Source organism: Pedococcus sp. 2YAF34, assembly GCF_052114585.1.
Classification (GTDB): Bacteria; Actinomycetota; Actinomycetes; order Actinomycetales; family Dermatophilaceae; genus Pedococcus.
In genome coordinates, this window is sequence record NZ_JBFRFA010000001.1 from 114,404 (window position 1) to 169,926 (window position 55,523).

The 55,523-nt window shown below is 72.0% G+C and carries 56 protein-coding genes and 1 pseudogene (2 of these 57 running past the window's edge); 23 read left to right on the forward strand and 34 right to left on the reverse strand.

Annotation, left to right across the window (positions count from 1 at the left end; genetic code table 11):
* Both AB4Z02_RS00555 and dnaG read right to left on the reverse strand, forming a co-directional pair.
* A protein-coding gene (locus AB4Z02_RS00555) for a hypothetical protein (protein WP_441968447.1) crosses the window boundary here: on the reverse strand, positions 1-418 show its 5' portion. Its footprint begins 113 nt before the window's first position; the window shows 418 of its 531 coding nt (coding positions 1-418); it begins with the start codon at positions 416-418; the stop codon falls past the left edge of the window.
* Positions 418-2,409 (reverse strand): DNA primase, encoded by a 1,992-nt coding sequence (gene dnaG / locus AB4Z02_RS00560; protein ID WP_441968449.1) that lies wholly within the window; start codon positions 2,407-2,409, stop codon positions 418-420. Before dnaG ends, AB4Z02_RS00555 begins: the two co-directional genes overlap by 1 nt.
* A 128-nt stretch (positions 2,410-2,537) precedes the next feature.
* On the opposite strand from dnaG, the gene AB4Z02_RS00565 reads away from it, so the two are divergent.
* The 4 genes from AB4Z02_RS00565 to AB4Z02_RS00580 all read left to right on the forward strand — a co-directional run bounded on the left by AB4Z02_RS00565 (position 2,538) and on the right by AB4Z02_RS00580 (position 7,368).
* A complete protein-coding gene (locus AB4Z02_RS00565; RefSeq protein WP_441968451.1) occupies positions 2,538-3,665 on the forward strand; it encodes a lysylphosphatidylglycerol synthase domain-containing protein in 1,128 nt (375 codons plus the stop codon).
* 104 nt (positions 3,666-3,769) lie between these two features.
* The gene (locus tag AB4Z02_RS00570; protein ID WP_441968453.1) at positions 3,770-4,798 is read left to right on the forward strand and encodes an iron ABC transporter substrate-binding protein; all 1,029 of its coding nucleotides are present in this window, start codon (positions 3,770-3,772) and stop codon (positions 4,796-4,798) included.
* Positions 4,799-6,334 carry an ABC transporter permease gene (locus tag AB4Z02_RS00575; RefSeq protein ID WP_441968455.1) on the forward strand — a complete coding sequence of 512 codons (1,536 nt, stop codon included), beginning with the start codon at positions 4,799-4,801 and terminating at the stop codon, positions 6,332-6,334. It abuts the gene before it with no gap.
* Positions 6,331-7,368: an ABC transporter ATP-binding protein gene (locus AB4Z02_RS00580; protein ID WP_056884593.1), complete on the forward strand. Its 1,038-nt coding sequence runs from the start codon at positions 6,331-6,333 to the stop codon at positions 7,366-7,368. The genes AB4Z02_RS00575 and AB4Z02_RS00580 overlap by 4 nt, the downstream gene beginning before the upstream one ends.
* Positions 7,369-7,429: 61 nt before the next feature.
* Here AB4Z02_RS00580 and AB4Z02_RS00585 read toward each other — a convergent pair whose 3' ends face one another.
* Positions 7,430-8,668: a deoxyguanosinetriphosphate triphosphohydrolase gene (locus AB4Z02_RS00585; RefSeq protein WP_441968457.1), complete on the reverse strand. Its 1,239-nt coding sequence runs from the start codon at positions 8,666-8,668 to the stop codon at positions 7,430-7,432.
* Positions 8,669-8,678: 10 nt separating this feature from the next.
* Entirely contained in the window at positions 8,679-9,353 is a 675-nt protein-coding gene (locus AB4Z02_RS00590) for a YdeI/OmpD-associated family protein (RefSeq protein WP_056884595.1), read from the reverse strand.
* Positions 9,354-9,440: 87 nt separating this feature from the next.
* On the opposite strand from AB4Z02_RS00590, the gene AB4Z02_RS00595 reads away from it, so the two are divergent.
* A complete protein-coding gene (locus AB4Z02_RS00595; protein ID WP_056884596.1) occupies positions 9,441-10,001 on the forward strand; it encodes a type 1 glutamine amidotransferase domain-containing protein in 561 nt (186 codons plus the stop codon).
* A gap of 72 nt (positions 10,002-10,073) precedes the next feature.
* Here the strand turns inward: AB4Z02_RS00595 and AB4Z02_RS00600 are convergent, their stop codons facing one another.
* Both AB4Z02_RS00600 and dusB read right to left on the reverse strand, forming a co-directional pair.
* Complete coding sequence (locus AB4Z02_RS00600) at positions 10,074-11,831, reverse strand: S8 family serine peptidase (protein ID WP_441968460.1); 1,758 nt, start codon at positions 11,829-11,831, stop codon at positions 10,074-10,076.
* 171 nt (positions 11,832-12,002) lie between these two features.
* The gene (dusB, locus tag AB4Z02_RS00605; RefSeq protein WP_441968462.1) at positions 12,003-13,247 is read right to left on the reverse strand and encodes a tRNA dihydrouridine synthase DusB; all 1,245 of its coding nucleotides are present in this window, start codon (positions 13,245-13,247) and stop codon (positions 12,003-12,005) included.
* A gap of 38 nt (positions 13,248-13,285) precedes the next feature.
* On the opposite strand from dusB, the gene AB4Z02_RS00610 reads away from it, so the two are divergent.
* From AB4Z02_RS00610 to AB4Z02_RS00620, 3 genes are all read left to right on the forward strand, one after another.
* Entirely contained in the window at positions 13,286-14,122 is an 837-nt protein-coding gene (locus AB4Z02_RS00610) for a sulfurtransferase (protein WP_441968464.1), read from the forward strand.
* A gap of 93 nt (positions 14,123-14,215) precedes the next feature.
* Positions 14,216-15,817, forward strand: a complete 1,602-nt coding sequence (locus AB4Z02_RS00615) for an FAD-dependent monooxygenase (RefSeq protein ID WP_441968648.1) — start codon at positions 14,216-14,218, stop codon at positions 15,815-15,817.
* A gap of 10 nt (positions 15,818-15,827) precedes the next feature.
* Positions 15,828-16,475, forward strand: a complete 648-nt coding sequence (locus AB4Z02_RS00620; RefSeq protein WP_441968466.1) for an ATP-binding protein — start codon at positions 15,828-15,830, stop codon at positions 16,473-16,475.
* On the opposite strand, the gene AB4Z02_RS00625 is transcribed toward AB4Z02_RS00620, so the two are convergent.
* From AB4Z02_RS00625 to AB4Z02_RS00645, 5 genes are all read right to left on the reverse strand, one after another.
* The gene (locus AB4Z02_RS00625; protein WP_056884602.1) at positions 16,472-17,080 is read right to left on the reverse strand and encodes a response regulator transcription factor; all 609 of its coding nucleotides are present in this window, start codon (positions 17,078-17,080) and stop codon (positions 16,472-16,474) included. The genes AB4Z02_RS00620 and AB4Z02_RS00625 overlap by 4 nt on opposite strands.
* Positions 17,077-18,303 (reverse strand): sensor histidine kinase, encoded by a 1,227-nt coding sequence (locus tag AB4Z02_RS00630; protein ID WP_441968468.1) that lies wholly within the window; start codon positions 18,301-18,303, stop codon positions 17,077-17,079. The genes AB4Z02_RS00625 and AB4Z02_RS00630 overlap by 4 nt, the downstream gene beginning before the upstream one ends.
* Positions 18,304-18,475: 172 nt before the next feature.
* Positions 18,476-19,309, reverse strand: coding sequence for an arylamine N-acetyltransferase family protein (locus AB4Z02_RS00635; protein ID WP_441968470.1), 834 nt, complete (start codon positions 19,307-19,309; stop codon positions 18,476-18,478).
* A gap of 28 nt (positions 19,310-19,337) precedes the next feature.
* Complete coding sequence (locus AB4Z02_RS00640; RefSeq protein ID WP_056884604.1) at positions 19,338-19,772, reverse strand: VOC family protein; 435 nt, start codon at positions 19,770-19,772, stop codon at positions 19,338-19,340.
* A 59-nt stretch (positions 19,773-19,831) separates the two neighbouring features.
* Entirely contained in the window at positions 19,832-20,179 is a 348-nt protein-coding gene (locus AB4Z02_RS00645; RefSeq protein ID WP_441968473.1) for an iron chaperone, read from the reverse strand.
* A gap of 137 nt (positions 20,180-20,316) precedes the next feature.
* On the opposite strand from AB4Z02_RS00645, the gene AB4Z02_RS00650 reads away from it, so the two are divergent.
* The 3 genes from AB4Z02_RS00650 (at position 20,317) to AB4Z02_RS00660 (ending at position 22,458) form a co-directional block, all read left to right on the forward strand.
* The gene (locus AB4Z02_RS00650) at positions 20,317-20,952 is read left to right on the forward strand and encodes a dihydrofolate reductase family protein (protein ID WP_441968475.1); all 636 of its coding nucleotides are present in this window, start codon (positions 20,317-20,319) and stop codon (positions 20,950-20,952) included.
* A 139-nt stretch (positions 20,953-21,091) separates the two neighbouring features.
* Positions 21,092-21,490 (forward strand): hypothetical protein, encoded by a 399-nt coding sequence (locus AB4Z02_RS00655; protein ID WP_441968477.1) that lies wholly within the window; start codon positions 21,092-21,094, stop codon positions 21,488-21,490.
* A 113-nt stretch (positions 21,491-21,603) separates the two neighbouring features.
* Positions 21,604-22,458 (forward strand): DMT family transporter, encoded by an 855-nt coding sequence (locus AB4Z02_RS00660; RefSeq protein WP_441968479.1) that lies wholly within the window; start codon positions 21,604-21,606, stop codon positions 22,456-22,458.
* Between the two features lie 396 nt (positions 22,459-22,854).
* Here the strand turns inward: AB4Z02_RS00660 and AB4Z02_RS00665 are convergent, their stop codons facing one another.
* Entirely contained in the window at positions 22,855-23,469 is a 615-nt protein-coding gene (locus tag AB4Z02_RS00665) for a M23 family metallopeptidase (protein WP_441968481.1), read from the reverse strand.
* Positions 23,470-23,579: 110 nt separating this feature from the next.
* Here AB4Z02_RS00665 and AB4Z02_RS00670 point away from each other — a divergent pair, with 110 nt between their 5' ends.
* Positions 23,580-23,828 (forward strand): hypothetical protein, encoded by a 249-nt coding sequence (locus AB4Z02_RS00670; protein WP_441968483.1) that lies wholly within the window; start codon positions 23,580-23,582, stop codon positions 23,826-23,828.
* Here AB4Z02_RS00670 and AB4Z02_RS00675 read toward each other — a convergent pair.
* The 3 genes from AB4Z02_RS00675 to AB4Z02_RS00685 all read right to left on the reverse strand — a co-directional run bounded on the left by AB4Z02_RS00675 (position 23,794) and on the right by AB4Z02_RS00685 (position 26,549).
* Positions 23,794-24,705 (reverse strand): NAD-dependent epimerase/dehydratase family protein, encoded by a 912-nt coding sequence (locus AB4Z02_RS00675; RefSeq protein WP_056884611.1) that lies wholly within the window; start codon positions 24,703-24,705, stop codon positions 23,794-23,796. The two genes, AB4Z02_RS00670 and AB4Z02_RS00675, sit on opposite strands and share 35 nt — an antisense overlap.
* Positions 24,706-24,822: 117 nt before the next feature.
* The gene (locus AB4Z02_RS00680) at positions 24,823-25,611 is read right to left on the reverse strand and encodes an ABC transporter permease (protein WP_056884612.1); all 789 of its coding nucleotides are present in this window, start codon (positions 25,609-25,611) and stop codon (positions 24,823-24,825) included.
* Positions 25,608-26,549: an ABC transporter ATP-binding protein gene (locus tag AB4Z02_RS00685; RefSeq protein ID WP_056884613.1), complete on the reverse strand. Its 942-nt coding sequence runs from the start codon at positions 26,547-26,549 to the stop codon at positions 25,608-25,610. Before AB4Z02_RS00685 ends, AB4Z02_RS00680 begins: the two co-directional genes overlap by 4 nt.
* Before the next feature lie 284 nt (positions 26,550-26,833).
* Here AB4Z02_RS00685 and AB4Z02_RS00690 point away from each other — a divergent pair.
* A pseudogene (locus tag AB4Z02_RS00690) lies at positions 26,834-26,953 on the forward strand (NAD(P)-dependent alcohol dehydrogenase); the annotation flags it as partial.
* 7 nt (positions 26,954-26,960) lie between these two features.
* On the opposite strand, the gene AB4Z02_RS00695 reads toward AB4Z02_RS00690, so the two are convergent.
* The gene (locus tag AB4Z02_RS00695) at positions 26,961-28,538 is read right to left on the reverse strand and encodes a hypothetical protein (protein WP_441968486.1); all 1,578 of its coding nucleotides are present in this window, start codon (positions 28,536-28,538) and stop codon (positions 26,961-26,963) included.
* A 190-nt stretch (positions 28,539-28,728) separates the two neighbouring features.
* Positions 28,729-30,120, reverse strand: coding sequence for a glycine--tRNA ligase (locus AB4Z02_RS00700; protein WP_441968488.1), 1,392 nt, complete (start codon positions 30,118-30,120; stop codon positions 28,729-28,731).
* An 86-nt stretch (positions 30,121-30,206) separates the two neighbouring features.
* Between AB4Z02_RS00700 and AB4Z02_RS00705 the strand changes: the two genes are divergently transcribed.
* Genes AB4Z02_RS00705 through AB4Z02_RS00725 form a run of 5 tightly spaced genes read left to right on the forward strand, consistent with a single transcriptional unit; the run spans position 30,207 to position 33,774 of the window.
* Positions 30,207-30,491 (forward strand): DUF6703 family protein, encoded by a 285-nt coding sequence (locus AB4Z02_RS00705; protein ID WP_056884617.1) that lies wholly within the window; start codon positions 30,207-30,209, stop codon positions 30,489-30,491.
* A 49-nt stretch (positions 30,492-30,540) separates the two neighbouring features.
* Positions 30,541-31,473, forward strand: coding sequence for a metal ABC transporter substrate-binding protein (locus AB4Z02_RS00710; protein ID WP_441968491.1), 933 nt, complete (start codon positions 30,541-30,543; stop codon positions 31,471-31,473).
* Entirely contained in the window at positions 31,470-32,309 is an 840-nt protein-coding gene (locus AB4Z02_RS00715; protein WP_056884823.1) for a metal ABC transporter ATP-binding protein, read from the forward strand. Before AB4Z02_RS00710 ends, AB4Z02_RS00715 begins: the two co-directional genes overlap by 4 nt.
* Positions 32,306-33,331 carry a metal ABC transporter permease gene (locus AB4Z02_RS00720; RefSeq protein ID WP_056884618.1) on the forward strand — a complete coding sequence of 342 codons (1,026 nt, stop codon included), beginning with the start codon at positions 32,306-32,308 and terminating at the stop codon, positions 33,329-33,331. The genes AB4Z02_RS00715 and AB4Z02_RS00720 overlap by 4 nt, the downstream gene beginning before the upstream one ends.
* Entirely contained in the window at positions 33,328-33,774 is a 447-nt protein-coding gene (locus AB4Z02_RS00725; protein ID WP_082590836.1) for a Fur family transcriptional regulator, read from the forward strand. The genes AB4Z02_RS00720 and AB4Z02_RS00725 overlap by 4 nt, the downstream gene beginning before the upstream one ends.
* A gap of 1 nt (position 33,775) precedes the next feature.
* On the opposite strand, the gene AB4Z02_RS00730 is transcribed toward AB4Z02_RS00725, so the two are convergent.
* On the reverse strand, positions 33,776-34,558 hold the full coding sequence (locus AB4Z02_RS00730; RefSeq protein ID WP_056884619.1) for an isoprenyl transferase: 783 nt from the start codon (positions 34,556-34,558) through the stop codon (positions 33,776-33,778).
* Complete coding sequence (gene recO / locus AB4Z02_RS00735) at positions 34,555-35,397, reverse strand: DNA repair protein RecO (protein ID WP_082590840.1); 843 nt, start codon at positions 35,395-35,397, stop codon at positions 34,555-34,557. The genes AB4Z02_RS00730 and recO overlap by 4 nt, the downstream gene beginning before the upstream one ends.
* A 61-nt stretch (positions 35,398-35,458) precedes the next feature.
* Between recO and AB4Z02_RS00740 the strand changes: the two genes are divergently transcribed.
* The gene (locus tag AB4Z02_RS00740) at positions 35,459-35,947 is read left to right on the forward strand and encodes a diadenosine tetraphosphate hydrolase (protein WP_441968495.1); all 489 of its coding nucleotides are present in this window, start codon (positions 35,459-35,461) and stop codon (positions 35,945-35,947) included.
* Here the strand turns inward: AB4Z02_RS00740 and AB4Z02_RS00745 are convergent.
* Positions 35,904-37,517: a hypothetical protein gene (locus AB4Z02_RS00745; RefSeq protein WP_441968497.1), complete on the reverse strand. Its 1,614-nt coding sequence runs from the start codon at positions 37,515-37,517 to the stop codon at positions 35,904-35,906. The genes AB4Z02_RS00740 and AB4Z02_RS00745 overlap by 44 nt on opposite strands.
* Before the next feature lie 111 nt (positions 37,518-37,628).
* Here AB4Z02_RS00745 and AB4Z02_RS00750 point away from each other — a divergent pair, with 111 nt between their 5' ends.
* On the forward strand, positions 37,629-38,258 hold the full coding sequence (locus tag AB4Z02_RS00750) for an alpha-ketoglutarate-dependent dioxygenase AlkB (RefSeq protein WP_441968499.1): 630 nt from the start codon (positions 37,629-37,631) through the stop codon (positions 38,256-38,258).
* Between the two features lie 27 nt (positions 38,259-38,285).
* Here the strand turns inward: AB4Z02_RS00750 and leuA are convergent, their stop codons facing one another.
* The 4 genes from leuA to AB4Z02_RS00770 all read right to left on the reverse strand — a co-directional run bounded on the left by leuA (position 38,286) and on the right by AB4Z02_RS00770 (position 42,659).
* The gene (leuA, locus tag AB4Z02_RS00755; RefSeq protein WP_441968501.1) at positions 38,286-40,025 is read right to left on the reverse strand and encodes a 2-isopropylmalate synthase; all 1,740 of its coding nucleotides are present in this window, start codon (positions 40,023-40,025) and stop codon (positions 38,286-38,288) included.
* A 247-nt stretch (positions 40,026-40,272) separates the two neighbouring features.
* Entirely contained in the window at positions 40,273-40,734 is a 462-nt protein-coding gene (locus tag AB4Z02_RS00760) for a hypothetical protein (protein WP_441968503.1), read from the reverse strand.
* A 78-nt stretch (positions 40,735-40,812) separates the two neighbouring features.
* Positions 40,813-42,072 (reverse strand): MFS transporter, encoded by a 1,260-nt coding sequence (locus AB4Z02_RS00765; RefSeq protein ID WP_441968505.1) that lies wholly within the window; start codon positions 42,070-42,072, stop codon positions 40,813-40,815.
* Positions 42,069-42,659, reverse strand: coding sequence for an ArsR/SmtB family transcription factor (locus AB4Z02_RS00770; RefSeq protein WP_441968507.1), 591 nt, complete (start codon positions 42,657-42,659; stop codon positions 42,069-42,071). Before AB4Z02_RS00770 ends, AB4Z02_RS00765 begins: the two co-directional genes overlap by 4 nt.
* Positions 42,660-42,798: 139 nt before the next feature.
* Here AB4Z02_RS00770 and AB4Z02_RS00775 point away from each other — a divergent pair, with 139 nt between their 5' ends.
* Entirely contained in the window at positions 42,799-43,695 is an 897-nt protein-coding gene (locus AB4Z02_RS00775) for a GNAT family N-acetyltransferase (RefSeq protein WP_441968509.1), read from the forward strand.
* Between the two features lie 110 nt (positions 43,696-43,805).
* Here the strand turns inward: AB4Z02_RS00775 and AB4Z02_RS00780 are convergent, their stop codons facing one another.
* From AB4Z02_RS00780 to AB4Z02_RS00810, 7 genes are all read right to left on the reverse strand, one after another.
* Positions 43,806-44,840, reverse strand: coding sequence for an aspartate-semialdehyde dehydrogenase (locus AB4Z02_RS00780; protein ID WP_441968511.1), 1,035 nt, complete (start codon positions 44,838-44,840; stop codon positions 43,806-43,808).
* 44 nt (positions 44,841-44,884) lie between these two features.
* A complete protein-coding gene (locus tag AB4Z02_RS00785; protein ID WP_441968513.1) occupies positions 44,885-46,711 on the reverse strand; it encodes a BCCT family transporter in 1,827 nt (608 codons plus the stop codon).
* Positions 46,712-46,957: 246 nt separating this feature from the next.
* Positions 46,958-47,926, reverse strand: coding sequence for a GTPase Era (gene era, locus AB4Z02_RS00790; RefSeq protein ID WP_082590844.1), 969 nt, complete (start codon positions 47,924-47,926; stop codon positions 46,958-46,960).
* On the reverse strand, positions 47,923-49,245 hold the full coding sequence (locus AB4Z02_RS00795) for a hemolysin family protein (protein WP_056884629.1): 1,323 nt from the start codon (positions 49,243-49,245) through the stop codon (positions 47,923-47,925). The genes era and AB4Z02_RS00795 overlap by 4 nt, the downstream gene beginning before the upstream one ends.
* Before the next feature lie 10 nt (positions 49,246-49,255).
* On the reverse strand, positions 49,256-49,723 hold the full coding sequence (ybeY, locus tag AB4Z02_RS00800) for an rRNA maturation RNase YbeY (RefSeq protein ID WP_441968516.1): 468 nt from the start codon (positions 49,721-49,723) through the stop codon (positions 49,256-49,258).
* The gene (locus tag AB4Z02_RS00805; protein WP_056884631.1) at positions 49,701-50,768 is read right to left on the reverse strand and encodes a PhoH family protein; all 1,068 of its coding nucleotides are present in this window, start codon (positions 50,766-50,768) and stop codon (positions 49,701-49,703) included. Before AB4Z02_RS00805 ends, ybeY begins: the two co-directional genes overlap by 23 nt.
* A 24-nt stretch (positions 50,769-50,792) precedes the next feature.
* Complete coding sequence (locus AB4Z02_RS00810) at positions 50,793-51,137, reverse strand: histidine triad nucleotide-binding protein (protein ID WP_056884632.1); 345 nt, start codon at positions 51,135-51,137, stop codon at positions 50,793-50,795.
* 75 nt (positions 51,138-51,212) lie between these two features.
* Between AB4Z02_RS00810 and AB4Z02_RS00815 the strand changes: the two genes are divergently transcribed.
* Both AB4Z02_RS00815 and AB4Z02_RS00820 read left to right on the forward strand, forming a co-directional pair.
* Entirely contained in the window at positions 51,213-51,761 is a 549-nt protein-coding gene (locus tag AB4Z02_RS00815; protein WP_082590846.1) for a SigE family RNA polymerase sigma factor, read from the forward strand.
* The gene (locus AB4Z02_RS00820; protein WP_441968519.1) at positions 51,758-52,900 is read left to right on the forward strand and encodes a Gmad2 immunoglobulin-like domain-containing protein; all 1,143 of its coding nucleotides are present in this window, start codon (positions 51,758-51,760) and stop codon (positions 52,898-52,900) included. Before AB4Z02_RS00815 ends, AB4Z02_RS00820 begins: the two co-directional genes overlap by 4 nt.
* Before the next feature lie 30 nt (positions 52,901-52,930).
* Here AB4Z02_RS00820 and AB4Z02_RS00825 read toward each other — a convergent pair whose 3' ends face one another.
* The 3 genes in view from AB4Z02_RS00825 to hrcA are tightly spaced (at most 52 nt apart) and all read right to left on the reverse strand, a layout consistent with a single transcriptional unit that may run on beyond the window.
* Entirely contained in the window at positions 52,931-53,674 is a 744-nt protein-coding gene (locus AB4Z02_RS00825; protein ID WP_441968521.1) for a 16S rRNA (uracil(1498)-N(3))-methyltransferase, read from the reverse strand.
* Between the two features lie 7 nt (positions 53,675-53,681).
* Positions 53,682-54,806 (reverse strand): molecular chaperone DnaJ, encoded by a 1,125-nt coding sequence (dnaJ, locus tag AB4Z02_RS00830; protein ID WP_056884636.1) that lies wholly within the window; start codon positions 54,804-54,806, stop codon positions 53,682-53,684.
* Positions 54,807-54,858: 52 nt separating this feature from the next.
* On the reverse strand, positions 54,859-55,523 hold the 3' portion of the coding sequence (gene hrcA, locus AB4Z02_RS00835) for a heat-inducible transcriptional repressor HrcA (protein WP_056884637.1). The gene runs 367 nt beyond the window's last position; only the last 665 of its 1,032 coding nucleotides appear in the window; its start codon lies beyond the right edge, outside the window; it ends in the stop codon at positions 54,859-54,861.

Genomic DNA, 55,523 nt, shown 5'->3' on the forward strand with positions numbered 1-55,523 from the left:
CCCCGGTGGCGAGGTCCTGGCGGATCACGGCCCGGGCGGAGCGGCGCGGACCCACCTCGAACTTCTGGGCCAGCACCACGCTGGCCTGCACCCGCTCGCGCAGCGTCTCCGGCAGCAGGGACGAATCGCCCAGCACCCACTGCGCCGGTGCGGCGCGGTCGACCCACGTCACCGTCAGCTGGTGCAGCTCGGCCGACCACGACCCCGCGTCGACCTCGTGCCACGGCCGGGCGACGACGCGCGACCCCGTCGCGTCGACGGCATACAGGCCGTGGGTGGTGGCGACCACGGTGGTGCCGGTCGGCCGGCCACCGGCCTCCTCGGCGGCGAAGGACAGCACCCTCTCGCGCGGACCGAGCGCGAGGGCCTGCTTGACCGCCTCGGGGAGCTTGGCGCCGCGGCGCAGCGAGATGCCCATCAGCTCGCCCGGTCGCGCAGCCGGGCCAGCTCGCGCTGGAGGTCCTGCAGCTCGCCGCTGAGGGCACGCGCCTGCGCGGGGTCGGTATGGGGGTCGGCGGCCATGCGGCGCATCGCGGACATGGCGTCGCCGATCTTGCGGGTCAAGGAGACCTCCTGGACGCGCACGAGGAGCGCGTCGACGTAGCGGCGCTCGGGCAGCCCCGTCGCCTTGTCGAAACGGGTGGGCAGGGGCGCCACGGCGAGCTCGGAGACGAGGCCACGTACGGACAACGGGGCGGCCTCGGCCACGGTGTCGGCCCAGGCCTGGGTCGACAGCCCACGACGGGGGCCACCCGCGGCGCGGATGCCGTCGAAGACCGCCCGGTGGGCCGGCGCGGTGAAGGCCTCCGCGTCGAGGCTGTCGATGTCGGCGGGCTCGAAGCTGTCGGGGTACTGCAACAGGGTCTGCAGCAGCTGCCGCTCGGCGAACACCACGGGGTCCCGCAGGTCGGGGGCCGGCAGCGCCGCTCGCGCCTCCTCGAAGGACGGCTCGGGGACCATGTCGGCGTCCGCGCGCTGGCCGCGCTGGGGGTGACCCGGAGCCTGACCGGCTCCGCCACCCGTACCGGCACCGGGCCCGGCGTCGCCGTCGGCCTTGGCGTCGCGGGCGGCGAGGCGCTGCGCGCGGGAGACCTCCGCCTGGACCTGCTCCACCTCGACGCCGATCCACCCGGCCACGGTGCGGATGTACTCCGGGCGCATCGAGCTGTCGCGGATGCTGTTGACGATCGGCGCCGCCGCGCGCATCCCCTGCACCCGGCCCTCCGCCGTCGACAGGTCGAACCGTGCGATGGTGGTGCGCACGGCGAACTCGAACATCGGCACGGCGTCGTCGACGAGGTGGCGCACGGCGTCGTCGCCCTTGGCGATCCGGAGCTCGCACGGGTCCATGCCCCCGTCGGCCACGGCCACGAACGACTGGGAGGCCCAGCGCTGGTCCTCGCCGAACGCCTTCATGGCCGCCTTCTGCCCGGCGGCGTCACCGTCGAACGTGAAGACGACGCGCGCGGGGGCGAGGTCGGCCTCGTCGCGCATGATGCGGCGCAGCACCTTGATGTGGTCGACCCCGAACGCGGTGCCACAGGTGGCGACCGCACCCTCGATGCCGGCGAGGTGGCAGGCCATGACGTCGGTGTAGCCCTCGACGACCACGGCCTTGCGGTCCCCCGCGATCGACTTCTTCGCCAGGTCGAGGCCGTAGAGGACGGTGGACTTCTTGTAGATGGGCGTCTCGGAGGTGTTGAGGTACTTCGCGGCGATCCGGTCGTCGTCGAACAGGCGGCGCGCGCCGAAGCCGACCGTGTCGCCGGTGATGTCGCGGATGGGCCAGACCAGCCGTCCACGGAACCGGTCGTAGAGCCCCCGGCTCCCCCGGCCCGACAGGCCACCGATGGTCAGCTCGTCGTCGGTGAAGCCCTTGGACCGCAGGTGGCGCGAGAGCTCCTCGCCGCCGCGGGGGGCGAACCCCACGCCGAAGCGCTTGGCCGCCTCGCTGTCGAACCCCCGCTCGCGCAGGAAGTCGCGCCCGATCCGCGCCTCCGGGGAGTTGAGCAGCGCGTGGTGGTAGAACTCCTGCGCCGCCCGGTGGGCCTCCAGCAGGCGCGAGCGCCGGCCGAGGCTCTCTCCGTCGCGCGGGCGCCCACCCTCCTCGTAGTGCAGCTCCATCCCGAGCTTCTGGGCCAGCCGCTCGACCGACTCGCTGAACGTCAGGTGCTCGACCTTCTGCACGAACGAGATGACGTCGCCGCCCTCGCCGCAGCCGAAGCAGTGCCAGGCGCCGACGGTGGGCCGGATGTTGAAGGAGGGCGTCTTCTCGTCGTGGAAGGGGCACAGCCCCTTCATCGAGCCCGGGCCCGCGGGTCGCAGCGTCACGTGCTCGCGCACGACGTCCTCGATCGACGACCGCTCCTTGACGAGCGCGACGTCCTCGGCCTTGATCCGACCCGCCACTGGCCCTCCTTGTCGCGGCCGAGTCTAGGTGGTCCGCCGATGCCGTCGTGGCGCTCCCCCACAGTCCCGTCGCAGGCGGGGGACCTTGGGCCCGGCCGAGGACGCCTGCACGGCCGCAGACTGCAGTCATGACCGGGGAGGGTCGTCGTGTCGCCCGCCGGGCCGTCGAGGCGCTGGCCGCCGTCGCGACGGCTGTGGTGCTGCTCGCCCTCGGCCTGCCGCGGATCGCCAATGCCACGTGGACGCAGATCGGCACGGTGCTCGGCTCCGTGCCGCTGCCCTGGTTCGTCCTGCTCGCGGCGGTGTGGCTGGCGGGGCTGTGGGTCCACACCATCGTGCTGGTGGCTGCCCTCCCGGGGCTCAGCCACCGGCGCGCCTTCTTCCTCAACATCTCCGGCAGCAGCGTGTCCAACGTCGTGCCCCTCGGTGGCGCCCTGGGCACGGCCGTCAACTGGTGGTCCTGCCGGCGGTGGGGCTTCACCACGACCGCGTTCGTGCGGTGGGCCCTGGTGACGAACATCTGGGACGTCCTCGGGCGGCTCGTGGTGCCTGCGGTGGCCCTCGGGTGGTTCGGCCTCGAAGGGCGCGGTGAGGGCGACCTGCTCCTCAGCGCCGGCCTCGGGTCGGTCGCCGCACTCCTCGCGGCAGCCGCGCTCACCGCGTTCCTGCTCCGCACCGACGTCGGGGCGCGGCGGCTCGGCGCGGCCGCCGACCGCCTCCCGGTCCGTCTGCACCGCACGGCGGGAGGCCAGGAGGCCCGCGCCGTGGAGATGCGGGGCGCCATCATCGAGCTCGTCCGGCACGCGTGGCCACGCCTCACGGCGGGCAAGCTGCTGTACGCCGCCGCGCAGGCCGCCCTGCTGTGGCTGTGCCTCGCAGCGGTCGGCACCCCGCCGGCAGCCTCCGTCGTCTTCGCGGCGTTCGCCGTCGAGCGGGTGCTCTCCCTCGCGGTGGTCACCCCGGGCGCCACCGGGTTCGTGGAGCTCGGCATGACCGCCTACCTCGTGCGGATGGGCGCGGACCCGGCCTCCGCGGCCGCCGGAGTCCTGCTCTACCGGTTCTTCGTCATCGGCATGGAGGTCCCCGTGGGCGGCACGCTGCTGCTCGGGTGGACGGCGCGCCAGATGCTCCACCGCGGCGTACGTGGCGCGAGCGCCACCAGGGCCCTGGGCGGTGCGGCGCGGAGCGAGGAACCCCCCGACGTTCCGTCGTCCGGAATGCCGATTTCGACTGAGCCGGAGGCGAGAGTAAGGTAAGCCTTGCCTTCTCAACGGCGAGGACGCCCAGCGCGCGACCACCGACCACGGTGCCAGACGCGCGCCCCTTCCCTGCAGCCGACCCCCAGGAGTTCCCGACCGTGATGCCCCGACGCACCGTCCTCGTCGCCCTGGCGGCGACTGCCGCCCTCGGCCTCGCCGGCTGCGGCGGCGGGACCCTCGAGGCCGGCAAGAACCTCGACCCGGACAAGCTCACGATCTACAGCGCGCAGCACGAGAACCTCACCGAGGCCTGGGCCAAGAAGTTCCAGGAGGAGAGCGGCATCAAGGTCCAGATCCGCTACGGCAGCGACTCCTCGATGGGATCGCAGATCGTGCAGGAGGGCGACAGGTCGCCGGCCGACGTCTTCCTCACCGAGAACTCGCCCGCCATGACCACGGTGCAGCGCGCCGGGCTGCTCGCCCCGGTCGACGCCTCGACCATCGCCCAGGTCGGCTCCGGCTACGCGCCGTCCTCCAAGGACTGGGTCGGCATCGCCGCGCGCTCGACCGTCCTGGTCTACAACCCCGACAAGATCTCGGCGGCCGAGCTGCCGAAGTCGATCATGGACCTGCAGGACCCGAAGTGGGCGGGCAAGTGGGGTGCTGCTGCGGGCGGCGCCGACTTCCAGGCCATCGTCAGCGCCATCCTCGCGACGCAGGGCGAGCCGAAGACCGCCGCCTGGCTCAAGGGGCTCAAGGACGGCGCGAAGATCTACCAGAACAACATCGCCGTGATGAAGGCCGTCAACGCCGGCCAGGTCCCTGTCGGGATCTTGTACCACTACTACTGGTACCGCGACCAGGCCCTGACCAAGGCCGGCAGCAAGAACACCAAGCTCCTCTACTTCCGCAACCAGGACCCGGGTGCCTTCGTCAGCATCTCCGGCGGTGCGGTGCTGAAGTCGAGCAAGCACGCGGCCAACGCGCAGAAGTTCCTCGCCTTCGTCACCGGCAAGGAGGGGCAGACCATGCTCGCCACCAGCGACGCCAAGGAGTACGCCGTCGGCAACGGTGTCGCGTCCGACAAGGCCCTCGAGCCGCTCGAGTCGCTGCAGGCGCCCAAGGTCGACCCCTACACCCTGAACGGCCCCAAGGTCATCGAGCTGATGACCGCCGCGGGCATCCTCTAGGTGGCTCGTCGCCGGCGCGGCACCTCCGCGCCCACCGCAGTCGTCACGGCCAGCCTGGCCGTGGCGGCGCTGTGCGTGCTGCCCCTGCTCGTGGTCGTGTCGACCGCGTTCGACACCGGCCTCGGCCAGGCGTGGTCGCTGCTGTGGCGTCCGCGGGTCGGCGAGCTGCTGCGCAACACCGCCTCGCTCGTGGTCGTCACCGTCGCCCTCACCACCGTGCTGGGTATCGGGACCGCCTGGCTCGTGGAGCGCACCTCGCTCCCGGGAGCGAAGTACTGGCGGGTGCTGATGGTCGCGCCGCTGGCGGTCCCCGCCTTCGTCAACAGCTACGCGTGGGTCACCGTCCGCCCGGACCTCGAAGGGCTCCGCGGCGCCGTGCTGGTCACCACCCTGTCCTACTTCCCGTTCGTCTTCCTGCCTGTGGCGGCGGTGCTGCGCGGGCTCGACCAGGCCATGGAAGACTCCTCGCGCTCGCTCGGGCAGGGCCCGTGGCGCACCTTCTTCCGTGCCGTCCTGCCGCAGCTGCGCCCGGCGATGCTCGGCGGCATGCTGCTGGTGTCGCTGCACCTGCTCTCGGAGTTCGGCGTGCTGGCGATGCTTCGCTTCCCGACGTTCACGACCGCGATCCTCGAGCAGTTCCAGGTCGCGTTCAGCAACAGCGCCGGCAGCGTCCTGGCCCTGGTGCTCATCGCCCTCTGCCTGGGGCTGCTCACGGTGGAGGCGCTGCTGCGCGGCACCGTCCGGCTCGCGAGGTTCGGCCGCGGCGCCGCCCGTCGCGCGCTCCCGGCCCGGCTCGGCCGCTGGACGGTCCCGTCCCTGCTGGCGATGACGGCCCTGACCGCCCTGTCGCTGGGCGTGCCGTTGGGGAGCCTCGTCTACTGGCTGGCTGCCGGCAGCGCGCAGGTCGACCCGGCCCAGGTGGCCAGGACCCTGGGCAGCACGCTCGGCCTCGGTCTCGGCGCGGGTGTCGTCACCGTCGTCGCGGCGTTCCCCATCGCGTGGCTCATCGCCCGCCGCCGCAGCTGGCTGTCGGTGCTGGTCGAGCGCGCCACCTACGTCGCCTCGTCGCTGCCCGGTGTGGTCATCGCGCTCGCCCTGGTCACCCTGTCGGTCAAGTACGCCAACGCCGTCTACCAGACCAGCGTCGTCCTCGTCGCGGCCTACGCGATCCTGTTCATCCCCCGCGCCATGGTCAGCATCCGCGCGGCCATGGCCCACGCGCCCGAGGAGCTGACCGACGCCGCCCGCGCCCTCGGCGACAGCCCGTGGCGCGCCTTCACCCGCGTCCTGGTCCCCCTGACGCTGCCGGGCACGCTGGCCGGCTTCGCCATGGTGTTCATCGCCGTGTCGACCGAGCTCACCGCCACCCTGCTGCTCGCGCCGACCGGCACCCAGACACTGGCCACCGCGTTCTGGAGTGCGAGTGAGAGCATCGACTACGCGGGCGCGGCACCGTACGCCGCCGCGATGGTCCTGGTGTCCGCCCCGCTCACCTACCTGCTGCTGCGACGACCCGATGAGGAGCCTGCGCTGTGACCACCCTGCGTGTTGCCGGGGTCGACGCGTCCTACGGACCGCGTCCCGTCCTGCACGGCATCGACCTCGTGGTGCCCTCCGGGACGACCACGGCCATCCTCGGCCCCTCGGGCTGCGGCAAGACGACGCTGCTGCGGGTCGTGGCCGGGTTCCAGACCCCCGACGCAGGGACGGTCCAGCTCGACGACCGCACCGTCGTCGGACCCGACACCTGGGTCCCCCCGGAGCGTCGTGGCATCGGCTACGTGCCGCAGGAGGGCAACCTCTTCCCCCACCTGTCGGTCGGCGCCAACGTGTCCTACGGCCTCCCCCGTGCGGCGCGGCGCACCGGCGCCCGGGTCGGCGAGCTGCTCGAGCTGGTGGGCCTGACCCCCGACCTCGCCAAGCGCCGCCCCGACCAGCTGAGCGGCGGCCAGCAGCAGCGCGTCGCGCTGGCCCGGGCGCTGGCCCGCCGGCCCAGCGTGGTGCTCCTCGACGAGCCGTTCTCCTCCCTCGACGCCGGCCTGCGTGCCTCGACGCGCCAGGCCGTCGCCGACGCCCTGGCCCACGAGGGCGTGACCGTGGTGCTGGTGACCCATGACCAGTCCGAGGCGCTGTCGTTCGCCGACGAGGTGGCGATCATGCACGAGGGCCGCTTCGCCCAGGTGGGCGCCCCGACGGAGGTGTATGCCACGCCGGCCGACCGGCACGCCGCGGCGTTCCTCGGTGACGCGGTGTTCCTGCGTGGACGCGCCGAGGGCACGTCCGTGGCGACCGCACTCGGACGGCTCAAGGTGCACCAGCCCGCCCCGGCCGGCACGGTCGACGTGCTGCTTCGGCCCGAGCAGATCCAGCTCGGCAGCGTCGCCCCCGGCCACCCCTGCGCCGAGGTCCTCTCGACGACCTACTTCGGCCACGACGCCCTGGTGGCACTGCGCCTGCAGGGCGACCACACGGTCGTCACTGCGCGCATCCACGGCACCGAGGTGCCCTCCACCGGCACGATCGTGGGGCTCAGCGTCATCGGCGAGGCCCGCGCCTTCACCCCCGCCTGACGCGGTCCGTCCCGCTCCCGGCGTCGTCGCCGGCGTCAGGGGCGGCGGCGCCGGTGACGCCTCAGCACCAGCGCTCGTGCAGCGCGAGGGCCCGCACGTCGCTGAGCGAGGCCACCTGGTCGACCACGACGCGCAACGCCTCGGCGTCGGAGGCGGCCGCCTTCCAGTCCGCGAGCAGGTCGGGGTCGAGCCGTCCGGGCGGATCGGCCTGGTAGGCCTCGACGAGGGAGCGCACGACCTGCCGCTGCCCGGCCATGACGGTCACGCGCTCCTGGGCGTGCATGACGAAGTGGGCTGCCACCGCCTTGAGCACGGCGCACTCCGCCCTGGTGTCGTCGGGGACGACGAGGTCGGCGTCGTAGCGGGTCAGCGAGCCCGAACCGTGGCGCTCGCGAGTGGCCACCTCGACGGCGAGGACGAAGCGGCCGATGAGCCGGGAGGTCATGTCCTTCAAGGCTGCCCGGTCGCTGCGCCCGCCGTCGTACGTCGCGGGGACCGCACCGCTCGCGAGGACGCGTTCGAGGGCGGCGCCGAGGGCGTCGGAGCCGAGGTCGGCGGCGTAGAGCCCCGTGGCCACGGCGACCACGCTGTCGACGTCGGTGGCGTCGCGCAGCCGCCGGACGTCGAGGCGCCCGGAGGCGATGGCGTCCTCGACGTCGTGGACGGAGTAGGCCACGTCGTCGGACCAGTCCATGACGTCGGCCTCGATGCAGCGGGTGCCCGGTTCGCGGCCTGCGCGGTACCACTCGAACACCGGGAGGTCGTCGGCGTAGACGCCGAACTTCACCGTGGGCCCGACCGCAACCGGCGCCGCTCCTCGGGCCCAGGGGTACTTCGTCGTCGCGTCGAGGCTCGCCCGGGTGAGGTTGAGTCCTGCTGGGCGGCCGTCGGCGTGGGTGCGCTTGGGCTCGAGCCGGGTGAGCAGCCTCAGGGTCTGGGCGTTGCCCTCGAAGCCGCCGATGTCCGTGGCCACCGCGTCGAGCGCCTGCTCACCGTTGTGGCCGAAGGGAGGGTGACCGAGGTCGTGGGCCAGGCAGGCGGTGTCGACGACGTCGGCGTTGCAGCCCAGGGCTGCGCCGAACTCGCGACCGATCTGGGCCACCTCGAGGGAGTGCGTCAGCCGGTTGCGGACGAAGTCGTCGTCGCTGGGCTGGACCACCTGCGTCTTGGCCGACAGCCGTCGTAGGGAGGCCGAGTGCACGAGTCGGGCGCGGTCCCGGGCGAAGTCGTCACGGTCGGCGCGCTTGAGCACCGGGTCCTCGCGGACCCAGCGCTCGCGGTCGGCCTCGGTGTATCCCACGCGGGGAACTCTAGGCTCCGGCTCCCCCGGCGGCGGCAGCCGCCTCGGCCGCCGCTGCCGCGCGCTCCACCCACCGGGGCTGCTCGCCGTAGCGCTGCGACGGGATGAGCCGGCCGTGCGAGCTGTCGTCGACGAGCTGGGTCATCCGCTTGTGCCGCGTGGCCTCCTGCTTGGCCGTGAGCACCCAGTTGACGGCGAGCTTGCGGTAGGACGGGGTGGCCACCTCCCAGAACGCGGCCGCGCGCGGGTCGGCGGCGAGCTGCTCTGCGTACGCCGCGGGCAGCTCACGCTCGCGGTTCTCGTAGGCGTAGACCCCCGACCGCTCTGGGCTGCGGCGCTCGTAGGCAGCCAACCCCGGCGGCTGCATGCGCCCTTCGACGAGGAGGCGCTCGACGGTGGTGATGTTGACCGTGCTCCAGTTGCTCGAGGCCTTGCGCGGCGTCCACCGCTGGCGCACGGAGTGCTCGTCGACGCGCTGGGCGACCGAGTCGATCCACCCCCAGCACAGGGCCTCGACGACGGCGGCCTCCCAGGTCAGGCCGCGCTCGGGCACGTGCTTCTTGTACAGGCCCATCCACAGCTCCGTCGCCGAGTCGTGGTTGGCCTCCAGCCACGCCCAGAACTCCTGTGGCCCCGAGAAGAAGGTCGCCGGCCGCTCCGGGGTCCCACCGGGTGTCCCGATCATGGGCACAGCGTGCCACGGCCCACCGACAAGGAGCCCGGGACGGCTGCTCCGATTGCGGCGCGCAGCCACTCACCGCAGGGTGGAGACATGAGCCATCTGAGTGGAAAGACCATCGCCTTCCTCGTCGCCTCCGAGGGCATCGAGCGCGTCGAGCTGACCGACCCGTGGCAGGCCGTCACGGACGCCGGTGCCCAGCCCGTCCTGCTCTCCCCGGAGTCCGGCGAGGTGCAGACCTTCGACCACCTCGACAAGGCCGAGACGCGGCCGGTCGACAAGACCGTGTCGTCAGCCTCGGTCGACGACTACGACGCCCTCGTGCTGCCCGGCGGTGTGGCGAACCCCGACGCCCTGCGCACCGACGACGACGCCGTCGCGTTCGTCCGTGACTTCGTCGCCAGCGGCAAGCCCGTGGCGGCCATCTGCCACGCGCCGTGGACCCTCATCGAGGCCGACGTCCTCAAGGGGCGCACCGTCACGAGCTGGCCCAGCCTGCAGACCGACCTGCGCAACGCCGGCGCCGAGTGGGTCGACAAGGAGGTCGTCGTCGACGGCAACCTCATCACCAGCCGCAACCCCGACGACCTGCCGGCCTTCAACAGCCAGCTCCTCGAGTCGCTGGCCCACGGAGCGGCGGCGCAGGAGGCCTGACAGCCCGCAGGGACCGCTGCACGACGAGGCGGTGGACGCTCGCCCGGTGGCGAGCCTCCACCGCCCCTGTCGCTACCTCACGACGCCCAGGGCGTTGACGATGCCGTCCCCGTAGAAGCCGTTGAAGGCACGGCTCCCGACGCACAGGGCGTCGAACTCTGCCGTCCGGCCCACGTCGACGTACGACTGGAGCGCGGGGGTGGGACAGGCGTGGTTGGTCGCAGTGTCCATGAGGAGCCGGCGCACACGGTCGGGCGCGAGCCCGAACCCGCTGCCGCCCATGACCTTTCCGTGCGCCGAGACCGCGAGGGCCGCAACTCCTGCGGCGTGCGGTGAGGCCATCGACGTGCCCTGGAGGTACTGGTAGTAGCCGCAGGCGCTCGCGCCCGGGGCGGGACGGCTCGTGCAGGCCTTCATGGTGCCCAGCGACTCCCCCAGCGGTGTGACGTCGCCGTTGGCGTCGACCTGTCCCTCGGCGACCATCACGTTGCGCGGGGCCGTCGACAGGATGAGGTTCTCGTTGGTGAGGTACGAGTCCGTGCCGAGACCGTCGCGGTACCAGCCGCCGGGAGCCGACACCTCGAGCTCACCCGAGCGCAGGTTGCCGGCGTGGTTGGAGTAGTCGGCCTTGCGCGCCGACGGCCCCAGGGCGGAGACGCCGATGACGTGGGGACCTTCGACCGGGAGGTCGAGGCAGCTCGCGTCGTCGATCGTGCGCGAGTGCTCCGTGCCCACCGGGAAGTCCGGGCTCGAGACGTCGGTGCGCGGGTGGGAGACGTCGTCGTGGTCGTTGCCCAGCGCAGCCACGAGGGTGACGCCCTTGCGGTGGGCGTAGTTCAGCGCCCGGGTCATCGTCTCGATGATGAGGTCCTGCTCGGCCGCCTGCTCCGGTGTGTCCTCCGGGGCACCGCCCCGACAGTTGTAGAGCCAGGGGTCGACGTAGAAGGACATGTTCACCACGTCGATGCCGACGTCGCCCGAGTAGGTCAGCGCGTTGGCCGTGGGAGCGAGGAAGAAGTAGCCGCTGTCCTGGCCGGCGCGGACGTTGACGATGCCCACGTCCGGTGCGACGCCCGACACGCCCATGCCGTTCATGGCTGCCGCCATCGTGCCGGCGACGTGGGTGCCGTGGCCGTCGTCGTCGACGTCGGCGGGGTCGACACAGGACGCGACCTCGCAGGGACCGTCGATGACGGGCATGTCCTTGGTGAAGTTGCGGGACAGCGTCCGGTCGAAGTTGGCGGCGAGGTCAGGGTGGGTGCCGTCGACCCCGGTGTCCATGACGCCGACCCGCACCCGCTTGTCTCCCAGCTGCTTCGCGTGGGCGGCGGGGGCCTTGATCATGTCCATGCCCCACAGCAGGCTGTCCAGTGGGTCCGAGGGCCCCTTGGTGGCAGCCGCCGACTGCGCACTCCGCGCTCCTGCGGCGCTCGCCCCCGCCGAGGTGCGCAGGGACGAGTGGTGCTCCTTGAGGACGGCGACCTTCACCTTGGCCGCGTCGGGCGACCTGCCGACGACACCGTCGCGACCGGCGACCTGGACGCCGGGCAGGGCACGGGCGCGGGCGAGGAACACGCTCGAGGTCGACTCCACGGCGACCATGCCGATGGCCCGGTTGACCGAGCTGACCTGGCCACCCGCGCCACGCAGCGCTTCGGCCAGGGTGTCCGCGTCGGCTGCGCGGTCGGCGAGGACGACGTAGCGGGTGCTGGCGGCTGCACCGACCTGCGTCGTCGCGGTGTGTGTGGCCGCGGCTGCTGTCGTCCCAGCCAGAGCCGACGTGGCCAGGGCCACCGCTCCGGTGATGGCGACCGTGCGGGATCGTCGCATCTGTGCTCTCCTCCATCGGGATGAGCCAAGTACGGATGGCTCATCGCTCACCGTAGGGACCTGGCCCGTGGAGGGGATGAGCCGAAAAGCGTGTCCATGACGAGGAGTTCGTCCCTCGACGAGGGGTATGTCCCAGGCCGGTCGAGGGACAGCGGGCTCCCCCCTGCCCGGTCAGCCCCCGGAGACGGACAGCTCGGCCTGCGCGACCGCCTCGCGTGACGCGTCGTCCAGGGTCCGGGAGCTCAGCCAGCCGTCGGGCAGCGCGACGTGTCGGGGTGAACCGGCCCGCCCCCGCTGCCCCTCGGCGGCCTCTCCCGGCCAGGGGGCGTCGGCCTCCATGGTGGCGATCAGCGCGTCGAGCGCCTCCAGCGAGTCGACCAGCGCCAGCGAGTGCCGCACCGTCGAGCCGGCGGGGAATCCCTTGAGGTACCAGGCGATGTGCTTGCGGATGTCGCGGCAGGCCTTGTACTCGTCACCGTAGAAGTCGACGAGGTACTCGGTGTGACGGCGCATCGTGGCCGTCACCTCCCCCAGCGTGGGCTGCGCCCGCGCCGTGGTGCCGGCGAACGCCGCGGCGAGGTCGGTGAACAGCCAGGGCCGCCCCAGGCACCCGCGGCCGACGACGACGCCGTCGCACCCCGTCTCGTGCACCATGCGCACCGCGTCCTCGGCCGACCAGATGTCGCCGTTGCCGAGGACCGGGACGGTCCGCACCGTCTCCTTGAGCCGGGCGATGGCGCTCCAGTCGGCCTGCCCCGAGTAGGCCTGCGACGCCGTACGGCCATGCAGCGCAACGGCGGCCACGCCTGCGCGTTCGGCGGTGAGGCCGGCCTCGAGGTAGGTCAGGTGGTCGTCGTCGATGCCCTTGCGCATCTTCACGGTGACCGGCACGTCGTACGGGCTCGCCTCCCGCACCGCGGTGGTCACGATGGCCTCGAAGAGATCCTTCTTCCACGGCAGCGCCGCGCCGCCACCCTTGCGGGTGACCTTCGGGACCGGGCAGCCGAAGTTGAGGTCGATGTGGTCGGCCCGGTCCTCGGTGACGAGCATCCGCACCGCCGCCCCGACCGTCGCGGGGTCGACGCCGTAGAGCTGGATCGACCGGGGCGACTCCTCCGGGTCGTGCTCGATCAGCCTCATCGACTCCGGGGTGCGCTCGACCAGCGCGCGGGAGGTGATCATCTCGCTGACGTAGAGCGACGTGGCGCCACTCGCGCCACCCGCTTCCAGCCCGTTCTCGCCGTACTCGCGGCACAGCTTGCGGAACGCCCGGTTGGTGATGCCGGCCATCGGCGCGAGCACGACGGGCGACCCGATGGTGTGGCGCCCGATCTGCAGCGGCGGCAGCACGGCGGTGCCGGGCGTCGCGGTGCCGGGGCGCGGCGCGTGGGTCTGGGGTGCGGTGGTGGCGGTCATGGCGGCACCAGTGTCCCATCTGCTGCTTGACTGGCCGAATGAGCGCCCTCGTCGATGCCGCCGACCTGCGAGCCGAGCTCGCCCAGCCCTCCCCGCCCGTCGTCATCGACGTGCAGTGGGTCCTCACCGGCGCGCAGGGGCCGAGCGGCCGTGAGCGGTATGCCGCGGAGCACCTGCCCGGGGCCGCGTACGTCGACCTCGACGCCGAGCTCGCCGGCCCGCCAGGACCCCGTGGTAGGCACCCGCTGCCCGATCCCCAGGTCGTCGCGGCGGCGCTGCGGCGTGCCGGGGTCGACCAGGACAGCCGGGTGGTCGTGTACGACCAGGGGCCGTCCTTCGCGGCGGCACGCGCATGGTGGGTGCTGCGCTGGGTCGGGCTCCAGGACGTGCGGGTGCTCGACGGCGGGCTGTCCGCGTGGGTCGAGGACGGCGGGCCGACGACGGCCGAGGTCCCGGTGGCAGGCGCAGGCGCTTTCACCGCACGGCCGGGATCGCTACCCGTCCTCGACGCGGACGCAGCCGCGAAGGTCGCCCGCACGGGGACCCTGGTGGACGCGAGGGCGGCGGAACGGTTCGCAGGGCTGTCCGAGCCGATCGACCCGGTGGCCGGCCACATCCCCGGCGCGGTCAATGCCCCGACGACCGACAACGCCCGACCCGACGGCAGGTTCCTCGAGCCGGCTGGGCTGCGGGAGCACTACTCCCGGTTGGGGATCGGCACCGCCAGCGCACCTGTGGGCGTCTACTGCGGCTCGGGCGTCACTGCCGCGCACGCCCTGCTGGCCATGCACGAGGCGGGCATCGACGCCGCGCTCTACGTCGGGTCGTGGAGCGAGTGGATCACCGACCCTGCCCGCCCGGTCGCCACGGCCTGACCGGCACCTGGGCGACGCCGCGCGGCCGGCGCCTCGGCCGCCACCCCACCCACGACGAAGGCGAGGAGCACTGCTCCTCGCCACTACCAAGGTATAGCGCGACCGGGGGCTTGCGGCAAGGCCCCCGGGGTGCTCCACACTGGGCGGCCGTGCCCGGCGACGGGCGGTGACGAGCAGGGGGAGATGAACGTGGTGGACATGGTGGACGTGGCGGTCGTGGGCGGCGGTCCGACGGGCCTGATGCTGGCTGGTGAGCTCGCCCTGGCAGGCGTCGACGTCGTGGTGCTCGAGCGTCGGCCGACAGCCGAGCTGCTGGGGTCACGCGCCGGCGGCTTCCACGCGCGCACGATCGAGATCCTCGACCAGCGGGGCATCGCCGACAGGTTCCTGGCCGAGGGCAAGACCTACGACGTGCCGTACTCGGGGCGGCTCATGCTCGACATGAGCGACTTCCCGACCCGGCACCCGTACACGCTCGGCCTGTGGCAGAACCACATCGAACGGATCCTGGCCGGCTGGGTCGAGGAGCTGGGCGTACCGACCCGTCGCGGGGTCGAGGTCACGGGCCTCGTCGAGGGCGATGACGGTGTCGACGTGCGGCTGAACGGCGGTGAGGTGGTGCGGGCGCAGTACGTCGTCGGCGCCGACGGTGGGCGCAGCGCGGTCCGCAAGGCCGCCGGGATCGAGTTCCCCGGGTGGGAGGCGACCCAGAGTGCGCTCATCGCCGAGGTCGAGGTCACCCAGGAGCTGCCGCAGGGCGTGAAGCTCGACGCCCAGGGGGTGCACGGGCTCAGCTTCATGGAGAACGGGCACACCGTGCGGGTGGTCTCTGGCGAGGCAGAGCTGGGCGCCACGACCGAACCCACGCTGGCCGACCTCAGCGCCAACCTGCAGGCGGTCTACGGCACCGACTTCGGCGTCCACGACCCGACGTGGATCTCGAGGTTCACCGACGCGACCCGCCAGGCGGCGACGTACCGCAAGGGCAGGGTCCTGGTGGCCGGCGACGCCGCCCACATCCACTCCCCCGCCGGCGGTCAGGGCATCGGGCTCGGGGTCCAGGACGCGGTGAACCTGGGCTGGAAGCTCGCGCAAGTGGTGCACGGCGTCTCGCCCGAGACACTGCTCGACACCTACCACGCCGAGCGCCACCCGGCGGGCGCCCGTGCGCTGGAGTACAGCAAGTCGGTCAGCGCGCTCCAGCGGCAGGACGCCCGCATCGCGGCGGTGCGGGAGCTGCTGGACGAGCTGGTGGCGATGGACGAGCCGCGGCGCCACGTCGTGGGCATCATCTCCGGCCTCGACGTGCGCTACGACCTCGGCGAAGGACACCCGCTGCTGGGGCGGCGGATGCCCGACCTCGACCTGCAGGTCGGCGACGAGGTGGTGCGCGTCTACCCGCTGCTGCACTCGGCGCGTCCGGTGCTGGTCAACCTCGGACGGCCCGGAGCCCTGGACGTGGGCTGCTGGGCCGACCGGGTACAGCTCGTCGACGCGTCGTACACCGGGCCATGGGAGCTGCCGGTGGTCGGTGCGGTCGAGGCGCCCCCCGCGGTGCTGGTGCGGCCTGACGGGCACGTGGCGTGGGTCGGCGACGGGACGGGTGCCGGGCTGGTGCAGGCGCTCACGACGTGGTTCGGGACGCCGTCGGGCCGGTCCGTCGCGGGTGCAGAGGAGGCGGCGCCGGGGGCCTAGGGTCGAGGTCGTGAGCGAGCGATCGACGTGGACCGTGACCACCCACGACTGGGCCTGCGACCTCGACGTCGAGCACCTCGCCGATGTGCGTCGCGGTGCGCGGACAGGGCAGGTCGGTGGGCAGGCGTGGGAGGTCGGCGGCCGAAGGCACCTGCTCCTCGAGGTGCTCGCGTACGCCGACGACGAGGCGCAGGCGCTGGGTCGCGTGGGCCGTGCGGTGGTCACGGAGCACGGCGACGGCTCGGTCACCGTGGCCGACGACGGGCGTGGCACCGACACCCGGGTGGACGCTGAGGGTCGCGTCGTCCGCAAGCCGGTGATGGCGACGCGGGACGTCAGGTTCTTCGACGCCGTCGACGGGCCTCGCCTGCCCGACGGCCTACCCAGGCGGGGGATGTCGACGGTGGCCGCCCTCAGCTCGGTGCTCGTGCACGAGAACCACCGGGTCGACGGCGCGTGGTCGCAGACCTACCGCCACGGCCTCCCCGACGACGAGCTGCTGCCGGTCACGCCGGGCGAGCGGCCGGTCACGCCGGGCGAGAGGTCGGGGACCTCGGTGAGGTTCCTGGCCGACGACCTGGAGGGTCCGCGGTCGCTGACGGTCGAGGACCTCGGTGCGTTCACGTGGTTGCGCATCGAGGTGCGCAGCGGTTCCTAGAGCCAGCCGAACTCGTCGGCGATGCGGACGGCGTCAGCCCGGTTGCGCGCCATGGTCTTGCCGATCGCAGATGACAGGTGGTTGCGCACGGTGCCCTCGGAGAGGCTGACGTGCCGGGCGATGTCCGCGACCGAACCACCCCCCCGGGCGGCGAGCAGCACCTCGGTCTCCCGGGCGGTGAGCGGCGACTCCCCGCCGGAGAGCGAGTCGGCCGCGAGCGCGGGGTCGACCACGCGCAGCCCTGCGGCGACGCGGCGTACCGCCTCCGCGAGCTGGCGCGCCGGGGTGTCCTTGACGACGAACCCGCTCGCGCCGGCCTGCAGGGCGCGCCGCAGGAACCCCGGGCGGCCGAACGTCGTCACGATGAGCACCCGTACCCCCGGCAGCGCCTCGTGCAGCGCGGCGGTGGCGGCGATCCCGTCGAGGCCGGGCATCTCCACGTCGACGAGGGCGACGTCCGGTGAGGTGCGACGGGCAGCCTCGACCACCTCGTCGCCGCGGCCCACCTCGGACACGACCTCCATGTCGGGCTCGAGCCCGAGCAGCGTCGCGAGGGCGCCGCGCACCAGGGCCTGGTCGTCGGCGAGGAGCAACCTGATCGTCACGCGTCCACCTTCTCACCGGGGTCGACTCCGCCGCCAAGGGGTCGGGCCGCCGTGCGCACGGCGAGCTCGAACCCGTGCGGCACCAACCCCCGTGTCCGCAGGTGCGCCCCCGCCGCTTCGGCGCGCTCGGTGAGGCCGAGCAGGCCCGTGCCCGGTGTGCCGGGCACGGGCCCGGTGCCGTCGTCGCGCACGCAGATTCCGGTTTCGTCGAGGGTGACGCTGCAGGTGGTGGCTCCGCTGTGCCGGATCACGTTGGTGACGCCCTCGCGCAGGGTCCAGGCACATACCTCGCGCAGCCGGGTGGGTACGGCGTCGACGGCGGTGGGGAGGTCGGCCTCGATCCCGGCCGTGGCGAGGGCTGCCCGCGCGCGGGCGAGCTCGGCCGGCAGGGACATCTCGCGGAACCCGACCACCGCCTGGCGGACGTCTGCCAGGGCGTCGCGCGCGAGCCGCTCGAGGTCGGCGACCTCGGCGCGGGCCCGCTCGGGGCTGACCTCGAGGAGTCGGGCGGCGAGCTCGGCCTTGACCGTGATGACGGTCAGGCTGTGGCCGAGGATGTCGTGGACGTCGCGGGCCATCCGGTTGCGCTCCTCCTGGATGGCCAGCTGCGCGTTCTCCTGGCGCGCCTCGGCGAGGGCGCGCTGGCGCTGCGCCGCCACCATGGCCCCGGTGACGGCAGCCATGGCGAGGACCATGGACATGCTGATGCTCGCGTCGTGGGTCCAGGTGTCGACGTGGAAGGTGAGGAACTCGTAGAGGACCACCAGGACCAGGCCGAGGACCAGGCCCAGCCGCAGCCGGAACGTCCACAGCCCCGAGACCGCGAGGAAGACCCAGGTGCTGGCGCCCTCCTGTCCCACCGTGACGGTCGACAGGGCGGCCAGCACCGCCAGGCCCACCCAGGACAACAGCCCGACCCGGGAGACGTACCAGGTGCGCGGCGGAGTGCCCAGCGCCCCCCATACGGCCCGCCGCAGGTGCAGGAAGTGGGCGAGGTAGAGGACGACGAACGCGACGAGCACCGTCAGCGCCGTGTCCCCGCGCAGCTCGGTCCGGTCGCTCCACGCCGCGGAGAAGGCGTCGGAGAGGAACACGAGCCAGATGCCGGCGAAGAACACGCCGAGCAGGCGCCCGCTGAGCGGCTGATCCTCGTCGCCGGTGAGCAGTCGGGGACGCGGCTCGGCGAACTCCTCGGCAGGCCGGGGCTCGGGGTGCGTGCTCACAGCCCCAAGCCTCGCAGAGTCGACCTCCGTCGCGGCGGCGAGTGCGGCGATCAGGCGCGAACGGAGCATCGGCCGGGGCGCCATAGCGATCCTCGCGTGGTCATGACCCCACCGTGCCGCCGGCCACCCGGTGGGACCCGCGATGCGCGTCACGACCTGGCCGTGACGTCTGTCAGGGATCCTTCAGCTTGTCCAGGAGGCGGCTGCGCTCGTCGGCCGTCAGCGGCACGCCCAGCGCGGTGAGCCACTCGTCGTGCTCTCCGGGGCGCAGGGGTCGGTGCTCGGTCGGCTGCCCGGGAGTGCGGATGGTCAGGGTCTCCTCGGTCACCGCGACGTGGCTGCCGGGCAGGTGCTTGGTGAGGATGAGTCCCTGCGTGAAGTGGGACCCGGGGAACGTGCTCGTGAAGTGGTGGCCCATGACCACGTCGACAGGCCGCACCTCGAGCTCGTCGGTCGTGTGGGTCACCTCCCAGCCCCCGTCGCGGTGCCGGTCCAGGGCCCAGCCACCTCGGGTGTGGCGCATGCGGTAGCGCCAGCCCGGCAGGTAGTCGTCCTCGGACCCGTCGACCATCGGTATCGGGCGGCGCAGGCTCATGCCGAAGCCCGGGTCGCAGAGCAGCCGCTCCCCGTCGAGGACGACTTCGACGACCATGTGCGTGCGGCCCTGCTGCCTGCCGGTCGTCGGGTCGCCAACCCGTCCCAGGTGGCGCCTGACGTCGTAGCCGAGGCGTTGCAGGGCGGCGGCGAAGATCGTGCTGTGCTCGAAGCAGTAGCCGCCACGGCCCCGGCCGACGAACTTCTCCTGCACCCGGTCGAGGGAGACGCCGGGGTGCTGGCCGAGGAACACGTCGATGTTGTCGAACGTGAAGGTGCGGACGTGCCGCTCGTGCAGCTCGGCGAGCGCTCCCCGGCTGGGAGCCAGCGCCGGCAGCTGGAGACGGTGCAGGTAACCGGCCAGGTCGAGGCCGTCGGCCTGCCACTCGTCGGCGCCCGTGCTAACGGCCACGACGGCTCCTCCTCTGCCGGGCTCGTGGTCAGTCGAGGCAGAACTCGTTGCCCTCGACGTCCTGCATGACCAGGCACGACTCGTTCTCCTCGTCGGCCTCCAGCAGGCGCAGCCTGGTCGCGCCCAGCGGCAGAAGGCGAGCGCACTCGGCCTCCAGCGCGGCGAGGCGCTCCTCGCCCACCATGCCCGTCCCGACGCGGACGTCGAGGTGCACGCGGTTCTTGACGACCTTGCCCTCGGGGACTCGCTGGAAGAACAGCCGTGGACCCGCTCCGTCCGGGTCGACGCAGGCGAAGGCGGAGTCCTGCTTCTCTGGCGGCAGCGACGCGTTGAAGTCGTCCCACGACTCGAACCCGGGCGGTGCGGGCGGGACGACGTACCCCAGTACCTCGCACCAGAAGCGGGCCACCCGCTCGGGCTGGGCGCAGTCGAAGGTGATCTGGACCTGCTTCACCGAAGGCATGCGCCCACCCTAGGGAAGGGGGCTGACAGCCACCACGACATTTCTTCGCAGGCCCGGCGCTAGCCCAGACGAGCGAGCTTGGCCTCGACGAGCCTGCGCACCAGCTCGTCGGGCAGGGGCTGGTCGACCGGGAAGTGCAGGGAGCCGCTCGTGTGCTCGTAGTCCTCGAGGGCGTCACCCAGGTCCGCCAGCACGGTGCCGCTGTGGGGCAGGTAGGCCAGGTGGTTCGTGAACGCCGCGAACCCGGCGACCACCTTCCCGCCGACCCGGAACGCCGGCATGCCGTAGGAGATGCACTCCTGCGCGTCCGGCACGACCTCGAGGATCGACCGGCGCAGCGCCTCGAGGGTGCTCTTCTTCGGCTCCTCCAGCTGTGCCAGGTAGGCGTCCACCTCGTCAGCGGTCATGGAAGACAGTCTCCCCGAAGTCGGCCACGACGGAAGAGGCGAACTCGGCCCCCCACCCCGGCCGATGAGTATGTTCGGTCGGTCGGGTCAGTCCTCGCAGGACCAGCCCGCCCGACTGTCGACCGAGGAGAGCGCCGATGTCACGCACACGGATCCACAACTTCGCCATCTCGCTCGACGGCTTCGCCACGGGCGAGCCACAGACGCTCGAGACCCCGTTCGGCCATGCCGGCCAGCGGCTGCACACCTGGATGTTCGCCACGCAGTACTGGGATCCCAGCGGGAGCGACGGTGTCGACAACGCCTTCGCCCGACGCTTCGACCACGGCATGGGGGCCGAGATCATGGGCGCCAACAAGTTCGGCCCGCCCGGCTGGGGGGACGACCCGGACTGGAAGGGCTGGTGGGGTCCGAACCCGCCCTTCCACACACCGACCTTCGTCCTGACCCACCACCCGCGGCCCCCGATGGAGATGGAGGGCGGCACCACCTTCCACTTCCTCGACGCGACACCGGCGGAGGCGCTCGAGGTCGCCCGGGAGGCAGCCGGAGGGCTGGACGTCCGCATCGGCGGGGGTGCCACGGTCGTGCGCGAGTTCCTCCTGGCTGGCCTCGTCGACCACATGCACCTCGTCCAGGTGCCCATCGTGCTCGGCCGCGGCGTGCGCCTGTGGGACGGGCTCGAGGCCGTCGAGGAGGCGTTCGACGTCGAGACGGTCTCCTCCCCCAACGGCGTCACGCACCTCACGTTCTCCCGCAGGGCGGTCGCGTAGCCGCAGCCATTCGGGTTGCCTCGTCAGCCTTCCGTCTGGTCAGAGCTAGGTGTTGGTGCTCAGGTGTGCTGCCACTGATCGATGGTTCCCTTGGCTCGTGGGACCAGGACAGCGTGGGCGGGACACCAGTCATCTCGGGATGGGTTACGGCCACCTGGTGGTCGGCGCCGCGGCACTGGTGTTCGCAGGCTCGATGATCATCACCGCACGAGGGCCGCGCGCCGAGCTGGGAGGCGCCTTCCTGGTCCCCGGGATCGTGCTCGCGCTGGCAGCCGCTGCCTTCACCGCAGCGGCACTGCGCGTGGTGGCACGGCCGCGAGCAGGCCGCGCAGGTCCTCTGCTGGTCCTCAGCACGATCGAGCTCGTCGCCGGGACGGCCACGACCGTCGGGCTGGTCGTCGCGACGACCAGCTATGGCGAGATCGCGCCATGGCGCTCACCGCTGCTGCTGCCGTCCGTGCTGCTGCTGGCGCTCGGTGTGACCGGGATCCGGATGGAGGTTGCGCACCGCGGCAGTGGCTCTCGGCCGGCCCGCTGACGTGCCGTCCCTCGCGCTGACGTGCCGTAGCGCGAGCCCGCACCCAGGCCTCTGCGAAGCCAGCACACCCCCGCCTTCAGCCCTCGACCTCGTCCGAGGGATACGGTCGCGAGGTGTCCTTGGCCGTCGCAGTGCCCTGTGCCGTGCTGTCCGCGGTGGCGTACGGCACGGCCACGGCCGTCCAGCACCGGGTGGCGCACCGCGGGACCGGCCGCGCCGACGCCCGCGGCGTCGTCGCCCTCCTGCGCGACCCGCGGTGGCTGGCCGCCGCGGGCGGCGACACCGTCGGACTGGCCCTGCAGGTCGTCGCCCTCGCGACCGGCCCTGTGCTGCTCGTCCAGCCGCTCCTCGTCCTCGCGGTTCCCGTGGCGCTACCCGTGGGGCACCGGCTCGGCGGACCTGTCCCCGGCCTGCGTGACTATGCGGCCTGCGTCGGCATCCTGGGCTCCCTCGCCGTCTTCTTCGCCCTGGTCGGCGACCCCGGCCGGGCGTCCCCGCTCTCGGCGGCCGCAGCAGCCTGGTCCGTGGCGTGTGCGGCCGCTGTCGGGACCGTCGTGGTCCTCGCCGTCAGGGCTTCGTCCCCGCAGGTCCGGGCCGCGGCCTACGGTGCGCTGGCCGGGGCCTGGTTCGGTCTCGTCGGGGTGCTGCTGGACTCGGTGGCAACCCTCTGGCAGGGCTCCGGTCCGTCCACCCTCGTGCACCCCGAGGGGTGGGTGCCGCTCGGGTGCCTTCTCCTGGTGGGCGCCTCCGCACTCGTGCTGACGCAGGTCTCCTTCCAGGTGGGACCACTGGCCGCGAGCTTCCCGGCCAACGAAGCCACCGCTCCCGTCGTCGCCGTGCTGCTCGGCGCCTCCCTGCTGCACGAGCGGCTGCCCCTCTCCCCCGGGCACCTCGCGGCGTACCTGGTGTGCGTGGGCGTGGTGACGGTCGGCGCTGCCCAGCTGGCCCGAGGGCTCGTCGACGGCTGACCCGCCCCAGCCTCCGTGCTGTACGGTCCGCTCCGTGAAGCTGGCGCGAGTGCGGGGTCCTCGTCAGATCGACGACGCGGCGCGGTGGACGCCCGCCCGTCCGAGGGGCCTGCGGTACTGGGTCGCGCTCGCGTCGGTGGTGCTCATCGGGTCCGTGGTCACGGCTCGCTGGGGATGGGTCGCGGGCTCGCCTACCTTGCCGTCGGCATCCGCCACACGCTCATCCACCCACCGCAGCACTTCTGGAGATCCCAGCCAGGAGGCGACGACGAGTCGGGCGCGTCCACGGTCGTGTGGGCCGTCCTGGTGACGTGGTCCTCGTGGCGGCTCTGGCGCCACCTCCGCACGTCTTCGTAGCCGGACCCGGCACCGTCGCAGGACCGCCCGGCGGCCGGCCTACGCCCCGACCACCTCTCCCGTGCGCGGAAGGGAGCCCAGGAAGGTGACGCGGACCGGTCGGGCCTGCTCCACGTCGACGCGGTCGAGGGCCTGGACGTGCAGGTGTGGCTCGGTGCTGTTGCCGGAGTTGCCGCACCGACCCACCTCCTGCCCGACCCGCACCAGCTCCCCCACCCGGACGTCGACGCTGCCCTGCCGCAGGTGGCACAGGGCGACGACGGCGCCGGGACGCGTCTGGACGAGGACGTGGTTGCCCGCGAGGGCGGCCCAGCCTGCCGCCGCTCGCCGTCCCTGGGTGAGGGCATAGGTGACAGAGGGGAGCCCGCGGTGTGCCGCATGGTCCTCCTGACCGTCGTCCGCCGCGACGACCAGTCCCTCGACCGGGGCCAGAACCTCCCGGCCGAAGCCTGGAAAGCGTTGCGGCGGCTCGGTAACCACGAGCGTACGGAACCGTACGGGGGCAGACCTTCCCCCGGCGTCCACGGGCACGAAGTCGATGGCGAACGAGCTGGCGAACGCCGTGGTGCCGTGGCTGGGCACGCGGTCGGCAGGACTGTTCTGCACCAGCCACCGTCCGTGGAACGGGAACGCCAGGTCCAACGCCTCCTGCACCGCGCCTCCTCCCAGCGACCAGCACCCGTTCCGGGTATCAGCAGCCCACCACGCCACCTCCTTGACGACAAGAGGTTGGGCAACCCGCCCACCCCAGGTTGGAGGTCGTCATGCGTGACGAGTTCACAGCCCGGGTCTCGAGCCTGGCCGTCATCGTGTCAGCCCTCTCGACCCTGGGAGCAGTCATCTACCTGTCGGTGCGGGGCCAACAGGTCAACGAGTACCTCGCCGGCCTGGCGGGGCTCACCATCGGAGCGCTCCTGCCCTCCCCGCTGACGTCGGCGCGCAGCGCCCCGCCTCAGCGGCGGGCGCGCGCGCTCAGCCTCACCCCTCCAGTCGACGGTCCCCGGAGTCCGTGAGCACGTCGCGCCACGAGTGCTGGGGCTCGTACCCGAGCAGCCGGCGAGCCTTGTCGATGGAGTAGAACGTCTCGTCGGGCTCCATCTCGCGACGCACGTCGACGCCGTCGTAGAACCGGTCCACGACCTCCTGCGACGTGGCCGCCACCGACAGGTCGGCGTTGGCGACGTTGAACACCTCGTAGCCGAGTCCGTCGACCTCCAGGCAGCGCTGCACCATCTGGCCAAGGTCACGGGTGTCGATGTAGGCGAACACATTTCGTCGCCGCAGGGCCGGGTCCGCGAGGAAGTCAGGGAACTTCTCGGCGTACTCGTGCGGCTCGATGACGTTGTTGATTCGCAGGCCGTAGACGTCGGCACCGGTGCGCGCCTGGAACGACCGGGCGGTCACCTCGTTTGCCACCTTCGACATCGCGTACGAGTCCTCCGGCACCGTGGGGTGCTCCTCGTCCACCGGCACGTAGAGCGGTCGTCGCTCGCCCTGGGCGAAGCAGATCCCGTAGGTCGTCTCCGAGGACGCGAAGACCACCTTGCGCACGCCGAGCCGGGTCGCAGCCTCGAGCACGTTGTAGGTGCTCAGGACGTTGGTGGCGTACGTCCGCGCGTCGGAGGTGAGCAGGATCGCCGGCACCGCCGCGAAGTGCACCACCGCGTCGTACGCGGGCTTCTCAGGGAGCTCCAGCTCCTCGAAGGTCGCCAGCCCGGCGAGGGCCGAGTACACCTCGCCGGTGTCGGTGAGGTCGACCCTGAGGTCGGTGATGCCGGGGTGCCCGAGGGGGACGAGGTCGGCGTTGGTGACGTGGTGGCCCTGTCCGGCCAGGTATGGCGCCACGTGCTTGCCGGCCTTGCCGCTGCCTCCGGTGAAGAAGATCCTCATACCCCGATCCAAACACCTCGGCGCCGGCGGCACCTCCCGAGCGACTCGTCGTGCTGCCTGGCCGAGGCGGCGGGGCGAGGAGACGATGATCCCCCGGGGCCGTGGCGGGACGGAGGCTCAGACGCGGGCGGTGTCCCGGCCGAAGCGCCATACCGCGCCCCCGACGAACACGGCCAACCAGACGAGGACGTTCACCACGGCGGCCCAGCCCGGTGCGTCGCCGGTCAGGGGTGCGTGCACCACCTCGTTGAGGCCGTACATCGGCGTGAAGTGGGCGATCGTCCGGAACGTCGGGCTCATCTCCTCCAACGGCAGGAAGAGCCCACCGAGGAAGGCGAACAGGGCGAGGCCGGGACCGAGGATCTGCATCACGTTCTCGCTCGGCAGCAGGTAGCCCATGAAGACGCCGAACGCTGCGAAGACGAGCGACCCGACCCACACGGCGACCCCCGTGACGAGCCACACCGACGTGTCCATGTGCGCCCCGGTGAGGGCGCCGGCGGCATAGGTCACGACCACCGACAGGGCCCCGAGCAGCATGGCGACGAGCACCTTCACCGAGATGTATGCCGTGGAGCTCAGCGGCGTGAGGCGCAGCTGGCGGCTCCAGCCCTGGCTGCGTTCGACCGCGACCATCGCCCCGCCGCCGGTCGTCGACAGCATCGCCCCGTAGAGCGCCATGCTGACCATGATGAAGGCGGCGACGTTGCCGTGGCCGGCGCTCTCGTCCGAGTAGGACTTGCCCGTGCCGAACAGCAGGAAGAACAGCACCGGCATGACGACGGAGAAGATGACGGTGCGGCGGTTGCGGAGCATGCGGCGCAGCTCGAGGCGCACCAGCGTGGAGTTGAAGCTCCCGAAGCGTGGGACGGACCGCTCATTGGCGGCCAGGTCGGCGGTGGTCATGACTGTGCTCCTTCGGAGGTCAGCGAGATGAAGGCGTCCTCGAGGCCGCGAGCTGTGACCTCGAGGTCACGCGCTGCCGTGCGGGTCAGCAGGTGGCGCAGCACGGCGTCGCTGTCGGTCGAGCTCACGATGACGGAGTCGCCGCGCACCTCGACGGTCTCTACTCCCGGGATCGCCTGCAGGACAGCCTGATCGGCGTTGGGGAGGGTTGCTCGCACGGTGCGCCCCGAGACCAGCGACTTCACCTGCGCCGCGGTCCCGTCGGCGACGACCCGGCCATGGCTGACGAGGACGACGCGGTCGGCGTAGGCGTCCGCCTCCTCGAGGTAGTGCGTCGCGAAGACGACGGTGCGGCCACGGGACGCGTCCTCCCGTATCGCTGCCCAGAACTCGCGCCGGCCCCCCACGTCCATGCCGGTCGTCGGCTCGTCGAGGACGAGCAGCTCCGGGTCGGGCAGCAGGGCCATGGCGAACCGCAGCCGCTGCTGCTGGCCGCCAGAGCACTTCCCGACCCGGCGGTCGGCGATGTCGGCGATGCCCGCACGCTCGAGCACCTCGCCGACGGGACGGGTGTCGGCGAACAGGCTCGCGGTGAGCCGCAGCGTCTCCTCGACGGTCAGGTCCTTGAGCAGGCCACCGGTCTGCATCACGGCAGCGACCAGGCCGCGGCGGACCGCGTGCCCCGGCTCCAGGCCGTGGACTCGGACGGACCCCTCGTCGGGCCGGGACAGGCCGAGCAACATGTCGACGGTGGTGGTCTTGCCGGCGCCGTTGGGGCCGAGGAAGGCCACCACCTCACCGGGAGCGATGGTCAGGTCGATGCCGCGGACGGCGCGGACGGCGCCGAAGCTCTTGGTGAGCCCCACGAGCTCGATCGCGGGAAGGGTGTCGGCGACGGCTCCCCCGGTGGGCCGGCGCAGGGTACGGGTCTGGGTCATGGCAGGAGCCTGCCGGACCGGACAGGCGTGAACCTGCGACGGGCGTCACGAGATCACCATGACGTCTGTCAGGTTCCGTTCAGGTTCCGGGTCTGTTGCCGCGCCACGCCCCGGCTCGGACAACAAGCCATGGCCCGGCGAAGGCTGGCCGACATCCTGGCCCTGTGCCTCGCGGTCCTGTACGTCGCCGCGGGCGTGGCGGAGACGGTTCGTGCGTCGTGACGGGAGATGGAGGAGTGCCGTTCTGGCTCGGGACCCTCGTCGGTGGCGGGACGCTGATCCTGCACGGCATCGGCGCCGAGGTCGAGGTCATCTCGGCGGACCAGGTCAACGAGGCCTACCAGCGCGTCCTCGCCTCCGACGTCCGCTACCGCTTCGTCATCGACACGGCCACCCTGGCCTGAGCAACACCTAGCCCCGGCTGCCGACGGCGAGGGCGACGGCGTGCGGGTAGTCGACGCCGCCGCCCTCGTCGAGCCGGGTGACGTCGTAGACCCGACCCGTCTCCACGTTCCAGGCCAGGACCCACGACCCGTCGTAGCCGCTGGACCGGAACAGCACGGTCGACGGGTCGGCCCACGCCAGCACGGTGCAGCACTCCTTCACCCGTCCGGTCCGGCCGTCGGGCGACTCGGGTGCCAGCAGCACCCGCCCGGCGCGCGCGTCCTGGTCGACGGCGACGAGCCCCTGGTAGATCGGGCCGTTGCCGCGCACGATCACCGGTGAGGTGACGTCCTGGTCGAAGTACGCGCCGCTGGCTGCCCAGCGGCCCGCGGTGACGGTCTCGCCGGCCAGCTCCGTGACGGGTACGGCGACGCCTCGCGTCAGCGCCACAGGCACGGCGCTGCGCGCGGCCGTCGGTGACGGCTGGGACAGGTCGAGGCTCCACGCCTCCCCCGCCGTGCGCGCAACCACCGTGCTCCCGGCGCGCCAGCCGGCCACGAGCAGGTCCGGTGCCGGCACGGCATACCGGTCGACCGCGCCGGTGCGCAGGTCGAGCCGCACGACCGCACGGGGTTGGGCGAACACCACGTACCGGCCGTCGGCGCTGATCGCCTTCGCCCCCAACGGTTCTCCCTCGTTGCCGCCGGAGTCGCGCGTCGGCAGCAGGTCGAGGGTGTCGACGAGGACCTGCGTGCGGTCCGCGGGCACCAGCACGGCGCGGTAGTGCGTGCCCGCCCTGCGCAGGTAGACCGCGACCACGGAGCCCGGCGGGGAGGAGAGCGTCGACAGGCGCACCGTTCTCCCCTCGGGGTCGATGGCCGACGGCAGTCCTGCGTCGAAGTCGGGCAGGCCATCCTCCTCGCCCTCCAGCGGCATCGCGGCATACATCGTGCCGTCCGGAAGACGTTGCAGCGCAGGCTTGCTCGTCGTCGTGGTGGGTGACGGAGCAGGCACGGGCCCGACACGTCCCGCACCCTGGGCGACCGCCACCACCACCCCCACCGCTGCGAGACCCGCGACCGTGGAGGCGACCCGTCGTCGCCGCAGTCGACGGCCGGCGAGCGCTGCGTCCCAGGCGCGCTGGGCCAGGTCGACCTCGTCCACACCGCCGCTCGCGTCGTCCAGCAGCTCGGTCACGTCGTGGGCCGGGTACAGCTCGTGCAGCCGGGTGACCGCCGCCGAGGTCTCGCGCGCCACCTCAGGGACCGTGCCCCCGAGCACCTCCGCCACCTGCGGCTCGCTGCGCTCCTCGAAGTACCGCAGGACCAGCAGCGCCCGGTGCCCGGGCGTCAGCGCGGCCAGCACCCCGTGGGCGTCGACGCGACCACCCCGGGAGGAGACTGCGTCGCGGTAGAGGAGCCGGCGGACGGCGAGGTCCGGCTCGTCCCGCATCCGGTGCCAGCGCCCCGCAGCCGTGGCGAGGGCCTGCTCGAGGACCTCCTCGGCACGCGGGCCGTTGCCGCAGACCAGGTTGGCGGCACGGAGCAGCTGGTGCTGACGGGCCCGGACGTACCGGGCGAAGTCGGCGTCCACCTCGCGCTGCACGACACCTCCCTGGGGCTCCGGTGCGCCCACGACATCGAGGCGCCACCGGGGTTCGTCACCCCATTGACCCACGGATGGGTCAGGGCGCGCCGCGACTCAGCCCACAAGAGTGCGCCCTGCCCATGAAACTTCGTGGGCAGGGCGCAGTGAAGTGGGCAGAGCGGGGTCGAGCGGCCGCCGGGTCCGGACGTCAGCAGCCGAGCAGGCGCGACCCGAGGTACCCCTCGACCTGGTCGAGGGCGACCCGCTCCTGCGCCATGGTGTCGCGCTCACGGATGGTCACCGCCTGGTCGTCGAGGGTGTCGAAGTCGACCGTGATGCAGAAGGGCGTGCCGATCTCGTCCTGGCGGCGGTAGCGGCGGCCGATGGCGCCCGCGTCGTCGAAGTCGATGTTCCAGTGCTGGCGCAGCGTGGCCGCGAGGTCGCGTGCCTTGGGCGACAGGTCGGCGTTGCGCGACAGCGGCAGGACGGCGGCCTTGACCGGCGCCAGCCGCTTGTCGAGCTTGAGCACGACGCGCTTGTCGACGCCGCCCTTGGTGTTGGGGGCCTCGTCCTCGGTGTAGGCGTCGACGAGGAACGTCATGAGCGAGCGCGACAGGCCGGCCGCCGGCTCGATGACGTAGGGCGTGTACTTCTCCCCGCTGGCCTGGTCGAAGTAGACGAGGTCGGTGCCCGAGTGCTGGCTGTGGGTCTTGAGGTCGAAGTCGGTGCGGTTGGCGATGCCCTCGAGCTCGCCCCACTCGCTGCCGGCGAAGTTGAAGCGGTACTCGATGTCGACGGTGCGCTTGGAGTAGTGGCTCAGCTTCTCCTGGGCGTGCTCGTAGTGGCGCAGGTTGTCGGGGTTGATGCCGAGGTCGGTGTACCAGCGCGTGCGCTCGTCGATCCAGTACTGGTGCCACTCCTCGTCCTCGCCCGGCTTGACGAAGAACTCCATCTCCATCTGCTCGAACTCGCGGGTGCGGAAGATGAAGTTGCCCGGGGTGATCTCGTTGCGGAAGCTCTTGCCGGTCTGGGCGATGCCGAACGGCGGCTTCTTGCGCGCTGACTGCATGACGTTGAGGAAGTTGAGGAAGATGCCCTGGGCGGTCTCGGGGCGCAGGTAGTGCAGCCCCGACTCGTCCTCGACGACACCGAGGTGGGTCTTGAGCAGGCCGGAGAACTGGCGCGGCTCGGTCCACTGGCCTCGGGTGCCGCAGTTGGTGCAGGCGATGTCGACGAGCTTGACCTCGTCGGGGTCGGCGATGCCCTTCTTCTCGGCGACGGCCTCCTGCAGGTGGTCGGCGCGGAAGCGCTTGTGGCACGACAGGCACTCGACCAGCGGGTCGGAGAAGGTCGCGACGTGGCCCGAGGCCTCCCATGTCTGGCGCGGCAGGATCACCGACGAGTCGAGCCCGACCACGTCGTCACGGCCGGTGACGGTCGACTTCCACCACTGCCGCTTGATGTTCTCCTTGAGCTCCACACCCAGCGGGCCGTAGTCCCAGGCGGACCTCGTGCCGCCGTAGATCTCGCCGCACGGGAACACGAACCCGCGGCGCTTGCAGAGGGAGACGACGGTGTCGACGGTGGAGGGTGCGGCCATGCGGAGAAGGTTACTGTGCGGTCGCCGCAGCCTCGACGGGGTATGGCGCGCGAGCCACCCCAGGCCCACCATCTAGGGTTTGGCGCGTGTCCTCCCTGCGTGAGTCCATCCAGCGAGCCAGCCTGCCCGCCCTCCAGCGGCTGAACGCGCTCCCCCGGCCGGTCCCCTTCCTCGCCATCCTGGCTCTGATGGTCGCCGGCCTGTTCGTGCCGGGGTGGGGCTGGGTCCTGCTGCTCCTCGTCGTGCTGTTCCTGCTCTGGACCCTTTACCTGTCGTGGCCCGTCCTCGAGCCGGTGCCCCGCCTCATGCGCGCCACCATCCTGCTGATGGCCGTGGCGATCACGATCACGCAGGCCTTCCCCCGGAGCTGACCCGGGACGGTTTTGACAATGGTTCTCATCTCAGTTGAGAATCATGATCATGTCACCCCGCCGTCTGCTCGGCCCAGCCGCCGCTCTGGTCGCCCTGGTCCTCACCAGCGCGTGCGGTAGCGGACTCGGTGGAAGCGCGGACTCCGGCAAGGTCACCGTCGCGGCCGCGTTCTACCCCCTCGAGTACGCCGTGAGCCAGGTCGGCGGGGACCTCGTCGAGGTGCAGTCCCTCACCAAGCCCGGCGCGGAGCCGCACGACCTCGAGCTCAACCCCCGTCAGGTCGCCCACGTCGCCCTGGCCGACCTGGTCGTCTACGAGAAGGGCTTCCAGCCTGCCGTCGACGACGCCGTGCGCAGCGAGGCCAGGCACACCGCGCTCGACGTCTCTGCCGCCGCCCGACTCGACCTCACCGCCGCGGACGAGACCGAGTCGGCCCACGCGCAGCACGACGACCATGCGGCGAAGGACCCCCACTTCTGGCTCGACCCGCTGCGCTACGCCGACGTCGGGGACGCGATCGGCGCGGAGCTTGGCCGGCGTGACCCGGCGCACGCAGCGGAGTACACCTCCAACGCCAAGGCGTTCCGCGCCACCATGACGACACTCGACCGGCAGTTCCGGAGCGGGCTGGAGCAGTGCAGGGTCAAGGACCTGGTCACCGCGCACGCCGCGTTCGGCTACCTCGCGCGGGCCTACGGGCTGACCCAGCAGAGCATCACCGGGCTCACGCCGGACGCCGAACCCAGCCCGGCCGCGCTGGCGGACATCACCGACCGCATCCGGCGCAGCGGCGCCACGACGGTCTACGCCGAGACCCTCGTCAGCGAGGACGTCGCCAGGACCCTGGCCCGCGAGACCGGTGCGAGACTGGCGGTGCTCGACCCCCTCGAGGGCATCACCACCGCATCCGCCGGTCGCGACTACCCCAGCGTCATGCGGGCCAACCTCGCCACCCTCGAAGCAGGACAGGAGTGTTCGTGACCACCACAGCACCCGCCGGGACGCCCGTCCTCGAGCTCGACCGCGCGTCCTTCGGCTACGCCGACCAGGCCGTCATCCAGGGCGCCGACCTCACCGTCCGCGCCGGCGAGGTCGTCGCGGTGCTCGGGCCCAACGGCTCGGGCAAGTCGACGCTCGTGCGGGGGATGCTCGGGCTCAACGACCGGCTCGGCGGCGAGGTGAGGCTGTTCGGCACGCCGCGCGAGTCCTTCCACGAGCACGCACGGCTCGGCTACGTGCCCCAGCGGCACACGCTCTCCGCCTCGGTGCGGGCCACGGTCGAGGAGATCGTCGCCGTCGGACGGCTCCCCCACCAGCGGTGGTGGTGGCCGGTGCGCCGTACGCCGCGGGACCAGGAGGTCATCGACCGCGCCCTTGAGGTGGTCGGGCTGTCCGACCGCGCCGCCGCCGACGTCTCCACGCTGTCGGGCGGCCAGCAGCGGAGGGTGCTCATCGCCCGCGCCCTCGCCTCGGAGCCCGACGTCCTGCTCATGGACGAGCCCACGGCCGGCGTCGACGCCGCCAACCAGCACGTGCTGTCGACGGTCCTCGCCCGCCTGCGCCGGCGCGGGACGACCATGGTCATCGTCACGCACGAGCTGACCGCTCTGGCGGGCATCGTCTCGCGCATCGTCCTCGTCCAGGGAGGCAGGATCGCGTTCGACGGCACGCCGGACGAGTTTGCCACGCGCACAGGGCAGTTCGTGCCAGACCACCACGACCACCACGAGCACGACCACGACGAGGTCGCGCCCAGGACCCGCGTGCAGGGCACGCCGGCGTCCGGCCCGCTCGACCCGAGGGGAGGCATCCGGTGACTGAGCTCCTCTCCCTCGACTTCATGCGCCAGGCGCTGCTCGCGGCCCTGCTCGTCGGCATCGCCGCGCCGCTGGTGGGCGTGTTCCTCGTGCAGCGGCGGCTGTCGCTGATCGGCGACGGCATGGGGCACGTCGCCCTCGCCGGTGTGGCCGTCGGCCTGCTCACCGGGCAGGCGCCCGTGCTCACGGCCCTGCTCGCCGCGGTGGCCGCCGCCATCGCGATCGAGGTGATCCGCGGCCGGGGCCGCACCAGCGGCGACATCGCCCTGGCCGTGATGTTCTACGGCGGCATCGCCGCCGGTGTCGTCATCATCGCCAAGTCGCCGAGCAGCAGCCCTGCCAACCTCACGGCATACCTCTTCGGGGCGATCACCACCGCGGACCAGAAGGACCTGTGGGTGTTCGCCGGGCTCGCCCTCGTGGTGCTGCTGGCGACCTGGTTGCTGCGGCCCTGGCTGTTCGCGGTGGCCAACGACGAGGAGTACGCCCGCGCCAGCGGCCTCCCGGTCACCGGCCTCAACATCGCCCTGGCGGTGCTGACCGCCGTCACCGTCGTCGTCTCGATGCGGGTGGTAGGCCTGCTGCTCATCAGCGCCCTGATGATCATCCCCAACGCCACGGCCCAGCTGCTCGGGCGCAGCTTCCGGGCCTCGGTGCGCTGGGCCGTCCTGGTCGGCGTCGTCTCCAGCGTGGGCGGTGTCGTCGCGTCGTTCTACGCCGAGACCCCGTCCGGCGGCACCATCGTCCTGCTGGCCATCGGCTTCTTCGTGGTCGTCGCAAGCCTGAGCGGAGCGGTCGCCACCGCGCGGGCGGCCCGCCACCGCCGGGCCGAGCGCCACGACCACGAGCACGGACCGGGTTGCGGCCACGCGGCTGTCGCCCACGACGACCACCTCGACTACGTCCACGACGGCCACCTGCACGCGCCCCACGAGGGGCACTACGACGAGCACGCCCCCGGCGGCCACACCCACGGCGAGCCGACCGGCGGCACCACCCCGAAGGAGACGGCACCGCGATGACCGGAGTCCAGGACCGCACCGCGAGCGCGACCAACCGCTCGGCCACCGAGGCGGTGGACGTTCCTCGCCGTCCCACCCGCCAGCGGGCCGCGGTGGCTGCGCTGCTCGCCGGCACGGGCGAGTTCCGCTCGGCCCAGGAGCTGCACGCGCTGCTGCGCGCGGGCGGCGACAAGGTCGGCCTCGCCACCGTCTACCGCAACCTTCAGGCCATGGCCGCCGACGGCGAGATCGACATGCTGCGCACCGACGACGGCGAGGCCGTCTACCGGGCCTGCTCGACCGGCCACCACCACCACCTGGTGTGCCGCGACTGCGGTCGCACCGTCGAGGTCGAGGGCCCCACCGTCGAGGCCTGGGCGACCAGGGTCAGCGCCGAGCACGGCTTCACCGACGTCCACCACACCCTGGAGATCTTCGGCACCTGCGCCGGCTGCGCCCGCTGACTCAGCCCGTCGGCAGGTCAACTGCGCCGCCGTAGCGGCGGTCGCGCTCGGCATACGTCTGGATGGCCTGCCACAGGTGTCGACGGTCGTAGTCGGGCCACAGCGTGTCCTGGAAGACCATCTCGGCGTAGGCGCTCTGCCACAGCAGGAAGTTGCTGGTGCGCTGCTCCCCCGAGCTCCGCACGAACAGGTCGACGTCGGGCATGTCCGCCTCGGGCAGGTGGCGGGCGATGGTCTTCTCGTCGATCGAGCCCGGCTTGAGCTTGCCGCGCTGCACCTGCTCGGCGATGCGCTGCACGGCGTCGGCGATCTCGGCGCGGCCGCCGTAGTTGACGCAGAAGTACAGCGTCAGCCCGGTGTTGTCCCTGGTCAGCTCCTGCGCCGTCTCGAGCTCCTTGATGACCGAGCCCCACAGCCGGGGGCGCCGCCCGACCCAGCGCATGCGCACGCCCCACTCGTGGAGCTGGTCGCGGCGGCGGCGGATGACGTCACGGTTGAACCCCATGAGGAAGCGCACCTCGTCGGGACTGCGCTTCCAGTTCTCCGTCGAGAACGCGTAGGCCGACAGGTGCGTCACGCCGATCTCGATGGCCCCGGCGACGACGTCGAGGAGGGCCGCCTCCCCAGCCTCGTGGCCCTTGGTGCGCGGAAGGCCTCGCTGGTTGGCCCAGCGGCCGTTGCCGTCCATGACCACCGCCACGTGTCGCGGCACGAGCTCCTTGGGGAGAGAAGGAGGTTGGGCTCCGCTCGGATGCGGGAAGGGCTTGGCGTATCCAGCGCTCACGCCTGGGCCGCCTGGGCTGCGGCGTGCGCCTGGTCGACCTTCTCCACCGCCGCGATCAGCGGCACGGCCGACCACGTCACGCGGGAGTCCACCTGGGTCGGGGCGTCGGGGTCTCGTCGGTCCACGAGGCGCAACGATCGCACACCCCGTTCCAGGTGCCACTGGAGGAAGGCGCTGGCCAGGGTGCTCCCCTCGCGGCGGTGGCGTCCACTCGAGGCGTCGGCCACGGACCAGTCACCGGCGAGCAGCGCCGCCAGCAGCGACAACGTCTCCGGGGCCGGGGCCGCCGAGCCCGGTGGGCGGCAGGCCGAGCACACGGTGCCGCCCGCGGCGAGGTTGAAGGCGCGGTGCGGGCCGTGGGCACCGCAGCGCGCACAGTCGTGGAAGCTCGGTGCCCAGCCGGCGACGGCCAGGGCCCGCAGCAGGTAGGCGTCGAGGACCAGGCCCGGGTCGTGCAGACCTTCGGCCATCGAGCGCAGGGCCCCTTGGAGCAGGAGGTACTGCTGGACGTTCGGCTCGCGCTCCTCGGTGAGCCGGTCCGCCGTCTCGAGCATGGCCGCCGCGGCCGTGTAGGTCGTGTAGTCGCGGGCCAGGACGTCGCCCCAGGAGGCGAGCGACTCCGCCTGGGTGACGGTGTCGAGCGTGCGGCCCTCGAAGCACTGGACGTCGACCCACATGGCCGGCTCCAGCCGCGCCCCGAACCGGCTCTTCGTGCGCCGTACGCCCTTGCCCACCACGCGCACCTTGCCCAGCCCCCGCGTGAGCAGGGTGACGATGCGGTCGGCCTCGCCCAGCTTCTGGGTGCGCAGGACGATGCCTTCGTCGCGGTACAGGGGCATGACGCCATTCTCCCCCACAGCGGGGCTGCGGCCGGGAGGCGGTGCCGTAGGGTCGCCGGCCATGGGCGACTGGAGGCAGGACCGGGTGGGGGCGGCACTGCGCGGGGAGAACCCCACGGTGCTGCGACGGCTCCGCGCCGGGTTCGCGGTGATCGGCGACGTGCAGTTCCTGCCCGGGTACTGCGTGCTCGTCACCGACACCCCCGGCGCAGACCGGCTGACGGACCTGCCCCGGTCCCGCCGCCTGGAGTTCCTGGCCGACATGGAGCTGCTCGGTGAGGCGGTGCAGACGGTGTGCGCCCGTCGCGACCCGGCGTTCCGGCGCATCAACCTGGAGATCCAGGGCAACCACGACGCGTTCCTGCACGCCCACGTCTGGCCGCGCTACGAGTGGGAGGGCCCCGACCACGCCTGGCGCCCGGTGGCCCTGCACCCGATCGAGCGGTGGCGCGAGCCCGCGACCGACACCGTGCTCGGCCCCCAGCACGACGAGCTGCGACGCGAGCTCACAGCCGAGGTCGACCGGCTGAGCGCGAGCGCACGCGACTGAGGGCCAGCCGAGCCGGTTGCACCAGGCCGTTGCGGCCGCCAGGGGCGACCGCCGCGGCGAGCGCCACGGACACCGGCGCGTAGACGAGCAGGTAGCGCGACCGCCCCTGGAACACCAGCGTGAACAGGATGATCGCGAACACCGACGCCACGACGAGCGCCACGTCGCGACGGTAGGGGCGCACCAGCAGCCCCAGCCCGGCGGCCAGGAGCACGACCAGCCACAGTCCCTGGGTGAGCCCGGCCCGGAGCGCGTAGTGGGTGCCCTGGGGGTGGCTCCACGACACGATCCACGGAGTCAGGGGCCCGTGTCGAGGCACCGGTGTCGTTGCGTCACTGCCCTCGCCCCAGGCCCAGAACATGCCGTCGCCGAGGTTCCAGGTGACCTTGTTGGCGGCGAACGTGGCGTACCCCGTCGGCCCGAGCTCGTGCAGTCGCTGCCGCAGCGCCTGGTCGGACCAGCGCACCAGCTCGGCGTGGTCGAGGTGGACGGTCCTGGCCACCATGGTCGCGTTGTACGCGCCATACCGCTTGGTGTTGCCCTGGGTGGGCGTCATGCCCATGGCCACCCACCAGGACAGCGGTGGCGTCCGGCTCGTGTCCACCCGCGTCAGGTCGAGGCCCGATGCCTTGGACAGGGCCGCATCGGCTCCCGCCGACGCGCCGAGGAACACCCCCGCCGCCACGAGCACCACGGCACCGGCGGCAGCCGCGCGACGCGGCCGGCGCAGGAGGCTGGCCACGACCACGACGCCCAGCGCCAGCACCCCCGCCATCGTCGCCACCGGAGTCGTCTTGAGCACGAACCCCACCGCCAGCGCGGCGACGGCGGCGACGCCCAGGGCCACGCCCGCCACCCGCGAGGACCGGGTGGCGGCGGTGAGGGCCAGTGCGGTGGCGAGGATGGGCCACGGCAGCGTCACGATGTCGGTGTAGGGCACGGTCACCCAGGGGGACAGGGCGACCAGGGCGATCCCCGCGACCTGCGCGACGAGGCCGGATGGCGCACTGCGTACCCGGCGCACCACGACGTACAGGCTCTGGAGCGACACCCCGACGCACGCGGCGTTGACCAGCGCGAAGACGGTCCGCTGGTCCCAGCCCAGCAGCCCCTTCAGCTCCCAGCTCATCCGCGAGATGGCGGCGAAGGGGATCTGGTTGGGGTAGCGCGAGAGGTAGCGGTAGTAGAAGAGCGGTGCCGGGCCCTGGGCGAGGCGGCTGCCGAGGTTGGACATCGCCTTGGCGTCCCAGCCCACCGGATAGACGAGGTTGAGCGCCACCACGAGGCACGCGGCAGTCCCGAGCAGGGTGAGGAACCACGACACCCGGCCCGCCCGCCGCGCCAGCCAGCGCAACGGCCGGGAGGCCGCCAACCGCCGTCTGCCGGCGACCAGCGTCAGCCACAGACCCGCGAACGCCCCGAACCCGACCCAGACCCAGACGTGGTCGTAGGGGATGTTGGGCTCACGGGGCACGAACAGGGCCACGACGACGGCCGCCAGCAGCACCGCGCCGAGGACCCGGAAGACGCCTGTGCCCACGGCTCTCTCGAAGCGGTTCGGTGCGCGCACGGAGATCGCCTCCTCCCTCGACCACTCGAGCGTAGGCCTCTGACCTGAGGAAATGCCAAGGACGCCCTCCATCACTAGAACAGGTGTTCGAACGTGGGTTACACTCCGGGCATGGGCATGGCACTCCAGGGCTCGCTCCTCGACACCGCCGACGAGATCGAGCTGCACGGCCTCGACCACCGGCTCACCCGCACGCAGCTGAGCCGCGGCGCCTGGGTCGACTACCGACCGGGTTGGCTCACCGGCGCCGAGCAGCTGTTCGACGCCCTCCACCACGAGGTGCCGTGGCACGCCGAGAAGCGTGAGATGTACGAGCGCGTCGTCGACGTCCCCCGGCTCCTCAAGTTCTACGGGGAGGGCGAGGCACTCCCCCACCCCGTCCTCGACCAGGCGCGCGACGAGCTGAGCCGCTGGTACGCGAACGAGCTCGGCGAGCCGTTCGTCAGCGCGGGCATGTGCCTCTACCGCGACGGCCGCGACTCGGTTGCGTGGCACGGGGACCGCATCGGCCGGTCGAAGGACCTCGACACGATGGTGGCCATCCTGTCGATCGGGTCCGCCAGGCCCCTGATGCTGCGGCCCCGCGGTGGTGGCGAGTCGATCGGCTTCTCCCTCGGGCACGGTGACCTGGTCGTCATGGGCGGCTCCTGCCAGCGCACCTGGGACCACTGCATCCCCAAGTCGACCAAGGCCGTGGGCCCGCGCATCTCCATCCAGTTCCGGCCGCAGGGTGTGCGCTGAGCGGTCCCTCGTGGACGGCCGAGCGCGTCAGGCGGCCTCACGCAGGGCGCGGTTGACGGCGGACAGCACCGCGGTCAGCGACGCCTTGACGATCGAGCTGTGCAGCCCGACGCCCCACAGGACGCGGTCACCGACGGCGCACTCCACGTAGGCCGCCGCCCGGGCGTCACCACCGGCGGACAGTGCGTGCTCGGCGTAGTCGAGGACGCGCACGTCGATGTCGAGCGTCGACAGGGCGTCGATGAAGGCCGCGATCGGGCCGTTGCCGGTGCCCTCGACCTGCACCTCGACACCCTGGTCGAGCATCGTGGCGACGATGCGGTCGGCGCCGTCGGCCTGGCTCTCCAGCGCGTGGCTGACCGGAGTGAACCGCCCCCACGCGTTGGCCGCACCGTCGACGGCGGGCAGGTACTCGTCCTGGAACACGCTCCACAGCTCGGCAGGGCTGACCTCGCCACCCTCGCTGTCGGTCTTGGCCTGCACCACGCCGCTGAACTCGATCTGCAGCCGGCGCGGCAGGTCGAGCTGGTGCTCGGCCTTGAGGATGTAGGCGACACCGCCCTTGCCGGACTGGCTGTTGACGCGGACCACGGCCTCGTAGGACCGGCCGACGTCGTGCGGGTCGATGGGCAGGTAGGGCACGCCCCAGACGAGCTCGTCGATCTTCTTGCCGGTGGCCGCCACCTGGCGGTCCATGTCCTCGAAGCCCTTCTTGATGGCGTCCTGGTGCGAACCGGAGAACGCCGTGAAGACCAGGTCACCGCCCCAGGGGTGCCGCTCGGGCACCGGCAGCTGGTTGCAGTGCTCGACGGTCCGCCGGATCTCGTCGAGGTCGGAGAAGTCGATCTGCGGGTCGATGCCCTGGCTGAACAGGTTCATGCCGAGGGTCACCAGGTCGACGTTGCCGGTGCGCTCACCGTTGCCGAACAGGCAGCCCTCGATGCGGTCGGCGCCGGCGAGGTAGCCCAGCTCCGCCGCCGCGACGCCGGTGCCGCGGTCGTTGTGCGGGTGCAGCGACACCACGATCGACTCGCGGCGCTCGAGGTGGCGGGTCATCCACTCGATCGAGTCGGCGTAGACGTTCGGCGTCGCCATCTCCACGGTGGCGGGCAGGTTGATGATCATCTTGTGGTCCGGCGTCGGGTCGATGACGTCGATGACCTCGTTGCAGATCCGCACGGCGAACTCGAGCTCGGTGCCGGTGTAGGACTCGGGGCTGTACTCGTAGTAGACGATCGTGTCGGGCACCGTCTCCTCGAGCTTGCGGCACAGCCGCGCGCCCTGGACCGCGATGTCGACGATGCCGTCCTGGTCGAGCCCGAACACCACCCGCCGCTGCAGCACCGACGTCGAGTTGTAGAAGTGCACGATGGCCTGCTTGGCCCCACGGATCGCGTCGAAGGTCCGCTCGATCAGGTGGTCGCGGCACTGCGTCAGGACCTGGATCGTGACGTCGTCGGGGATCATGTCGTCCTCGATGAGCATCCGCACGAAGTCGAAGTCCGTCTGGCTGGCCGAGGGGAAGCCGACCTCGATCTCCTTGTAGCCCATGCGCACGAGCAGCTCGAACATCCGCTTCTTGCGGTCCGGGCTCATCGGGTCGATCAGTGCCTGGTTGCCGTCGCGCAGGTCCACCGCGCACCACCGGGGCGCCTTGTCGAGGACCTTCGTCGGCCACGTGCGGTCGGGGAGGTCGACCACGATCTGGTCCTGGAAGGGCAGGTACTTCGCGACCGGCATGCCCGAGGGCTGCTGCGGGTGGATCATGGTGTCTCGCCTATCGATTCGTCGCTGGTGGCTCTGTCAGAGGCTCAGCCAGGGCAACGCTACTCCGCGACGAGGGGCGGCTGATCGGTCAGGCCCCGCCGCGGCGGCGAAGGAGGAGGCGCTGCATACGCACTCTCGGAGGGTATGCCGCGTCGTCGCGGTACGTCCATCGCACGGGACTCGTCGCTCACGATCCGGACGGTCCCCCGTCAGCCGGTCTCGGCGGCACGGGGCGGCGCGGCCCCGCTCAGCGGCCGCGGACCAGGCGCACCACTGCCACCAGGGCGCCGATCACCGACCCGACCATGCCGAGGACGAGCGCGCAGCGCACCACGAGGTCCCAGTCGAACCCCTGGCCGCCGAGGTCGAACGGGAAGACCTGCCACAGGCGCACCAGGGCAGCGAGGCCGACAGCGTTCTGCACCAGGTCACCGAAGGCCCGCAACCGGAACCACAGCAGGACCGCGGAGACGAGGCTGGACACCAGGCCGACCGCGAGCGAGGCGTTGACGAGGCCGAGCACCTGACGCGTGTCGTCGGTGAGGAAAGGCACCACCTGCCACCCGGGCGCGATGTTGACCCACCAGAGCAGGACGGCGTTGACGACGGCGCCGATGACGAACCCGACCCTGCGGCCGACGTCGGACCGTCGGGCTGCGGCGTTCGACGTCCTGGTCGAACGGCTGGCGCGGAGCTGTGGCTGGGACACTGCGGACCTCCCCCGTGGTGTGGGTGTCCCCTCAGGTCACCGTGCACCGGCGGGCCGCGTTAGGGCCAGAGGTCCGTGTCACGCGGGCGACGAGATGGTCGCACCGCGGAGGTCGTCCAGGGTGCGGGTCGAGATGACGGGTGACCACAGCAGCCACAGCACCGACAGCGAGCCACCCACCGCGGCGACCACCATGGTCGGCCGCAGACCGATCCACTCCCCCACCACGCCGCCGAGCACCGCGCCGGCGGGACGGATCCCGTAGTTCACCGTCGAGAACGCGCCGGTCACCCGGCTGCGGACGCCGTCGGGGGTCACCGCCGTCATGAGCGCGTTGAGCGGGATGTCGAGGCACATCACGCCGACGGAGGAGACGAGCTCGACGGCCGCCACCACCCCGGCGCGCGCCCACATCGGGCCCTGCGCCAGCGGCATGAGCGCGAAGGGGGCGGAGAAGACCACGGCGCCCACGGCGATGGTGCGCCCGATGCCGATCCTTCGCGACAGCGGCCCGGCGAGAACCGTGCCGAGGAGGCCGCCCGTCGCCCCGATCCCGAGGGCGAGCCCGATGAGCCCGGCCGACATCCCCAGCTGCCGGCTCGCGTAGAGGACGACGAGCGCGCCGGCCATGAGGTTGAACAGGTTGATCGTGGTGGCACACGCGAGGGCCGCCCGCAGGTAGGCGTCGTGGAGCACCAGGCCCATCCCGTCCCGCGCCCGCCGCAGCAGGCTCGTCCCCTCGGCGCCGTCCACCGGCAGGTCGGGCACCTTCACCCGCCCGATGAGGACGGCCGACACCGCGAAGGTGACCGCGTCGACGAGCATGGCCATCGGTGCCGTGACTGCCTGGACCAGGCCGCCGGCGACGGCGGGGCCGGCCACGAACGAGGCCGACCGGGTACCGCTCAGCAGGCTGTTGGCCTCCACGAACTGGTCACGACGCACGAGGCCGACGAAGAAGCTCGGGTACGCCGTCTGGTAGAGCACCTGCCCGAGGCCGGCCACCAGCGCGACCGCGAACAGCTGGCCGAGGGTGATCGCCCCCACCAGGTGCGCCACCGGCAGCGTCAGCAGCACGGCGCAGCGCAGCAGGTCGGCCAGGATGAGCAGCCGCCGCTTTCGCACGTGGTGGTCGACCCAGGCGCCGACGAAGAGGGACAGCAGGTTCGGCGCCCACACCGCAGCCGTGAGCAGGCCCACCGTGGTGGCCCCCGCGTGCAGGGTGGTGACCGCGATGAGCGGCAGGGCGAGCCCGGTGATCCGGTCGCCGAACTGCGAGATCCCCTGACCCACCCAGTAGGTGGCGAACCGCCGATCCCGCCACAGGGGCTCGCTCATGCCGGCTCCCCCTCGTCGGTCGCGGCCTCGGGCAGGACGTAGCGCAGCATCCGGACCGAGCGCGCGCCCGGCACCACGTCGGGCTCGGACTTGCGCAGCACGTATGGCGCGAGCACCTGTTCGATGGCTGCCTCCACCGCGGCCAGCTCCTCGGACGTCACGACGATCCGCGTGTTGGACAGCCCTGCCGAGGCCCGCCAGTCGTCCTCGAGCAGGGGTTCGGCCTGCGCGGCCCAGCGGTCCGGCAGGTCGCGGGCCTGGTCGAACACCACGCGCGACAGGAGCACGGCGGCGTCACGTCCCGTCTCGTCCTCCGAGGGGGTGAAGCGGAAGCCCCGGCCGACCGCCTCCCACCACCGCTGTCGACCGTCGGACGGGACCTGGGCGTCCCGGACCAGGCCGTGCTCGGCGAGGTGGCGCAGGTGCCAGCTCGTGACCGACGGGGTGGCCCCCACCTCGGGGGCCAGTGCGGTCGCGGTGCTCGGGCCGTGCTGCTGGAGGCGGGCCAGGATGGCGAGGCGCGTGGGGTGGGCCAGGGCGCGGATGTCCCGCGGCGTGAGCTCGACGTCGCCATAGGGGTTGGTCACCGGGTCACCTCGATGTGAGAGTACTGTTTCGAGAGGACTCTCTCACAATGTCCGCAATCCGGCCATCCCCGCGACCGGGACCGCGAAGTCGCCGAAAAGGCCGTGCGCGAGCGCGGGCGCACCCGCCACCATGAGCCCCATGGACCTGCCCGACGGCCTCACCGCCCGCCCGCTGCGGATGTCTGACGCCCGCGCCATGTACGAGCTGTTCGCCGCCTCCGAGCAGGCGGACACCGGCGAGGTCGCCATCGAGCCCGAGGACATCGAGGGTGACTGGCAGCGGCCGAGCTTCGACCTCGAGCAGGAGAGTGTCGGGGTGTTCGACGGACCGACCCTGGTCGCGGCGGCGGAGGTGTACAAGACCCGTCGTGCCGAGGCCACGGTGCACCCCGACCACCGAGGGCGTGGCATCGGCACGTGGCTGGCGGCCTGGGTGGAGGACTGCTCGCGTCGCCGCGGCGGCACGCTGGTCGGCCAGACCGTGCCCCTCGGCAGCTCCGCGGAACGGCTCTTCACCACCCTCGGCTACCGCGAGGGCTGGACCTCGTGGGTGCTCGTCGTGCCCGAAGGGGCGGCCATCGAGCCGCAGCCCCTCCCCCACGGCTACCTCCTGCGCGACCTCGTCCCCGGGGCGGACGAACAGGTCGCCCACCTGCTCGTCGAGGATGCCTTCAACGAGTGGCCGGACCGCCAGCCGAGCGCGTTCGACGACTGGGCAGCCCGCACGGTGCGCCGGCCCGGGTTCGAGCCCTGGCAGATCAGGTTCGCCGTCGACCCCGACGGCACGCCGGTCGGCGTCGCCTTCATGATCGTCACCGAGGGGTGCGGCTACGTCGACCAGCTGGCGGTGCGCGCCAACCAGCGCGGCAAGGGCCTCGCCCGGGCGCTGCTCGTCGACGCGTTCGAGCGCGCCCGCCAGCACGGCGCCACCCGCAGCGAGCTGTCGACGGACTCACGGACGGGTGCGCTGCCGCTCTACCAGCACGTCGGCATGGAGGTCAGCAAGACCTACCAGCACTGGATGACCGACGTCTGAGGGTCGCGCCACCCTCAGGCCCCGGCCCTYCGCGCGACGAAGGGTGGCGAACGGCCGCCTCAGGGGGACCTGAGGGGGCCGTTTGCCACCCTTCGCGCGATGAGACTGGGTCAGCGACGCTTGAGAAGCTCCTCGGCGATCTGCACCGCGTTGAGCGCCGCGCCCTTGCGCAGGTTGTCGCCGACGACGAACAGCACGAGCCCCTTGCCCTCCGGGGCCGCCTGGTCGGCACGGACTCGGCCGACGTAGACGTCATCACGGCCGGCTGCCTCGAGCGGGTTGGGCACGTCGGTGACGACGACGCCGGGCGCCTTGGCGAGCAGCTCCATTGCGCGCTCGGGGCTGATCTCACGGTCGAACTCGGCGTGGATCGCCAGCGAGTGCCCGGTGAACACCGGCACGCGCACGCAGGTCCCGGAGACGCGCAGGTCGTCGATGTGCAGGATCTTGCGCGACTCGTTGCGGAGCTTCTGCTCCTCGTCGGTCTCCAGTGAGCCGTCCTCGACGATCGAGCCGGCCAGCGGGATCACGTTGAACCCCACCGGCACCGCGTAGACGTTGGGCGCAGGGACCTCGACCGCGCGACCGTCGAGGGCGAGGCCGGCAGGCGCGCCGGCGGCATACCCGCCGCGCAGCTGTCCGTCGAGCTCCTGCACGCCCTTGCCGCCCGAGCCCGACACGGCCTGGTACGACGCGACGGTGAGGCGCACGAGACCGGCCTCGTCGTGCAGCGGCTTGAGGACCGGCATGGCGGCCATGGTGGTGCAGTTGGGGTTGGCGACGATGCCCTTGGGGATGGTGTCGAGGTCGTCGGCGTTGACCTCGCTCACGACCAGCGGGACCTCGGGGTCCTTGCGCCAGGCGGAGGAGTTGTCGACGACGACGGCTCCGGCGGCCGCGACCTTTGGCGCCAACTCCTTGGAGGCCGCTCCCCCGTTGGAGAACAGCGCGATGTCGAGGCCGGAGAAGTCAGCGGTGGCCGAGTCCTCCACCGTGACCTCGCCACCGGCCCACGGCAACGTCGTGCCGGCAGAGCGCGCCGACGCGAAGAAACGGATCTCGTCGACCGGGAACGCCCGCTCGGCGAGAAGTGCACGCATGACCGAGCCGACCTGCCCGGTGGCCCCGAAGACACCAACTCTCATGGGACCAAGGATAGTTCGGCCCGGTCGTGCACCGGCTCAGCGGCTCACGATGTGGCGGATCCTGCACTCACATCGGCGGTATCGAGCTCGTCATGGCCCGCATGACCGGTCACCGGTGCGGTGGGGACCAGGTCCCCGACTCCCTCGCCGGGGGCGGACTCCTCGTAGGTGAGGGTGAAGTCGTCGCCGTGCTCGGTGACACCGGCCACGACGGCCTGCTCGATCGCGGCGACGGCGTAGGCGCGGCGCACGATCAGCGGGTCGTTGCTCAGGTCCTTCACCAGTGCGATCGCCAGGCCGACCATGACGATGAGGAACGGCAGGGCAGCCACGATGGTGATGTTCTGCAGCCCGGACAGCGCGTCCTCACCACCGACGAGCAGCATCACCGCAGCAACTGCACCGGTGGCCGCGCCCCAGAAGATGACCGTCTTGCGGCTCGGAGCCAGGGTGCCCCGCTCGGAGAGCGTGCCCATGACGATGGATGCAGCGTCGGCGCCGGAGACGAAGAAGATCGCCACCAGCACCATGACCAGGACCGACGTGATCGTCGACAGCGGCATGTGCGAGAGCATCTCGAAGAGCGTGCCCTCGGTCGAGCCCGCGCCGGCCAGGTCGGTGCCACCGCGCTGCATGTCGATGCCGGCGCCACCGAAGATGGCGAACCACACGAGCGAGACGACGCTCGGGACGAGCAGCACACCGGTGACGAACTGGCGGATGGTGCGGCCGCGTGAGATGCGGGCGATGAACATGCCGACGAACGGAGTCCAGCTGACCCACCAGGCCCAGTAGAAGATCGTCCAGCCCGACAGCCAGGTCTTCATGGCGTCGCCGCCGGCGGCATCGGTGCGCGCCGACATCATCGCCAGGTTCTGGAAGTAGGAGCCGATCTCGGTGGGCACGAGGTTGAGGATGAACACCGTCGGGCCTACGACGAAGACGAAGACCGCGAGGGCCAGCGCCAGCACCATGTTGATGTTCGACAGCCACTGGATGCCCTTGGCCAGGCCGGAGACGGCCGACAGGATGAAGCAGACGGTGAGCACCGCGATGATCGCGACGAGGACCATGTTGCCGGCCTGGCCGATGCCGGCGACGATCGTCAGGCCGGAGCCGATCTGCAGGGCGCCGAGGCCGAGCGAGGCAGCCGAGCCGAACAGGGTGGCGAAGATCGCGAGCATGTCGATGACGCGACCGGCTGGGCCCTCGGCGCGCTTGCCCAGCAGCGGGGCGAACGCCGAGCTGATGAGCAGCGAGCGGCCCTTGCGGAAGACGCCGTACGCCACGGCAAGGCCGACGACCGCGTAGATGGCCCACGGGTGCAGCGTCCAGTGGAACAGCGTGGTGGCCATGGCGTTCTGCACGGCCTGCGGGTTGCCTGCGGCACCGGTGCCGGGCGGCGGCTTCACGAAGTGCGACAGCGGCTCGGAGACGCCGTAGAACATCAGGCCGATGCCCATGCCCGCGGAGAACATCATCGCGATCCACGAGACGGTCTTGAACTCCGGCTCCTCGTCGTCACGCCCGAGGGGGATGCGGCCGAACTTGCTTGCCGCGAGCCAGATCACGAACAGGACGAAGCCCGAGGCGACGAGGGAGAACAGCCAGCCCATGTTGTGCACGACCCATTCGAGGCCGGCACCGGAGGCCGAGCTCAGCGTGTCGGTGCTGAGGAACCCCCACAGCACGAACGCGATCGCGATGGCGGCGGTGACGCCGAAGACGATCGTGTCGACCTTCTGCGGCTCCTCGGCCGGGTGCTCCTCGATGACGGGGTCGAGGGCGGGGTGCGGGCTGTCGAGGGCTGTGTGCTCGCCCGTGGCCTCAGCCGGAGCGGCTGGGCCCGTCTTGGTCAGTGTCGTGTCCACGTGGTGTAGGCGCCCTCTTTGGGGAGGGCGCCGCTCCTTCGCTGTCCTGGTCAGTTGCGTATCAAAACCGTGTCGGTCGACCGCCCAGCCTGCCGAGAACGAGGCGCGATCTCAAATCGTGGTTACCGGGAACCAATTCAGAAGTGCATCGAAACCGTTGCACTGCAACCGATCTCGACGAGACGTGAGTCTCGCCACGTGAGCTTTGGCTCGGATCAGGGCTAGGAACAGGTCTCGGAACCCGGCTCAGAACCCGAGTCGCTGCAGCTGCTTGGGGTCGCGCTGCCAGTCCTTGGCGATCTTCACGTGCAGGTCGAGGTAGACCTTCTGGCCGAGGAGCTTCTCGATCCCCTGGCGGGCAGTCGTCCCGACCTCGCGCAGCCGCGACCCACCCCGCCCGATGATGATGGCCTTCTGCGACGAGCGCTCGACGAAGACGTTGACCCGCACGTCGAGCAGCGGCTTGTCCGCCGGACGCCCTTCGCGCTGGACCATCTCCTCCACGACAACGGCCAGGGAGTGCGGCAGCTCGTCGCGCACGCCCTCGAGGGCGGCCTCGCGCACGAGCTCGGCGATCATCACCATCTGGGGCTCGTCGGTGAGGACGCCCTCGGGGTAGAGCGGTCCCGGGGAGGTCGGCAGGTAGGAGGCCAGCACCTCGGCGACCTCGTCGACCTGCGACCCGTCGACGGCCGAGCACGGCACGATCGCGTCCCAGGAGCCGAGCTGGTCGATGGCCATGAGGTGCTCGGCGAGCCGCTGGCGGTCGACCCGGTCGGTCTTGGTCGCGATGGCGACCACCGGCCGTCGCTTGCCCTGCTGGATCTCCTTGAGCTCGCGGGCGATGAAGCTGTCCCCCGGCCCGATCTTCTGGTCGGCCGGCAGGCAGAACCCGATGACGTCGACCTCGAGCAGGGTCTCGCGCACCACGTCGTTGAGCCGCTCCCCCAGCAGGGTGCGCGGCTTGTGCAGGCCGGGGGTGTCGACGAGCACCAGCTGGGAGCGCGGCGAGGTGACGATGCCGCGGATCGTGTGGCGGGTCGTCTGCGGCTTCGAGGAGGTGATCGCGACCTTCTGCCCCACCAGGGCATTGGTCAGCGTCGACTTGCCGGCGTTCGGCCGCCCGACGAGGCAGGCGAAACCGGCCAGGTAGGGACGGGTCGCCTCGGGCCCGTCGGCCTGCGCACCGGTGGGACCGGGACCACTCGCTGTCATGACACTCCCTCGCGTTCGGCCTCCACCGTAGTGCGCTCGGCGCCGTCCTCGGTCCCGCCCTCCTCGACCGCGTGCAGCCGCTCGACGATGACCGAGGCGATGCGGTGCCGCCGGCCGGCCATCCGCTCCGCGGTGAGCGACAGTCCAGCCACCTCGGCCCGGGACCCGACGATGGGCACCCGGCCGATGCTCTTGCCGATGAGCCCGCCGACGGTGTCGACCTCGTCCTCGTCGATCTCGACCTCGAAGAGGTCGGCCAGGTCGTCGATGTCCATGGTGGCCGGCACGCGTACGGTGCCGTCCCCGAGGTCCTCCACGCCGGGAGCCTCGCGGTCGTACTCGTCGGCGATCTCGCCGACGATCTCCTCGATGATGTCCTCGATGGTGACCAGGCCCGCGGTCCCGCCGTACTCGTCGACGACGACGGCGAAGTGGCTCTGGTCGCGCTGCATCTCGCGCAGCAGGTCGTCCACCGGCTTGCTCTCGGGGACGTAGTGCATGGGGCGCATCTGCGCCGTGACCGGCAGCGAGCCGGCCTCCGGGTCGGCGTTGACGCGGCGTACGACGTCCTTGAAGTAGAGCAGCCCGAGGATGTCGTCGGACCCGTCGCCGACGACCGGGATGCGCGAGAACCCCGAGCGCAGGAACAGCGACATGGCCGAGCGCAGCGACTTCTCGCCGTCGATCGTCACCATGTCGGTGCGCGGCACCATGACCTCGCGGGCCACCGTGTCGCCCAGCTCGAAGACCGAGTGGATCATCTCGCGCTCGCCGGCCTCGATGACCGCGCTCTCCCCCGCGAGGTCGACCAGGTCGCGCAGCTCGGACTCGCTCTGGAAGGGCCCGTCGCGGTAGCCGCGTCCCGGCGTCACCGCGTTGCCGAGGGCGACGAGGACGCGCGCGACCGGTCCGAGGAACGTGCGCAGGCCGACGATCACCGGTGACGCGACGAGCGCGACGGCATCGGCGTTCTGCCGTCCCAGCGTGCGCGGCGAGACGCCCACGACGACGAACGACACGAGGGCCATGACGCCGATCGCGATGAGCAGCGGCTTCCAGAAGCCGTCGACGAGGTCGACCGCCCCGAGCGTGATGAGCACCGCGGTCGTCGCCTCGGCGACGACGCGCAGGAACGCGGTGACGGACAGGTAGGCAGCGCTGTCGCTGACGATGCGGTCCAGCGACTTCGACCCGGGGCGGCGCTCCTCGAGCAGCTCGTGCGCCCGCACCCGGGACATCCGCCAGATCGCGGCCTCCGCGGCCGTGAGCAGGAACGCCACGGCGATGCTGAGGAGCGCGGCCAGCACGAGGCGGGTCATCGCTGCGCCATCAGGGGGTGCGGCGACCGCGACCCGCGAGGAACGTCAGCAGCAGCTGGCGCTGGAGCTCGAACATCTCGCGCTCCTCCTCGGGTTCGGCGTGGTCGTAGCCGAGCAGGTGCAGGATGCCGTGGGTGGTGAGGAGCAGCAGCTCCTCCTCGGTGGCATGACCGGCCTCGGCGGCCTGCTTGGCCGCGACCGACGGGCACAGCACGATGTCGCCGAGGACGCCCTCCTCGGGCTCCTCGCCCTCGCGGCCGGGGCGCAGCTCGTCCATGGGGAACGACATGACGTCGGTCGGGCCGGGCAGGTCCATCCACTGCACGTGCAGGACCTCCATGGCGGCCTCGTCGACGAGGCGCAGGCAGAGGTCGGCGCCCGGGTGGACCCGCATCTCGTCCATGACGTACTTGCTCAGGGCCACCAGCTCGAGCTCGTCGAGCTGGTAGTCGGTCTCATTGAGAACGTCGACGCTCACGCGGCCCCCGTCCCTGCTGTCCGTGGGTCTCGCCCTGCTGGTCGTCCCAGCGGCCGTAGGCGTCGACGATGGCCCCGACGAGCCGGTGCCTGACGACGTCCTGCGGCGTCAGCACCGAGAAGTGGATGTCCTCGACGCCGGCCAGGATGTCGCGGACGACCCGCAGCCCCGACCGCGTGCCGTCCGGGAGGTCGACCTGGGTGACGTCACCGGTGACGACCATCTTGGAGCCGAACCCCAGACGGGTCAGGAACATCTTCATCTGCTCGGGAGAGGTGTTCTGCGCCTCGTCGAGGATGATGAACGCATCATTAAGAGTTCTACCGCGCATATAAGCGAGCGGCGCGACCTCGATGGTGCCGGCGGCCATGAGGCGCGGGATCGACTCGGGGTCGACCATGTCGTGCAGTGCGTCGTACAGCGGCCGCAGGTAGGGGTCGATCTTGTCGTTGAGCGTGCCGGGCAGGAAGCCGAGGCGCTCACCGGCCTCGACGGCCGGCCGCGTGAGGATGATCCGGTTGACCTGCTTGGCCTGCAGGGCCGCGACGGCCTTGGCCATCGCGAGGTAGGTCTTGCCGGTGCCGGCAGGGCCGATGCCGAAGACCACGGTGTGCTCGTCGATCGCGTCGACGTAGTGCTTCTGGTTCAGCGTCTTGGGCCGGATGGTGCGACCGCGGGAGCTGACGATGTTCATCGTCAGGACGTCGGCAGGACGCTCCTTGGTCTGCTCGCGCAGCATGCCGATCGAACGCTCCACGGCGTCGCGGTTGAGCGGCTGACCGCCCTCGATCACCAGGAGCAGCTCGTCGATCGTCCGCTCCGCCAGGGCCACCTCGGCGCTGGGGCCGGACAGGTGGAACTCGTTGCCACGGACGTGGATCTCCAGCTGCGGGAACGCCCGCTCCATGGTCCGCAGCAGCTCGTCGCGCGGGCCGAGCAGCGTGACCATCTGGACCTGCGGAGGGATCTCGACGGTGTGGATGGGGAGGGGACGAGCGCCGTCGGCTGCGCCCCCCGGCGTGGTCGGATGATCGTCTTCAGGCATGGTCGTCCCAGTCTACGGTGCCGCTCAGCCGGGTGGCCACGTCATTGCCCGGCCCCCGAGCACGTGCACGTGGGCGTGGAAGACGGTCTGGTGGGCCTGCGCTCCGGTGTTGAAGACGCTGCGGTACCCCGCGTCCGCCACCCCCTCCTGCTCGGCCACCGCGCGCACCGCGTCGACGAGCGGGGCGACCTCCTCAGGCGCCTCCAGGGCAAGAGCACCGACGTCCGGGACGTGACGCCTCGGGATGACGAGCACGTGGGTCGGGGCCTGCGGGTCGAGGTCCCGGAACGCCACGGTGTGCTCGTCCTCGCGGACCACCTCGGCGGGGACGTCCCCGGCGACGATCGAGCAGAAGATGCAGTCGGCCATGGCTCGGACACTATCCGCCCGGCGCGTCAACCGGCGGGGTCGGCTGCGCGTCAAGGGGGCGTGAGACTGTTGAGCGTGGCAGAACGCGACCCCGGCGGGGAGACCCGCCCAGCCGCCGACGAGGCCATCGCCGAGCTGTACGCGGCGCACTGGACGGGCCTGGTGCGCCTGGCTTGGCTGCTGCTGCGCGACGACCTCGCCGCCGAGGAGGTCGTGCAGGACGCGTTCATCGCCGTGCACCGGCGCTGGGACACGTTGCGCAGCCACGAGAGCGCAGCCGCCTACCTGCGCCGGGCCGTGGTCAACGGCGCCCGCTCGGGTCTGCGCCACCGCGGCGTCGAGGAGCGGTACCTCACCCGGGAGCGGGCCGAGCCCGGAGGCCCGGCCCGCCGTACCGAGTCGAGCGCCGAGGCCCACGCCCTCGAGGCCGAGGCCACCAGCTCGATGATCGAGGCGCTCGGACGCCTCCCCCAGCGCCAGAGAGAGGTCCTGACCATGCGCTACTACCTCGACCTGAGCGAGGCCGAGATCGCCGACGCCCTCGGCATCTCCGCGGGCTCGGTAAAGGCCCATGCCCACCGTGGGCTCGCCTCACTGCGCGACCGGGTGGAGGTCGGGCGATGAGCGACCGCACGGACTTCCTTCACCCCGACCTCGAGCCGGGCGAGCTCGAGCGCGTGGAGCGGCGGCTGCGGCAGTCACTGGCGCACGAGGCCCGCAAGATGCGCCCCGGCGACCGCCTCGACGCGATCCTGCAGGAGGCGCACGAGGTCGGCCCCGCGACCGGTGGGACCGGTTCTCGGCACTGGCTCGCGCCGGTGGCTGCCGCGGCACTGGTCGCCGCCATCGCCGGAGGCGCCTGGTGGGCGACCCAGGACACCAGCGGCACGCCCGGTCCTCCTGCCGGCTCGCCGTCGGCGTCGGCCCCGTCCGTCACCGGAGCTCCGACGACGGCGCCCCCGACCGCCCAGACCTCGCCGACGGGGTCGACTACCAGCGGAACCGGTGCGACCGTGCAGGCTGCCCTGCCTGCCTACTTCGTGGGCCCCATCGGCGACACCACGCCCACCTACAGGTTGTTCCGCGAGTTCGTGCGTGGTGAGCTGCCCCGGGCAGCCACCGACGCCGACCGGGTGCAGGCCGCCCTGGCGGTGGCCATGAACGCCCAGCCCTACTCGAACACCGACGGCTACCTCCAGCCCTGGTCGGGCACCACCGTCTCGTCGGTGAAGGTCACCTCCGACACGATCCAGGTGGAGCTCAGCGGGCCCGGCGCCGAGGGCTTCACGCCCGAGGTCCAGCGGCTCGCCGTGCAGGAGCTCGTGTGGACGGCCCAGGCCGCCCTGGGGCGGGGCGTGATCCCGGTGCGCTTCCAGGTCGCGGGCGGGGTCACGACCCTCTTCGGGTCGATCCCGACCGACCAGCTGTTCACCCGGCCGTCCGCCGATCTTTCCTGGCGCGACCTCGCACCGATCTGGGTCACCGCCCCCACCCGCGACCAGGTCCTCCCGGCCGGCACGCCGGTCACGCTCAGGGGCGAGGCCACCGTCTTCGAGGCCACCCTGCAGTGGGAGCTCGACCGCGGCACGACCACGGTCGGGAGCGGTACGGCGATGGCCACCATCGGGGCGCCGTCGCGCGGGACCTACTCGGTCGACCTCGGCCGGCTCAGCGCAGGCACCTACACGGTCCGGGTGAGGTCGGCGAGCCCCAAGGACGGCACGGTCGCGGCCGAGGACTCGGTGACGTTCACCGTGCGGTGAGGCGCGGGGCATCGCCCTCGCGGGACCGGCTCAGCGCCAGCGCGCAGCGGCGCTGAGCACCGCGAGCGCCGCGGGGCCGGCACTGGAGGAGCGCAGCACGCTCGACCCCAGGCGTACGGTGCGTGCCCCGGCGGCCTCGAACGCCGCAACCTCCTCGGGGGTGATGCCGCCCTCGGGGCCGACGACCACGACGACCTCGCCGGAGGCCGGGAGGTCCTGTCCGGCAAGGGGTTCGGTGGCGTCCTCGTGGAGCACGAACGCCGCGGAGGCCGCGGCCAGGCGCCCGGCGAGTCCCTTGGACGTCACCAGCTCGGAGACGACAGGGGTCCGCGGGCGCCGCGACTGCTTGGCCGCGGCACGGACGGTCGACTCCCACTTGCGGCGGGCTTTCTCGCCCCGCTCGCCCCGCCATTGCACGATGCTGCGCGAGGCCTGCCAGGGCACGACCTCGTCGACGCCGAGCTCGGTGGCGGTCTCGATGGCCTGGTCGTCGCGCTCCCCCTTGGCGAGCGCCTGCACCAGGACGAAGCGGGGCTGCGGCTCCGGCTCGACCGCCATGTCCTCGACCCGGAGGTCGAGCCGGGCGGGGGCGGCGGCCTCCACCACGCAGGTGGCCACCAGGCCCCCGCCGTCGGCGAGCAGGAGGTGCTCCCCCACCCCGATCCGGCGCACCGTCGCGGCGTGGCGGCCCTCGGCCCCGTCCAGGACGACCCGGGCTCCCGAGGCGGCACCCGCGAGCACCGCCTCGTCGACGAGGAACAGGGGCAGCGTCACGGCGCGGCTACTTGGCCTTGAACGCGTCGCGCAGCTTGCCGAACAGGCCCGGGTGGGCCGGCGAGAGACGCCCCTCGGGGCGCTCCTCACCGCGGAGCACGGCGAGCTGGCGCAGGAGGTCCTCCTGGGCGTCGTCGAGGCGCGTCGGCGTGACCACGTTGGCGTGGATGACCAGGTCGCCGCGACCGGTGCCGCGCAGGTGGGTGACCCCGAGCCCGCGCAGGGTCATCGCGTCGCCCGCCTGGGTGCCCGGCTTGATCTCGAGCTCGTTGACACCGTCGAACGTGTCGAGCTTGAGGGTCGTGCCGAGCGCCGCGGCCGTCATGGGCAGCTCGACCGTGCAGTGCAGGTCGTCGCCGCGCCGCTGGAAGGTCTGGTGCGGACGCACCGCGACCTCGACGTAGAGGTCACCGGCGGGGCCGCCGCCCTGGCCGACCTCGCCCTCGCCGGCGAGCTGGATACGGGTGCCGGTGTCGACGCCGGCGGGCACCTTGATCTTCAGGGTGCGCCGGGTGCGGACCCGGCCGTCGCCGGAGCACTCGAAGCAGGGGCTGACCAGCACCTCGCCGTAGCCCTGGCAGGTCATGCAGGGGCGGGTGGTCATCACCTGGCCGAGGAAGGACCGCTGCACCTGCTGGATCTCGCCGCGACCGCCGCAGACGTCACAGGTACGGCGCGAGGTGCCCGGCTGGGCCCCGTCACCGTGGCAGGTGGAGCACACGACCGCGGTCTCGACGGTGAGCTCCTTCTCGCCCCCGAACACCGCGTCGGCGAGGTCGAGGTCGAGGCGCACGAGGGCGTCCTGGCCGCGGCGCTGGCGCGACCGTGGGCCGCGCTGGGCCTGCCCGGCGCCCGCCCCGAAGAAGGCGTCCATGATGTCGCTGAAGGAGAAGCCCTGGCCGAAGCCGGCCGCGCCCGCGGCGTAGGGGTCGGAGCCCATGTCGTAGGCGCGCTTCTTCTCGGCGTCGGAGAGCACGTCGTAGGCCTGGGAGACCTTCTTGAACTGCTCCTCGGCCTCGGGGCTGGGGTTGACGTCGGGGTGCAGCTTGCGCGCCATCTTGCGGTAGGCCCGCTTGATGTCCTCCGGCGACGCGTCCTTGGAGACGCCCAGGTCCTGGTAGTAGTCGTTCAACGAGTGTCCTTGTCAGTGGTGCGTGGTCGCGCGGTGCCGTCGGGGACGACGGTCACTGCGCCAGGATTCGGGAGACGTAGGTGGCGACGGCCCGGACCGACGCCATCGTGGTCGGGTAGTCCATGCGGGTGGGTCCGAGGACGCCGAGCCCGGCGACCAGCTCGGAGCCGTGGCCGTACTCGGTGGAGACGACCGACGTCGACTGGAGCCCCGCGAACGGGTTCTCGTGGCCGATACGCACCGACACGGCGTCGGAGGTCTCACGGGCGGTGCCGAGCAGCTTGAGCAGCACGACGTGCTGCTCGAGCGCCTCGAGCACGGGGCCGATGGTGAGCGGGAAGTCGGTGCCGACGCGGGCGAGGTTGGAGGTGCCGGCCAGCACGACCCGCTCCTCCCGCTCCTCGACCAGGGCGTCGTCGAGCGAGCGCAGGACGGCCCGGACGAGGTCGCGGTCGGCCGGCTCGAACTCCTCCGGCAGCGAGCCGAGGGAGTCGGCCGCGTCGACCAGTCGAGCGCCGACCGCTCGCGCGTTGACCTTGGCCCGGAGCAGGCCGAGCGTGGCCTCCCCGTCGGGCGTGGACAGGTCGTGGGTCGTCTCGATGACGCGCTGCTCCACCCGGCCGGTGTTGACGATGAGCACGATCATCAGGCGGGTGCTGCCCATGGGCACGAACTCGATGTGCCGCACCGACGAGCGCGTCAGCGACGGGTACTGCA

Bases quoted from the DNA above. Each gene is read 5' to 3' on its own strand.
- AB4Z02_RS00565 (WP_441968451.1), top strand. From the start codon at position 2,538: ATGACCGGGGAGGGTCGTCGTGTCGCCCGCCGGGCCGTCGAGGCGCTG.
- AB4Z02_RS00570 (WP_441968453.1), top strand. From the start codon at position 3,770: ATGCCCCGACGCACCGTCCTCGTCGCCCTGGCGGCGACTGCCGCCCTC.
- AB4Z02_RS00590 (WP_056884595.1), bottom strand. From the start codon at position 9,353: ATGATCGGGACACCCGGTGGGACCCCGGAGCGGCCGGCGACCTTCTTC.
- AB4Z02_RS00595 (WP_056884596.1), top strand. From the start codon at position 9,441: ATGAGCCATCTGAGTGGAAAGACCATCGCCTTCCTCGTCGCCTCCGAG.
- AB4Z02_RS00600 (WP_441968460.1), bottom strand. From the start codon at position 11,831: ATGCGACGATCCCGCACGGTCGCCATCACCGGAGCGGTGGCCCTGGCC.
- dusB (WP_441968462.1), bottom strand. From the start codon at position 13,247: ATGACCGCCACCACCGCACCCCAGACCCACGCGCCGCGCCCCGGCACC.
- AB4Z02_RS00610 (WP_441968464.1), top strand. From the start codon at position 13,286: ATGAGCGCCCTCGTCGATGCCGCCGACCTGCGAGCCGAGCTCGCCCAG.
- AB4Z02_RS00640 (WP_056884604.1), bottom strand. From the start codon at position 19,772: ATGCCTTCGGTGAAGCAGGTCCAGATCACCTTCGACTGCGCCCAGCCC.
- AB4Z02_RS00645 (WP_441968473.1), bottom strand. From the start codon at position 20,179: ATGACCGCTGACGAGGTGGACGCCTACCTGGCACAGCTGGAGGAGCCG.
- AB4Z02_RS00650 (WP_441968475.1), top strand. From the start codon at position 20,317: ATGTCACGCACACGGATCCACAACTTCGCCATCTCGCTCGACGGCTTC.
- AB4Z02_RS00655 (WP_441968477.1), top strand. From the start codon at position 21,092: ATGGGTTACGGCCACCTGGTGGTCGGCGCCGCGGCACTGGTGTTCGCA.
- AB4Z02_RS00670 (WP_441968483.1), top strand. From the start codon at position 23,580: ATGCGTGACGAGTTCACAGCCCGGGTCTCGAGCCTGGCCGTCATCGTG.
- AB4Z02_RS00675 (WP_056884611.1), bottom strand. From the start codon at position 24,705: ATGAGGATCTTCTTCACCGGAGGCAGCGGCAAGGCCGGCAAGCACGTG.
- AB4Z02_RS00680 (WP_056884612.1), bottom strand. From the start codon at position 25,611: ATGACCACCGCCGACCTGGCCGCCAATGAGCGGTCCGTCCCACGCTTC.
- AB4Z02_RS00685 (WP_056884613.1), bottom strand. From the start codon at position 26,549: ATGACCCAGACCCGTACCCTGCGCCGGCCCACCGGGGGAGCCGTCGCC.
- AB4Z02_RS00700 (WP_441968488.1), bottom strand. From the start codon at position 30,120: ATGGCCGCACCCTCCACCGTCGACACCGTCGTCTCCCTCTGCAAGCGC.
- AB4Z02_RS00710 (WP_441968491.1), top strand. From the start codon at position 30,541: ATGTCACCCCGCCGTCTGCTCGGCCCAGCCGCCGCTCTGGTCGCCCTG.
- AB4Z02_RS00725 (WP_082590836.1), top strand. From the start codon at position 33,328: ATGACCGGAGTCCAGGACCGCACCGCGAGCGCGACCAACCGCTCGGCC.
- recO (WP_082590840.1), bottom strand. From the start codon at position 35,397: ATGCCCCTGTACCGCGACGAAGGCATCGTCCTGCGCACCCAGAAGCTG.
- AB4Z02_RS00740 (WP_441968495.1), top strand. From the start codon at position 35,459: ATGGGCGACTGGAGGCAGGACCGGGTGGGGGCGGCACTGCGCGGGGAG.
- AB4Z02_RS00750 (WP_441968499.1), top strand. From the start codon at position 37,629: ATGGGCATGGCACTCCAGGGCTCGCTCCTCGACACCGCCGACGAGATC.
- leuA (WP_441968501.1), bottom strand. From the start codon at position 40,025: ATGATCCACCCGCAGCAGCCCTCGGGCATGCCGGTCGCGAAGTACCTG.
- AB4Z02_RS00765 (WP_441968505.1), bottom strand. From the start codon at position 42,072: ATGAGCGAGCCCCTGTGGCGGGATCGGCGGTTCGCCACCTACTGGGTG.
- AB4Z02_RS00775 (WP_441968509.1), top strand. From the start codon at position 42,799: ATGGACCTGCCCGACGGCCTCACCGCCCGCCCGCTGCGGATGTCTGAC.
- AB4Z02_RS00780 (WP_441968511.1), bottom strand. From the start codon at position 44,840: ATGAGAGTTGGTGTCTTCGGGGCCACCGGGCAGGTCGGCTCGGTCATG.
- era (WP_082590844.1), bottom strand. From the start codon at position 47,926: ATGACAGCGAGTGGTCCCGGTCCCACCGGTGCGCAGGCCGACGGGCCC.
- AB4Z02_RS00795 (WP_056884629.1), bottom strand. From the start codon at position 49,245: ATGACCCGCCTCGTGCTGGCCGCGCTCCTCAGCATCGCCGTGGCGTTC.
- AB4Z02_RS00805 (WP_056884631.1), bottom strand. From the start codon at position 50,768: ATGCCTGAAGACGATCATCCGACCACGCCGGGGGGCGCAGCCGACGGC.
- AB4Z02_RS00810 (WP_056884632.1), bottom strand. From the start codon at position 51,137: ATGGCCGACTGCATCTTCTGCTCGATCGTCGCCGGGGACGTCCCCGCC.
- AB4Z02_RS00820 (WP_441968519.1), top strand. From the start codon at position 51,758: ATGAGCGACCGCACGGACTTCCTTCACCCCGACCTCGAGCCGGGCGAG.